Origin of the sequence: Deinococcus aquiradiocola (assembly GCF_014646915.1) — a bacterium.
In the GTDB taxonomy this organism is placed as follows: domain Bacteria; phylum Deinococcota; class Deinococci; order Deinococcales; family Deinococcaceae; genus Deinococcus; species Deinococcus aquiradiocola.
In genome coordinates this window covers 56,964-112,956 of the sequence record NZ_BMOE01000006.1, presented here as the reverse complement: position 1 = coordinate 112,956, position 55,993 = coordinate 56,964, and the positions used below count along the sequence as shown (strand labels likewise).

The window sequence follows — 55,993 nt, the reverse complement described above, 5'->3', positions numbered from 1 at the left end:
AGGTCGTCCAGCAGCGCCTGACGCAGCAGGTCGTGCTCCAGCCGCGCCCGGCCGTCCGGAAGCGGCAGCGTCCAGCGGTGCTCCGCCGCGAGCGCCAGCGCGGCCGCTCCCGCCGCCCCGTCCAGACCGCTGCCCGCCACGGCCGCGTCCGGCTCGAACTGCAGGCCGCGCAGCGCGGCCGCCTCCAGCACCCTCACCACGTCCTCCCCCCGGCTCCTGAGCGTGTGCAGCAGCACGCCGCGCAGCGTGGACGGCAGCTCGCCCGCCAGGTCCGCGAGGTCCAGGTGCAGCGTCCAGCCGTCCGGGCCGCCCGTCTCCAGATGCCCGCGCGACACGAGGCCCTGCACGAACGCCAGCAGCGCGTACGGATTCCCGCCGCTCAGACCGTGCAGGGCCCGCGCGAAGCCCGTGGCCCGCGCCGAGCCGGACAGCAGCCGGATCAGGCGCAGCACCGATACCTCCGACAGCGGCGCCACCTCCAGCCGGTCCAGCCGCCCGGCCCGTTCCAGGTCGTTCAGCCAGCGGGCGAGCGGCAGGTGGCGCTGCAGCTCACCGGGCCGCGCCGTGGCGAGCAGGCGCGGCCCGCCGCCCCGCAGCTGACGTTCCGCCTGCACGAGCACCCGGACGCTCGACGGGTCCAGCCAGTGCAGGTCGTCCAGCAGCAGCAGGTCCGCCCCCGCGGCCGCGGCCCGCAGGGCGGCCGCGAGCGCGTCCAGCAGTCGCGCCTCGCTCACGCCCTCCAGCGCCCCGCGTCCCGCCCGCCCGGCCGCGCGCGGCACATTCACTTCCGGCAGCACCTCGGCGAGGGCCGCCAGCACGCGCGGCTCCAGCGTCCCCAGACGCTCCGTGCCCGCGTCGCGCAGCGCCGTGAGCAGCGCCCCGAACGGCACGTCCTGCGCGGCCTCCGCGCCGCGCAGCGTGAGGGTCCGCCCGCCCACATGCTCCGCGAACGCGCCCGCCAGCCGCGACTTGCCGACCCCGCCCTCCCCCAGCAGCAGCAGGGCCGGGCCTCCCGGAGCCGCGTGCCAGTCGCTGAGCTGCTGCCACAACCCCTCACGCCCCACCAGGGGCGGCCGCGTCAGGCCCCCGCGCGGCACCGTCCCGCCCGCCTCCGGCGCCGCGCCCACCCCCGGCCCGCCCGCACCGTCCGGTGCGAGGCGGTGCTCCAGCAGCGGCTCCAGCCCCAGCGCCTCCACGAACCGCGCGCGGAACCGGGCCTGTTCCTCCAGCGCTTCCGCACGGCGGCCCATGCGCGCCAGCCGCCGCGTGAGCGCGTCACACGCCGCCTCCGACAGCGGCTGGTGCGCCAGCAGCGCGCGCTGCACCTCCAGCGCCGCGTCCGGCTGCCCGTCCCCGTCGTGCACGCCCATCCGGCCGTGCAGGGCGCGCGTCACGTCCAGCGCGAGGCCCGCCCGGCGCGCCTCCAGCCACTCCTGCAGGGCGGGCGCGTCGTCGAAGGTCACGTCCTCCAGCAGCGGCCCGCGCCACACGCCGAGCGCGCCCGCCCAGTCACCCGCCGCGAGCGCCTGCCGGAACCTCCACACGTCGCACTCCCCGACCAGCGACACGCGCTCCCCGTCCGCCACCAGCCCCACCCGCAGCGGCGAGTGCAGCGCACGGTGCAGGTCCAGCCTCAGCCGCGCCCGGCCCTCCTCCGGGTCCAGCGCCGGGAACAGCAGCGCCGCCAGCCGCGCCCGCGACTGCTCCCCCTCCAGCGCGAGGTACGCGAGCAGCGCCAGCCGCCGGGAACGCAGCGGCACGTGCGCGCCAGCCACCGTCACGCCCGGCGCTCCGGTCAGCTTCAGGATGAGCAGGACGGTACCCCCGGACACGAGACTCTCATCAGCCTCCACTGTAACGCGAACGCAACTCCGGCAGACCTACCCTCTCCCCGTGCCCCACCCGCCGCAGCGGCCCACCCGCCCGGCGGCCCGGCACACCCTGGAGGTCCGCATGAACGCCCGCACCTACCAGCTCCGAGTGACGGTCGAACACGACCACTGGCAGGCCACGCTGCACACCGTGCCCGCCGGAACCAGCCCGCCCGGCACGCCCGGAGACGCACAGACCTTCACGTCCCCGCTCGCGCTGCTGGAATGGCTGGAACGCGACCTGCAGGACCCGTCCACTCGCCCCGGCCTGAAGTGAAGCCTCTCGCCCGCACCCCCTTCAAGGAGACGCCATGTACCGACTCGCCATGTACCGACTCGCCCTGACCCTCTCGCTCCTCTCCGCGCCCGCCGCCCTCGCCGCGCCCGTCACGCTCACCCTCGCCGGGCAGCCCGTCACCCTGAACACCACCGTCATCGGCGGCGTCACGTACCTGAAACTCAGTGACGTGAAGGCCGCCCTCGCCGCGCAGGGCGGTGCGAACGCCAAGGCCAGCGTGACCGGCTGCATCAACGAGTGGCTGTTCAACGGCGTCGAACGCCTGCGCGTCACCCGCCTGCGCCCCGTCGAGGACCAGTCCTACGGCAACGGCTGGGGCGTGACCGTGGAAGTCAGGAATGGCACGACCGAATCCTTCACGCTCGACCACGCGGGCATCGTGTACAACAACGCCGTCAGCGTCGCCTTCGCTGACGGGGACAGCTGGAGCAAGAGCTGGCGGACCGGCTGGCAGGACAAGACCTACGCCCGCATGCAGCAGGGCACGGGAACCGTCTACGAATTCCAGATCTTCCCCGAAGCCCGCCAGGACGCGGCGACCGTCAACGGGACGCCCCCGCAGAAGTTCCTGCTGGAAGTCACGGCGCCCACCGGCATCAAAGCGAAATTCAGCGTGCCGGACCCCAGCTTCCGCATCGACCTGACCTGCAGCCGCTGAACTTCAGCCGCGGACCGGTTCCTGCGCTGCCTGATCGTCCTGGCTGGCGAGGTCCGGCACAGCCAGGATCGCCAGAAGCATCGCCGCGACGCAGCAGCTGATCCCGGCAGGCGTGAACGCGAAGAGCAGCGGGATCGCCAGCACCGCCAGCACCAGCGCCAACATCAGGATCAGGAACGTCGTCTGCTTCATGCCTGCAGCGTAACCTCACCGCCCGTCCGAAAGGTGCGGCGGAATTGACACGACGTTGAAGGGACCTTCAGCGGACCTTGAACTGCCCGCCCCACCGGTGCCACAGCCCCGACCAGCAGCCCAGCGAACGGCCAGGAGAAGCCCTCTCCCGGCCGTTCGCCCGCTGCGCACTTACAGGATCGTTACACGGTCCTCCTACGCTGAAGGCGATCGCTCCCGCCCCGGGACCGACACGCCCGGCCACCGGCCCTTCTCTCCACACCGTCCGAGGTGAACCCATGAACACCCGCCGTCAAGTTGTCCCGGCCCTCGCCGCCCTCAGTACTGCACTCCTCGGTGCGGCCCTCCTCGGCCAGGTGGCTGCCGGCGGCGCCGGCGCGCCAGCCGCTGCCGCCACCCCGTCCAGCCTGACGTTCGACGCGCAGAAGTACACGCTCGGCAGCGTCGTCGTGGACGGCCGGACCGTGCAGTACCGCGCGTACGAGAACATCCTGTACGTCACGAACCCCGTCGACCGCAAGTACCAGAGCATGAACGTCTACGTGCCGGTGCAGTACTTCGCCGGGCAGAGCGTCGGCGGGTACACGGCCTCGACCGCGCCCATCTTCCTGCCGAACGAGGTGGGCGGCTACATGCCCGGCCTGCCCGGCACGCCCACCGCGAACATGGGCGGCGACGCGATCAGGGCGGCCCTCGCGCACGGCTACGTCGTCGCCTCGCCCGGCGCGCGCGGCCGGACGGGCAAGGACGCCAGCGGCCGCTTCACCGGCAAGGCGCCCGCCGCCATCGTGGACCTCAAGGCCGCCGTCGCGTACCTGCACTTCAACGACGCCCGGATGCCCGGCAACGCGGAACGCATCGTCTCGAACGGCACGAGCGCCGGCGGCGCCCTCTCCGCCCTGCTCGGCGCGAGCGGCGACAACCGCGACTACCAGCCTTACCTCAAGGCCCTCGGCGCCGCGCCCGCCAGCACCGCCATCTACGCGGTGTCCGCGTACTGCCCCATCACGAACCTCGAACACGCCGACGCCGCCTACGAATGGCAGTTCAGTGGCGTCAACGACTACGAGCAGCTCAAGTTCGCGATGGACACCGACTACAAGATGCAGCGCACCCTCGTGAAAGGCACCCTGACCGCCGCACAGATCGCCGTCTCGAACGACCTCAAAGCCCAGTTCATTCCGTACCTGAACGGCCTGCACCTCAGGAACGGCGCGCAGCCCCTCACGCTCGACGCCAGCGGCAACGGCACCTTCCGGACGTACGTGGCGTCCCTCATCCGGGACTCCGCGCAGAAGGCCCTGGATGCCGGCACGGACCTCTCGAAGGTCACGTACCTGACCGTGAAGGACGGACGGGTCACGGACGTCGATTTCGGCGCGTACGCCCGCTCCATCCTGCGCATGAAGACGCCCGCCGCCTTCGACGGCCTCAGCCTCGAAAACGGAGAGAACGACGAATTCGGGACCGCCACCGTCGCCGCGCGCCACTTCACGGCGTACAGTCAGCAGCACACCGCCGTGCCCGCCACGCAGGCCGATCCCCTCACCGTGAAGCTCATGAACCCCATGGCGTACGTCCAGGCACCCGGCACGCGCACCGCCGCCCACTGGCGCATCCGGGTCGGCACGGCCGACAAGGACACCTCGCTGGCCGTCTCCGCGATCCTCGCCACCACCCTGCGCGCCTCGGGCCGCAGCGTGGACTACGCCCTGCCGTGGAACGTCCCGCACAGCGGCGATTACGACCTGCCGGAACTGTTCCGCTGGATCGACACGGCCGTGAAGTGACGCGCACCTGATCCATTGCCCGTGCCGGGCGACAGGGGAAGGGGAGGAGCCACACGCGTGGTCCTCCCCTTCCCCTGTCCACGTCAGCGTCGCGGGGGCAGGCGCAGTTCGGCCCGCAGGCCCGACAGTGGCGCGCTCTCCAGGTGCAGCTGCCCGCCGTGGGCCGTCATGACCGCCTGCACCAGCGCGAGGCCCAGTCCCGCGCCGGAACTGCTGTCGGCGTTCTGAGCCGTCCGCTCGCCCCGCTGGAAGGGCCGCACGAGGCGCGGCACGTCCCCCTCCGGAATGCCGGGACCGGCGTCCTGCACCGTCAGGTGGGCGTCACCGCCGCGCACGCCGCTCTGCACCCGGACGACACTGCCGCGCGGCGTGTACCTCAGCGCGTTCTGCAGCAGGTTCCCGGCCGCCATCACGAGCGCGTCGAAGTCCCCGCGGGTGGCGGCGTCGTCCGCCGTGACCTGCACCTTCACGCCGCGCGCGCGGGCGTCCTCGCCGTGCAGTTCGCTGACCAGCAGGGCCACGTCGGCGAGGTTCACGTCGCCGTTCCCGGCCGGGCGGGCACTGCGGGCGAGGGCCAGGAGCCGCGCCGTGAGGGTGCCCATGTCGGCGCTCACCTCGTTCACCTGCGCGAGGGCCGCGCGGTACTCGTCCGGCGTGCGTTCCCCCTCCAGGGCGAGGCTGGTCGCGGCGCGAATCACGCTGATGGGCGTGCGGAGCTCGTGCGCGCTCGCGTGCGCGAAGAGGCGTTCGTGCGTGAGCTGTTCGTCCAGCCGCGCGAGCATGGCGTTGATGGTGCGCGTCAGCCGCGCGAGTTCGTCCGCGCCCTGCGCCTCCGGGACGCGTTCTCCCGGCTGGCCGTGCGCGGCGATCCGGGCCGCGAGGTCGCTCACCTGATCCACGGGCCGCAGCGCCCGGTCCGCCAGCAGGTACCCCACCGCCAGGGACAGCAGCAGCAGCGGCGGCACGCCCAGCAGTTCCTGCCACAGGAAGGCGTGCAGGGACGCGCGGACGGCGGCGTCGCTGACGCTCGCCTGCACCCACCCGGCCCCGACGCGCAGCATGTACACCCGCTCACCGCCCACCTGCGTCGCCCCGGTGCGCGGCACGAACCCCACCCGGGACGGGCCGCGGTCCACTTCCCTGCCCGTGACGCTGAACACGGTGACGCGCACCGGCTGCTGGCGGTTCATGGCGTCCAGGGACGCCGCCACCTGAGGGGCCGGTTCGAGGTCGGGCCGGGCCTCCAGCCGGGCGGTGCTGACGGCGTCGGCCCGCAGCCCGGCGTCCAGGGCGGCGTACAGCGTGTGCCGCAGGCCCGCGTAGCTCGCACCGCCCGCCACCAGCAGCGTGAGTGCGAGCAGCAGCGCGTACGTGAGCGTCAGTCGCCACCGGAACGTCACGCGTCCGCCTCGCCCAGCGCTCCCAGACGGTACCCGTGCCCGCGCACCGTCACGATCACCCGCTCGCCCAGCTTGCGGCGCAGGTTCCCGACGTACACGTCCACCACGCGGCTCTCGGTGTCCGGCTGGCCCGCCCACACCCGCATCAGCAGGTCGTCACGCGAGTATGCCCGTTCCGGGTGCAGCGCGAAGCCCTCCAGCAGCTCGAACTCCCTCGGCGTGAGCGGCACGGGCCGCGCGGCGGCGTCCAGCACCTCGCGCCGGTGCACGTCCAGCCCCGCCCCCCCGGGGAGCGGCAGGACACTCCTGGCCTGCCCGGCCGCGCGGCGTACCAGGCCCGCGAGGCGGGAGCGCAACTCACGGAAGTCGAAGGGCTTCCCGAGGTGGTCGTCACCGACCTCCAGGCCCTGCAGGCGCGACTCCACGTCGGACCTGGCCGTCAGGAACAGGATGGGGGTGCCCTGACCCTCCTCCCGCAGCCGCCGGGCGAGCAGGAATCCGGCGTCCTCGCCTTCCGGCAGCATCACGTCGAGGATCAATGCGTCGAAGGTGCCTGTCATGGCGACGTTGTAGGCGAGGCGGGCCGTCGTCACGCCCTCGACACTGTGCCCGGCCTCACGCAGGCCGGTGACGATCAGGGCGTGCAGCCGGGGGTCGTCTTCGAGCAGCAGCAGACGCATCCCCCGAGTGTAGACCGCCCGTGTAAGGATTCCGGAAAGGCCGGTGCACACCCTGCCCTCCCGTCCCGGAACGTTCCGGCTGGCCTTCCCCGTCGCCTCGGTGATCGCACTCCCCGACCGCCGTTTTCTGTACCATGGACCATGACCCCTGGCCGGGACTCCGGACTGCCCGAGTCTGTCCCCGAGACCGTGCACGTGACCGTGCTCGGTCCGCCCGTCATCCGCACGCACCTGGGCGACACGCGCCCGCTGGAGCGCAAGGTCGCTGCCCTGCTCACGTTCGTGGCGCTGGAGGGCGAGCAGACCCGCTCCGTGCTGGCGGGCCTGCTGTGGCCGGACGTGACGGAGCACGCGGCCCGCAACAACCTCCGCCAGACCCTCTACCGTCTGCGGGGCCTGACGGGCGACATCCTCAGCCCCGGGGAACGCGTGCGCCTGCTGCCGGTCGTGACCGTGGACGTGACGGCCCTCGAACTCGCGGCCTTCGAGGGCCGCGCGGCGGACGTGCTGCACTTCGGACACGACCTGCTGTCCGGTCTGGACTACGACGACTGCCCGGACCTGCAGGACTGGCTGCTCGCGCAGCGCGAACGCCTCAGGAACGTGCAACAGGACGCGCAGCTCACGTTGATGCGCGCCGCAGAGGCGCGCGGGGAGCTGCACGCGGCCCTCGCGGCCGCCGAGGGCCTGCTGCTGCTCGAACCGGTGTCGGAATTCGCGTACCGCAGCGTGATGGACCTGCACCACCGGCTGGGGGACCGTGGCGCGGCGCTGCGCGCCTACGCCCGCTGCCGCGAAGTCCTGCAGCGCGAACTCGGCGTGGAGCCCATGCCGCAGACGGTGGCACTCGCGCAGGTGATCACGCGGGACACGGACAGCCGAACGCCGGAACGCGCCTCCCCGCGACCGGCGCCTGCGGCGCAGGGAAGTCCGGGCGGCTGGCTGGAGCCGTTCGTGCCGCTCGTCGGCCGCAGCGCCGCGCTGCGGGAGGTGCGCGCCGCGCTGGAAGCCGGCCGGCGCGTGTACCTCGTCGGTCCGGCCGGGAGCGGCAAGACCCGCCTGGCGCTGGACGCGCTCGACACGCTCGCCCGCGCGCACGGCACGCGCGTCCGCACCGTCACGGGCAGGCCCGGCGACGACGCCTTCCCGTACGCGACCCTGGCCCGCGCCGTGCGCGAACTGCGCCGCAGTCATCCCGGCCTGCCGCTGCCCGGCTGGGTGGACGCCGAAATCGCGCGCCTGCAGCCGGAACGCTCCCCCGCCCTGCCGCCTCTCGTGACCCACGAGGACCGCCTGCGGTTCAGCGAGGCGGTCGCCGCGCTGTACGCTCACGCGGCCGCGGCGGGCGACACCCTGCTGTTCCTCGACGACGTGCACTTCATGGACACGTCCAGCTGGGAGATCTGGCAGTACGTGCTCGGCCACCCGGACATCCGCTCAGGTGCCCGCGCCGTCCTCGCGTACCGCGCGGCGGAACTCCCGCCCGAGCGCCTCGCTGCGCTGCGCGCCGCCGCCCGCGCGCGCGAGGCGTCCGCCGTGACGCTCGAACCGCTCACCGACGAGGACGTGCACGTCCTGATGCGGCACCTCGCGCCGGACGCGCCCCACACCTTCGTGCATGACCTCGCGCGGTCCACGGGCGGCCTGCCGCTGACGCTGCTCGAGACACTGCGCGCCCTGCGGGAAGCGGGCGCCCTCACGCGCGGCTGGCCCGCCCACCTGCCGCACCTGCCGGGCCTGCAGGCCCTCATGACGCGCCGCCTGGAGGCCCTCGGCGGGGACGCGCTGCGCCTCGCGCGGATCGCGGCGGTCGCCGGTCCCGCCTTCAGTGCCGAACTGGCCGCCGACGTGCTCGGCACCCATCCCGTCGACCTCGGCCCGCCCTGGACGGAACTCGTGCAGGCGCGCGTGCTGAGCGTGCCGGGCAGCCCGTCCCCCTTCACGCACGACCTGCTCGCTCAGGCGACCCTGCAGGCCCTGCCCGCCCCGATCACGGCGCTGCTGCACGGCCGGATCGCGGCCGCCCTGGAGCGCCGCGCCGCGCACGACGACCCGGGACGGCTCGCCCGGCACTGGGCACTCGCCGGGAACGACGCACGTGCCGCGCAGTGGCACGTGCAGGCGGCTCGCACGTACCACGCCAACGGGGCCGTCACGGCCGCCGCCGACGCCTACCGGCAGGCGCTGCACGCGGGCCTCACCCCGGAGGAACAGGTGGCGGCCCGCCGCGCGCTCGGCGTGACGCTCACCGACTTCGATCCCGCCCTGGCCGAACACGAACTGCAACTGGCGCAGACCCAGGCGCGCGCCCTCCGACTGACCCTCGACCTCAGCCTCGGCGCGGCGGCCCTGGCGGAACTGCGCCGCAAACAGGGCAGACTCCCGGAGGGACTGCAGGCGATCGGCGACGCGCTGCGCATCCTCCCTGAAGACGCTGCTCCCGCTGTCCGGGCCGGGCTGTGGCGCGCCCGGTTCTGGCTGCACCTGCGCGCCGCACAGGTGCCGGACGCCGAGACCGCCATCGGGGAGGCGCTCCGGCACGCGCCCGGCGATCCCGACCTCGAGAACGAGCGTGCGCTGCTGCTGTGGCACACCGGCCGCGGCCCCGAAGCGGTGGAGGCGTACGAGGCGCTCCTGCGCGCCGTGCCGCCCGGCGCGCCGAGCGGCTTCGAGAACAACCTCGCCTGGACGTACTGGACGCTCGGCCGCAACGCCGAGGCCGCCGAACTGCTCGAACGTCTCCTCGCGGCCCCCAGCTCTCCCTACAGTCAGGGGCTGTACCGCGCGAACCTCAGCACCGTCCTCACCAGCCTCGGCCAGAGCCGCCGCGCCCTGCACGAACTGCGCCTCGCACGCCCCCTGCTGGAACGCTACCCGCTGCACCTCACGGACGTGCATCACCGCACGTCCATCGTGCATTACCGCGCGGGACGAGACCAGGCCGCCCTGATGAGCCTCGAGGCGGCCCTGCCGCTCGCACGCGAGGTGAACGACCCGTACCGGCTGGCGTTCGTGCTCGCGTCACTCGCCGCGACCCTGGCCCGGCGCGGTCACACGGACGCGGCCCTGCCCCTCGCCCTGGAAGCGCAGACGCTCGCCGCCCGGACCGGGTACCCGCTTGTCGACTGCGTGGCCGCGCAGGCCCTCAGCGTCGTGAACATCCACAGCCAGGGCGGGCCAGCGACCGGCGGCGCGGCCGAACGTCACGCGGAGGCCGCCGCCAGCATCGCCCGCGCGTGCAGCATGCCTGAACAGCTCGCGCATGCCCTGCTGCTGCAGGCACAGGCCACCACCCGCGCCTCCTGGCGGCAGGCCCTGCAGCGGGAGGCCCTGCAGCTCGGGCAGACGCACGACTTCCCGGACGTCACATGGCGCGCCGCGGCCGCCCTCACGCCCGCCGAGCCGGACCTGCGCGCCGTGGCGCAGACCGCCCTTCACCGCCTGCGAGAGGCCGCGCCGGACGGCTGGTACCGCACCTGACCTGCGGGACGGTCGCCCCATAACGCCTCCGTCACGCAGACACGCCTATCCTGAGGCATGCCCGAACCTCTCTCTTCGCCTGTCCGGCCACACGCGGACGCCCCGCCCAGGGTGTTCGTGCTGCGCTACTGGCAGGAACGGAACGAGGACGGCAGCGCGTGGCGCATCAGCCTGTACAGCCCGTCGCTGCGGACCTCGCGGTACTTCCGGGGAGCCGAGCAGCTGTGCGCTTACCTGCGTTCCCTCGACCCCTCCTGGCCGGACCTGCCGGACCCGTAGCACCTCGTCACGGCCTCCGGAAGGTGTCGCCGTTCGCTCCGTTCTCCGGAGCGGGCGCCCCGCGTGGCGTGCAGTTTCGCCGTCACTGCAGCAGGATTTTGACGTACTGCTGGTCACTCATCGGCTGGTCGCGCGTGAAGGTGACGCTCGCGCCGCTGAGGACGCCGTCGTAGCGCACCCAGACGCCGTCCGTGAGGCCCGGCATCTGAGGGAGCAGGTCCGGAACCCGGCACTCGAAGCGCTGCGCGGCCACCTCGCGGCAGCGGATGTCCTGACCGCCGGACGCGGCCCGCACCCCCTCGAGCGTGATGACCGCGTCGCGCAGCGGCGCGGGAGCGGAATTCCGCAGGACCAGTGTCGCGGGCGCGAGGCGCGTCAGCGTGGCGGGATCGCTCACGCTGACGGTGACAGGCGGACGGGTCACCTGCACGGCGGGCGCGCAGGCCCCCAGCAGGGCGGCCGCCAGCAGGCCTGGCGTGAGCAGGCGCGACCAGGCGGAAGGGGTGGACGGCGGGCGTTTCACGCTGGCTGATTTCATTCGTAGACCTCCGGTGCGGCATGCCTGTCCGGGCAGGATGCCGCGCCGCGCGGTGAGGATCGTCCACCGGGACGACCGTGCGCTTGAGCGATCCGTGAGCTTCGCACGCCGCGCTCCGTGACCCGTCACTGCGCGCCACATTTGTCACGGCGGTCATGCGGTCGGCTCGGTAGACTCGGCGGGTGCGCTTTCTTTATCGGACCTTCATCGCTCTCACCTTCGCCGCCACGTCCGCCCACGCGTCCGGCACGCTCAGCCCGCGCGACCTCGGCGCGGCCGCACAGCAGGCCTTTCAGACCTGTCACGTCACCCTCACGCAGAACGCAGCCCTCGACCGGGCCGCCGCCGACCTGCTCCAGGGCTACGCGCCGGACCCCGCCCTCACCCGTCAGGCGTACCGCAGCACCATGCGCCGCACCTTCCGCGCCAGCAACTACGGCGACCTCACCCGCCTCGGCGGGATGCTCGCGGGCCGCTGCGGCTTCTGGGACGGATTCCGCGAGTACGGTGTGGCCACCACGTCCGGCAACGTCGCCGTGATCGTCGCGAACCCCGACGCGGTGGACGCCGCCCAGTTCAGCACCTTCAACCGCCGCCTGCTGGACCTCACCAACGCCGCGCGCGCCCAGGGCCAGAAGTGCGGCGAGAAACTCATGAACAGCACCGGCCCCCTCAGCTGGGACCCGCAGCTCGCGACCTCTGCCGCCGTGTACGTGCAGGACATGGTGCAGCTGAACTTCCGGGGGCACATCAGCGCGAAGGACCAGTCGGACCCCACCGCGCGCGCCGCCCGCGCCGGATTTGTCGGCAAGGCCGGTGAGAACGCCGTGTACGACGTCGTCACGCCCGAGGAAGCGATGGCGGGCCTGCTCGCCAGCCCGGAACACTGCCTGAACCTGATGAACCCGGCCTTCACGCGCTTCGGGTCGGCCATCGCCAACGCGCCCTTCGCGAACGCCTTCGGGACGTACTGGGTGCAGGACTTCGGCATCCCCGGCAACTGACCGGAAATCCGGTCAACCGCTGCGGGCAGGCTCCCCGTGGGGACGGGCCAGACAGAGAGCGGAAGGACCTTTGGGGGGTCCTTCCGCTCTGCCCTGGTGGGTGGTGTTCAGTCGACGCGGGTCATGGAGCAGTACTGGTGCGTGCGGACGCTGCCTTCCTCGAGGTACTGCACGAAGGCGTCGGACTGTTCGCTGGTGTCGTCGGAGTACATGCCCTGCATGCCGCTGCCGACCGTCACCGCGTTGACCTCGCGGAAGTCGCAGTTGTAGACGTGACCGTTGGCGTCCGGGCCGACCACGACGCTAAAGAACTCCGGGATGCTGCTCGCAGGCTCGTAGTAGATGACGAAATCGGCGCTGGTGTTGTGGACGCTGGCCTGCCCGAGCTGCGTGGTGTACGTGGGGATCAGCGGGTCGCGCGGCGGGACGCGCAGGCTGATCTTGAGGCCCTGCGGGGTGGTGAGCTGCCAGCCCTGCCCTTCCTCGAAGACGGGGCGCTGGGCGGGCAGACCGACGATCAGAGGCGCACAGCTCACTGCGCCGAGCATGCCAATGATCGGGAGGAGAAAGAAGCGCTTGTTCATGCGGCCAGCTTAATATCCGGACCGTTTCAGATTCATATCAGTGCACAGGTTGTGCTGCTCGGGCGCAGGGTTCGTCGTCCCGCAAAAACAGTGCCCTGGCAGGGCAGGCGACGTGACGGACCCGAGGACTGCATGGCGCGTCTGGTATGACGTTCGGTGGCGTCCTCACGGGTTGTCTGGTGGTTGTCATACGATTTTGAGCTGAACTTGTAGAGTTCAGCTCATAGCCGCATCACGCCGGGCCGGGTGTCAGGGAGACTGCGGGGACGGGAGAGGGGTGACCCGCGTCACATAACGGACCTGGACGATGGAAAACCTGCCAGAAATCCACTATAAGAGTCATATGACTCTGATCGTGGATGAGGCAGAACTTCAGCTGGCCCGGCGCATCATGCAGGAACGCCGCGCGCGGCAATGGTCGCAGGCGGACCTCGCCCGGCACTCGGGCATCTCCAAGGCTGCCGTGAGCCGCATCGAGCGCGCCGAGATGAGCCCCACCGCCAGCACCCTCGTGCGCCTCGCCAGCGCCTTCGACCTGACGCTCGCGGGCCTGCTGCTGCGCGCCGAAGGACAGGACCTCCTGAGCCGCGAGGCCGACCAGCCGCGCTGGCAGGACCCAGGCACCGGCTACGTGCGCCAGCAGGTGTTCGCACACCCGGCACATCCGCTGGAAGTTGTGCGCGTCATCCTGCCCGCCCGGCAGCGCGTGACGCTGCCCGCCGCATCGTACGAACATATCCGGCAGCTCGTCTGGGTGCATGGCGGCACCCTCACCGTGCAGGAAGGAGGCGCGTCGCACACGCTGTCTCCCGGCGACTGCCTGGGGTTCGGTGCGCCGGGAGACGTGACGTTCGCCAACGACACCGACCAGTCCTGCCAGTACGCCGTGCTGCTTACGAGGAGATGACATGACCGCGCCCGCCCCGTTCGCCGTCAGGCCGATCCTGCCCGCCGGGGAGCCGTCGACTCCCGGGGCGTCCGGCGTTCCGGACACCACCCTGGCCCAGCTCACCACGCTGCTCGTCGAGACGGTCGCGCACGGCGGCTCCGTCAGCTTCATGCATCCCCTCGCGCCCGCCGACGCCGAGATGTTCTGGCGGGACGCCCTGCAGGCCGCCCTGCGCGGTGAACGTATCGTCCTCGGCGCGTACCGCGGCCACGACCTGCTCGGGACGGTCACGCTGCAGCTCCAGTGCCCGCCCAACCAGCCGCACCGCGCCGAGATCGCCAAGATGATGACGCGTCCGGACGCACGCGGCCAGGGCGTCGCCACCGCCCTGCTGCGGCACGCCGAACGGCTCGCCGTGCAGCATGGCCGGTCCCTCCTCGTGCTCGACACGGCCGAGGACGGCGGCGCGTCCCGTCTGTACGAACGCCTCGGGTACACGTACGCCGGAACCATTCCCGACTACGCCCTCAAACCCCACGGCGGCCTGACCGGCACGCGCCTGTACTGGAAACGCCTCACCCCGCCCCTCACCCCCTGATCAGACGGTTTCCGGCACGTACCCGGCCGGGACGTTCACGTTCAGGGCCGCGCGCTCCAGCGTGAGGCGCAGGTCACGCACGCTGCTCACGTCCCCGTCCACGCTCACCCACACCCGCGACCCGCCCGCATGCACGCGCAGTTCCGGGGCCGACAGCCGCACCGAGCGGCGACCGGCCGCCCAGCCCGTCGCGGCGCGCAGGAAGCTCGGGACACGCGCGTCCCCCAGGATCAGCACGTCCAGCAGGCCGTCCGTGATGGACGCGTCCGGCGCGGCCCGCAGCGGCCCCGCCACGTACCGGCCGTTCGCGACGAGCACCTGATGCGTGCGCACCGTGAGCTGCCCGCCGCCGTGCGTGACCGTCACCTGCAGCGCCCGGTGCCGCAGCAGCACCTTCAGGCCCACCCACGGCCACGCGAGCAGGCCCAGGCGGCGCTTCAGCTCCGGCGTGAGGGTGCGCGCGATCTCGGCGGACGTGCCGAGCGCCGCGCTGTTCAGGAACGCCCGGCCGTTCAGGCGGCCCACGTCCACGCGCCGCACGTGCCCCTCCGCGATCACCCGGCAAGCACCCGGCAGGTCGAGCGGCACGCCGACGCTGCGCGCGAAGGTGTTCCCCGTCCCGAGCGGCAGCACGCCCAGCGTCACGCCCGACCCGGCCAGCGCGTGTGCCGCGAGCGACAGCGACCCGTCCCCGCCGCCCACCACGACCCGAGGTGCCCCCGCCAGCACCGCCTCCCGCAGCGCCCGCTCCGCGCTGCCGGGATCGTCCGTGAAGGTCAGGCGGGCCGTCACGCCCGCGTGCAGCAGCGCGTGCGCCGCCTCATGGCCCAGCGCCTCCCCACGGCGCGAGCGGCGATTCACGAGCAGCGGGACAGGCGCGGCAGCAGTCATGCCCGCAGTGTAGAGGGCCGGGTCATGACGACCTTCCCGTTCAGGGCGCACGTCCGTCCGCGTCACCGGTCGAATGGTCTGGAATGGGCGGTGCCGACAGGGACGTGCGCTGGCCCCGGTCCCGCAGAGCTCCACGTTCGCCCCGCTTCGAGCGGTCCACAGTCAGACCTCCTGACCGGGCGGGTGGCGGCGTTCGTCCTCCGTGCCCGCATGCACGCGGCGGTGGCGTTTGGCGTCGTACATGCGGGTGTCGGCGAGGCGCAGCACGTCGGCGGCGCGCCAGCCCTCGTGCCGCCACGCGATCCCGATGCTGGCGCTCACGCCGTCCACGAACGGCACCTGCAGCCGCTCGCGTGCCCACACCCCAAACTCCTGCGGCGTGCCGGGGAAGGCGGACACCAGCACCACCATCTCGTCGCCGCCCAGGCGGTAGCTGTGTCCCCAGTGGCCCACCACGCGCTCCAGCCACGTCGCGTAGCCGCGCAGCAGCGCGTCGCCGAGGGCGTGGCCGTGCTCGTCGTTCACGGACTTGAAGCCGTTCAGGTCGATGAAGACGACCGCGAAGGGGTTACCGCCCGCGTCGAGCGCTTCGAGGTCCGCGTCGAAGGCCCGGCGGTTGCGCAGGCCCGTCAGGGCGTCGGTGTGCGCGTCGCGGACCACGTCCCCGAACTGGGCGCGCAGGGTCCGCATGGTGTCCTGTGCGTCCAGCAGCACGAAGCGCAGACCCATCACGGCGATCAGTTCCTCGCTGATCTTCGCGTCGCCCGACCAGCTGATCAGGTAGCGGTGTTCCGCCATCAGCGGGAGGGGGGGGCGTTCCGGCCGGTCCGGTCCGGCGCGCGCGATGAGGGTGCGGACGTCGTCCGCCTCCCACCACAGACTCACGCTCTCCAGGCCGTCCAGGCGCTGCAGCAGTTCGTTCAGCACGTGCTGCCGGGAGGGAGCGCCGGCCAGCGTCTGGAGCAGGAGTCGGTGGGAGACGGAGGAGTCAGGCATGCGGTCGTTGACAGTATGTCACCGTGACCGGTCGTTCGACATGGCATCTCTGTGTCGGACTCTTCACGGTTGATACGGGTCTCGCCCCGGCGGCAGGTTCGGCCGCCCGCTATGCTGGACGGCATGCGCGTCCTCGTGACCGGTGCGACCGGCTTCCTCGGCGGTGCCGCGGCCCGGCACCTGCTGGCCTCGGGGCACGACGTGCGCGGTACCGGCCGCAACGATCGTGCGGGCGCGGCCCTGCAGCGGGACGGCGTCCCCTTCGTCCCGGCGGACCTGACGGACCCCGCCGTCCTGCCGGACCTGCTGCGCGGCATGGACGCCGTCCTGCACTGCGCGGCCCTCTCGACCCTCTGGGCACCCTGGGCGGAGTACCGGCGGCACAACGTGCAGGTCAGCGCGGACCTCGCCGCCGCCTGCGCCCGCCAGGGGGTCCGCCTCGTGCACGTCAGCACACCCAGCGTGTACAACGCCGCCCGCGTCACGCGGCAGGTGCCGGAGAGCACCCCCATCCCGGAGCGGTACGACAGCCGCTACGCGCGCAGCAAGCACCTCGCCGAGCACGAGGTGCGCCTGCACCTGCCGGACGCCACCATCCTGCGCCCGCGCGGCCTGTACGGCCCCGGCGACCCCAGCATCCTGCCGCGCCTCGCGCGGGCCCTGCGGGCGCGCCGCCTCCCGCGCCTCGGGCACGCGGAAGTCTGGACGGAACTCACGCACGTGCAGAACGCCGCGCACGCCGCCCGGCTCGCCCTGGAGCACCGCACCGGCGGGGTGTTCAACGTCACGGACGGCGAGAGCGTCCCCATCTGGCAGACGGTGGACCGTCTCGCGGACGCGCTCGGCGTGCCGCGCCCCACCCGCGTCGTCCCGGCCCGCGTGGCGGAACGCGCCGCCCAGGCCGCCGAACTGATCGCCCGGCTGCGGCCCGGCCAGCCGGAACCGCCCGTCACCGCGAGCGGCGTGCGCCTCCTCACGCGCGGCATGACCCTCGACCTGACGCGCGCCCGCACGCTGCTCGGCTACGACCCGCCCGTCCGGCCCCGCGAGGGCGTGCCGGAAGCCATCGACGCGGCGAGAGAGGCGTGCACGTGACGTGGCTGCGCGTCACGCCCCTCAGCGCCGGGCACTGCCTGAACCTCGACGCGCTCACGCGGCTCGGCGGGCACCTGCGCGTCCGGACGTACCCGGCAGGCTTCACGCTGCTGCACCACCCCCGGCACGGCCCGGTGCTGTTCGACACCGGGTACGGGGACGCCGCCGTGCACGCCATGTCCCGCTGGCCGGGCATCCTGTACGGCCTCGTCACGCCCGTCCGGCTCGGGCCGGGCGAACGCGCGCACGAACGCCTCCAGGCGCTCGGCGTGCCGCCCGGCGACGTCCGGCACGTCATCGTGTCGCACCTGCACGCCGACCACGTGGGCGGCCTGCGCGACTTCCCGCACGCCACGCTGCACCTCGACCCGCTCGCCGCGCCGCCGCTGCTGCCGCTCAGGGGCCTGCGCGCCGTGCGCCGCGCGTACCTCCCGGAGACCCTCCCGCCGGACTTCACGGCCCGCACCTCCCCCCTCCAGTACGGGCCCGCCCCGGACGGCCTCGCGCCCTTCACCGAGGCCGCCGACGTGTTCGGGGACGGCAGCGTCACCGCGCTGCGCGTTCCCGGGCACGCGCCCGGCATGATCGCCCTCGTCGTCCGCCACCACCCGGACGCCACCCTGACCGGCGACGGGCGCGGCCTGACCCTGCTCGCCAGCGACGCCGCGTGGACCGTGCAGGCCCTCCGGGACGACCTGGGCGTGCCGCGCCCCGCCACGCTCGCCTTCTGGGACGCCCGGCAGGAACGCCGCAGCCGCGCCCGCCTGCACGCCTGGCTGCGCGATCACCCGCACGCCCGCGTGATCGTGAGCCACGACGCGCCCGAACCGCTCCCCCCGGCAGGCGCGCCGTGATGCCCGACCGGCTGCAGGTGCTCTTGCGCGCCCTGCAGGAACGCACCCCACCGCACCGCGCGGCCCTGGAGGCGCACGCCGAACGCCTCGCCCGCACGCAACTCCCGTGGCTCGCCGCGCACAGCGCGCACCTGCAGGAACGCTTCCGGGCGGCCCGCCTGCCCGTCCACGCGTGGCGGGACCTGCCGCCCACCGGCAAGGCCGAGATGATGGCGAACTTCGACGCGCTCAACACCGAGGGCGTCACCCTGCGCGCCGCCCTGCAGGTGGCGCGTCACGCCGAGGACACCCGCGACTTCACCCGGACCCTCGCGGGCCGCAGCGGCCCCCTCACGGTCGGCCTGTCGAGCGGTACGAGCGGCACGCAGGGCGTCTTCCTCGTCACGCGCGCCGAACGCCTGCGCTGGGCGGGCGCCGTGCTCCGCCACCTCCTGCCGCCCCCGTGGCCCGGCTCGCTGCTGCGTCCGCACCGCGTCGCGTTCGTGCTGCGCGCCGAGGGCGGCCTGTACCGCAGCGTGCAGGGCCGCCACCTGCAGTTCCACTTCCTCGACCTGCAGCGCCCCCTGCCGGACCTCGCGGCGCAGCTGACGGCCCTGGACCCCACCCTGCTCGTCGGGCCGCCCAGCGTCCTGCGGGCCCTGCGGGACGCCGGGGCGCGCGCCGCGCCACAGAGGGTCGTGTCGGTCGCCGAGGTGCTGGAGGACGACGACCGGGACGCGCTGCAGGCCGCGTTCGGTCCGGTCGTGCAGGTGTACCAGGCGACCGAGGGCCTCCTCGCGCTGCCCTGCCCGCACGGGCGGCTGCACCTGAACGAACGGCACGTCCACTTCGACTTCGAGGCCCTCGGGGACGGGCACGTCCGGCCGGTCCTGACGGACCTGCGCCGCCGCGCGCAGCCGTTCGTCCGTCACCGCCTCGATGACCTGCTCGTGCTGGGAGACGCCTGCCCGTGCGGTCACCCGGCCCGCGTGGTGGAGCGCGTCGCGGGCCGCCAGGACGACGCGCTGCTCCTGCAGGGCCCGGAGGGAACCGTGACGGTCTGGCCGGACTTCGTGCGCGCCGCCCTGAACCGCGTGCCGCACCTGCGCGAGTACCGCGCCGTGCAGACCGGCCCGGCCACCCTGAGCGTCACGCTGGACCCCTGCACGCCGGACACCCGCGCGGCCGCCGAACACGAACTGCGGACCGTGCTCGCCCGGCACGGCGCGCGGCACGTCACCCTGGAGACAGCGCCGCTCGTGCTGCCGGACCTGCCGCTCGCCGCGCAGGGCAAACGGCGGCGCGTCACGCGCGCCTGGACCCCACCGAACGCGCCGGCCCTCACGCCGCTCCCGCCCGCCGCGCCGGACGACCTGCCATATTGATGCCCATGAGCAGGAGCGCCCAGTCCGTCCACCGCTGGCCCCGGCTGGCCCGCACCACCCCGCCCGCACCCGGCGTCAGGGGGGACGCATGCTGAACGTGCGCCTCCTCGGCACCGGGCAGGCCCTCCCCGCCCGCATCGTCCCGACCCGCGAGGCCGCCGCACGCTGCGGCGTGGACCCCGACCTCTGGACCGCCCGGACCGGCGTGCACGCCCGGCACTGGCTGTCCGGCGACGAGACGGTCCTCACGCTCGGCGCGCAGGCCGCACGGCACGCCCTGGCGAGCGCCGGACTGGCCCTCGCGGACGTGGACGTCCTCCTGAACGCGAGCGGCAGCCAGGCGCAGCCCATCCCGGACGGCGCGGCCCTCCTCGCCCGCGAACTCGGCCTGCACGGCCGCGCCGCGTACAGCCTGCACGGCACCTGCCTCAGCTTCCTGCTGGCCGTGCAGCACGCCGCGCTCCTCATCCACACGCGGCAGGCCCGGCACGTCCTGATCGTGAGCAGCGAGGCGGGCAGCCGCGGCCTCAACCCGCGCCAGCCGGAAAGCGCCCTGCTCATCGGGGACGGCGCCGCCGCCGCCCTGCTCGGCCCCGCCACGCAGGACGGCCAGGGCCTGGAGGCCGCGCGGTTCGAGACGTACCCGGACGGTGCCGACCACACCCGCATCCGGGGCGGAGGGAGCCTCCTCACGCCGTCCGACCGCCACGTCACGCCCGAGGACTTCACCTTCGACATGCACGGCCTGCAGGTCCTGCGCCTCGCGCGGGAAGTCGTGCCCGGCTATCTCGAATGCCTGCGGCCCGGCCTGAGTGTCGGTTTGCCCGGCATCGACCGCGTCATCCCGCACCAGGCGAGCAGGGCGGGCCTGCAGCTCATGGCCCGCTGCGGCTGGCCCGAGGAACGCACCGAGGTGACCCTCCCGCATCTCGGGAACGTCATCGCGGCCAGCGTGCCCCTGACCCTCCACCAGGCGCGCGAGGCGGGCCGCGCCCCGGACGGCGACACGCTGCTGCTCGTCGGGACGGGCGCCGGACTCACGGTCGGGGGCCTCATCTGGACGCTTTGACGCCGCCGCGCGCGGCCTCCCGTGCGGCCGGGCGGGGCGCGCTCTGCACGGCGCTGGCGTTCGTGGCGTTCAAGGGCGCGGTCCTGCTCGTGAACGCCCTGACCTTCCCGCGCCTGCAGCCGCACGCCCGGCCACGGCCGACCCGGCCGGGACGCGTCTCGCTCCTCGTCCCGGCGCGCGACGAGACCGTCAACCTGCGCCGCACCCTGCCCGCCCTGCTCAGCCAGGGGGCGCACGAGGTCATCGTACTGGACGACCACAGCACGGACGGCACGGCCGACCTCGCCCGCACGCTCGGCGCGCGCGTCCTGCAGGGCGCGCCCCTTCCGGACGGCTGGTACGGCAAACCGTGGGCGTGTCAGCAGCTCGGGGAGGCCGCGACCGGCGACACCCTGATCTTCACGGACGCCGACGTCACCTGGAGCGAGGGGGCGCTCCCGGCCGTGCTGGACGCCCTGGACGTCAGCGGAGCGGCCCTGCTGAGCGTCCTCCCGCGCCCCGCGCACCTCATGCCCGGCGCGCGCCTCCTGACGCCGCTGGTGGACGCCGTCGTGCTGAGCTGGCTGCCGTTCCCGCTGCTGCGCGCCCGGCCCGCGTGGCTCACGTCCGCGAACGGTCAGCTGATGGCCTTCCGCCGGGACGCGTACACCCGCGCGGGCGGGTACCGGGCCGTGAAGGCCGAGATGCTGGAGGACACCGTCTTCGCCCGCCGCCTCAAACGCGCCGGGGAACGCACCAGCCTCGCGCTCGGCGGGCAGGCCGTTCAGGTCACCATGTACGCCGGGTACCGCGACAGCGTGCGCGGTTTCTCCAAGAACGCCCTGCCGATCCACGCGCACTCGCGCGCGCTGCTGCTCGCGTCGCTCGCCGCGCACCTGCTGGTGTACACCGTGCCGTGGCTGCTGCCCGCCCGGCACTCCAGGGCCATGTGGGCGCTGCGCCTCGTGTCGCTCGGTGAGCGCGGCGCCGTGAACCTCGTCACGGGCCGCCGCCGCGTGCCGGACCTGCTGGAGAGCCTGCTCGGGCCCGTCACGCCGCTGCTGGCGCTGCCCGGGTACCTGCTCGCGCTGCGCCGCACCGTGCGCTGGAAGGGCCGCACCTACCGGCAGTGACGGCCCGGGTGAGGGGCGCTCAGACCGGCTGGTCGGGCACCGGCACGGAGAGGCGCGCGGCACCGAGCAGCGCGGCAAGCTCGAAGTGACGGCTCTGCACGGCCAGCGTGCCGGACGGCAGGCCCGCCTGCAGGGACAGCGCGAAGTGCGGGAAGGCGCGGCTCACGTTGCCGCCCAGCACGACGCGTCTCGCCCCGAACGCCGCCACCCACGGCGACAGCAGGTCCGCGAGCGTCCCTCCGAACGCCGCCCAGACCGGCGCGGCCCGCTCCGGCTCCAGGGCGGCGAGGTCGCGCGCGCTGAGCGTCTCGCCCAGCATGGCCTGCGCGAGGCGCGTCACGGCCGCCCCGCTCGCGTACGCCTCGGCCAGCCCGTCCCGGAACGGCGTGCTCCACAGCTCACCGTCCTCCGGAACACCGGGGCCGTCCGTCACGACCTGCCCGTCCCGCACGAAGCCCGACCCGAGCCCCGTGCCGAGCGTCACGCCGATCAGGTCCTGCTGCTCGCCCGCACCGGCCCACCACTCACCCAGTGCGAACAGGTCCGCGTCGTTCCCGAAACAGACCGGCACGCCCGCGAGCGGCGTGCCGCGCAGCCGCGCCGCCAGGGCTTCTCGCAGCGGCACGCCGTGCAGGGCCGCGAACTTGTGCGTCATGAGCGACACGCCGCCCCGCAGGTTAAAGGGGCCCGGCACGGCGAACCCCAGGTGCGTGACCGGACCGGTCCCGGCCACCTCGAGGGCCGCCTGCACCCACGACGCGAGCACGTCGTCCAGGCCGGCCGTATGCGGCACGTCCAGGCGCGCCACGTCACCCGTCACGCGGCGCGCCTGCAGGTCCACGCGGGCTGCCGTCACATGACTGCCCCCCACGTCCAGCGTCACGGCGAAGAGAGGCGTCATGCGGGGACGCGCGCGTCCTTGAGCAGGGTCAGGAGTTCCACGTCCACATCGTAGCCGTCCAGCCGCTCGAAGCGCGCGCCGGGCCGCCCGTGACCGATGATGCCGAAGCTTCCCTGGAACTCCCACAGCCCGTACCCCCACCCGAACTCCCGGTACACGCCGAGCAGGTCACCGAACCAGCGCAGGGCGTCCGCGTTGTGCGTGTCCCGGTAACAGCCGAACTCGCCGATGTGCACGGGCGTCCCGGCTGCCTGCACCTCGCGCCACGGGGCGTAGAAGTCCCGCAGCGCCTCGCGGTCCCAGGTGATCCCGCCGTAGCGCGTGCCGGGGTAGTGCGGGTCACCGCTCCTCCACCCGTCCCACCAGTCCGCGCCCCAGTGGGACACACTCATCGGCTGGTAGCCGCGCCCGCTGTGCGTGACGCCCAGGTCCGCGAGTTCCGGCATGGCGAGGTGCCCGCCGCCCAGCCCGTCGATCACGACGGGCCGGGCGGGGTCCACGGCGCGGATGTCGGCCACCGCGTGGCGCGTCAGGGCCGCGTGCACGTCCCGGGTCATGCCGTACTGTCCGGGGTCGGGCGGTTCGTTCAGCAGGTCGAAGCTCAGGTCGTGCGCGCCGACGCCCGCATACCGTGCGGCCATCGTGCGCCAGAACGCCCGGAAGCCCTGCTGCGGCGCGTCGTCCGTCCAGAGGTTGTGGACCTCCAGGTCGTTGCGGTTGATGCAGTAGCCGGGCGCGCGGTGCAGGTTGAGGCTCAGGTGCAGGCCGCGCTCCCGGCAGGCCTGCAGGTACGCGTCCAGGTGGTCGAACACCCGCTCGTCGGGATGCAGGTAGTCGTGACCGCGCGTCCAGAAGCGGTAGTCGGTGGGGACGCGCACGAAGTTGAAGCCGTGCCGCGCCATGAAATCCAGGGCGCGCAGGTCCGGCGCGGCCGGAGCGCGGCCCTGCTCCCAGGACACCATCCACTGCACGTTGAAGCCGTAATGCGTGACCGACCCCATGCCTAAAGGCAGGGGCTTCTCAGGCGACGACATGCGATACCCCGCTATCGTTGACGCCTGAAGGGACGGCCCGTCCCAGGATGTTTTTTGCCGCGTTGTGGTCGGCGTTCGCCGTATGGCCGCATTGCACGCACCGGAAGGTTGCCTGATTCACACGGTTCTCCTTCCCCGTGTGCCCGCAGGCGTTGCACCTTTGCGACGTGTAGCGGGGGTCTACAGCGATCACTCTCCGGCCAGCACTTTCAGCCTTGCTGGAGAGTTGAAACAGGAATCCGGCCCAGCCTGCATCGAGGATGGAACGGGCGAGGTTGCTCTGGGCCATGTTGCCCACCTGAAGGTTTTCGTGGGCGATTACGTCGTGTTCATGGATGAGCCTCCGGGCGATCTTGTGTTGGAAGTCCAGGCGCTGCCGCCTGACCTTGCGGTGAGTCCTGGCAACCTGTTGCACGGCCTTCCTGCGCCTGTTACCGCCTTTCTTCCGGCGAGAGACGGTGCGCTGCTGGACGCGGAACTTCTTCAGGCTGTTGCCCAAGTTCCGGGGGTTTTCGATGAACTCCCCGTCCGACGTGACGGCAAACCACGTTGTCCCCAGGTCCAGCCCGACGCTGCTTCCGGTAGCGGGCAGCGGGGCCAGCGGGACTTCGCAGGCGTAGACTGCAAACCACTGCCCGCAGTCGTGGACGATTTGCAGGCTCTTGGGTTTGCCTTCCAGCGGGCGGTGCAGTTTGATTTTGACGTTCCCGATTTTCGGGATGCTGATGCGCCGCCCGTCGTCCACGGGCCTGCCGCAAGCGGTCCAGTCGTTCTTGGCGTTGTTCCAGCACTGCTTGAACTTGAACGAGTCCCAGCGCTGCCGGGGCTTGAACCGGGGAAACCCGGCCTGCTTCGCGCCCTTCTTGACCCGGCTGAAAAACGCCTTGTATGCCTTGTCCAACCGGTCGAACACGTCTTGCAGGACGTGGGAATAGACACCGCTGAACTCCGGGCAGGCTTCCTTGAGCGCGGAGAGTTCCTTCTGCTGGTCGTAGGCGCTGAGGGTCTTACCGTGCTTTCGGTAGGCTTCGCGGCGCTGTTCCAGGCCCGCGTTGTATAGCGCGCGGGTGAGGCGCAATGTCTCAAACATCGCGGCCTCTTGGGGCTTGGTTGGATAGAGCCGATACCGGAAGGTACGGATGGTGGTAGCGTTGTGCATGCTTGGCAGCCCTGAACTGCCTTGCCACGCTCCCAGCGGTTCCAGCCGCGTGGGGGCATTGCCGTTTAAGTATACAACAGAACCGGGGGCTTCGGCTTAGCCGCCCTGCGGGCGGGAGCCGCTTGACCCCATCCCTAAAGGGAGGGACTTGCGCGTCTCTTTCGGTCACGAGACGACCGGGGCGGCGCTGAGCGTGGGAAGCTCGGCGCCGGGCTGGGCGTGCGCTGCGGGGGTCGGGCGTGGACTGGTCTGCCCCTCGTGCGCCCGAATCACTCCGCTCCCCACGGCGCGGACGGTCAGTCCGGCGGCCGTGACGCCGTCCGGCAGGGTCAGGGTGACGTGCTCGCCCGGCAGCAGGTCTAGGTGATTGTCCGGCAGACGGAAGGGTCCGGCGTCGATCCAGATGGCCTTGGCGGGCAGAGCGGCACTCAGGGTCAGGGTGCGGCCCGTCACGGCGGCCCGCAGGTGCGGGTCGGGCAGGTCGTGGTACTTGAGCGGTTCGGGCCACAGCGCGGCGCGGCTGCGTTCCTGCCCGTCCACGCTCAGGCGCAGGAACGCCACGCACGCGTCTGGCAGGTGCAGGTCCGTCAGGTCGAGCGGCGTCACGGCGTTCGCGGCGGCCGTCACCGGCCACTCGCGCTTCAGCAGGCCCTGCCCGTCCAGTCCCAGCACGTCCAGGTGCAGCTGTACCGGCCGGTCCGACGTGACGCTGCTGGCGATCCAGGCGCTCAGGCGCTCACCGTCTCGGCGGGCCTGCACCGCCAGCGGCGCGAGTTCACGGCGGATCGCGTGGTACGCGGGCTTCGGGACGCCGCTGGAGTCGATGACGGCCCAGCTCGTGACGGGCCAGCAGTCGTTCAGCTGCCAGACCAGCGCGCCGGACACGGCCCGCGCGCCCGCATGTCCCCAGCGGCCCCGGAAGGCGCGGTAGGCGCTCGTCATGGCTTCGGCCTGCACGGCGCGGGCGGCGTACACGTACTCCTCGAAGTCGCGGGGCGGCTGGAAGGTGTCGCTGAGGTACACGGCGAGGCGGCGCGCACCGTCCGGGCGGCCCTGCGGGTCGGCGGCCTTGTTGTGGTGCTCCATCACGCGGGACGCCGCGTGCCGGTCCTCGGGCTGCGTGAAGGTGCCGATGCTGTGCAGGCTCGGCGGGGACTGCAGCCCGAACTCGCTCACGAAGCGGCCCTCGTACAGGCCGTAATCGCGGTGCGGGGCCATCCCGGCGTGCCAGACCTCCCAGGTGTGCTTGTCCCCGACCGTCGGGTCGTGCGAGGCCGCGCCGCCGTACGGACTGCCGGGCCAGTACGGCACGTCCGGATTCAGGGACTGCACGACGTCCGGGAGCAGCCCCTCGTAGATGGCGAGCGCGTCGAACCGCGCGGGGTCGCCGCCCGGGCCGGACGCGCCGACCGACTCGGCGATCTGGTAGTCCTCGTTGTTCCCGCACCACAGGGCCAGGCAGGCGTGGTGCCGCAGGCGCCGCACGGCCGCCTCCGCCTCGGCACGCACGCTCGCCAGGAATGCCGGGTGCGCGGGGTACATGCCGCAGCCGAACAGGAAGTCCTGCCACACCAGCAGGCCGAGTTCGTCGCAGGTGTCGTAGAAGGCGTCGTGCTCGTAGATGCCGCCGCCCCACACGCGCATCATCACCATGTTCGCGTCGGCGGCCTGCTGCAGCCGGTCACGGTACTGTTCGGGCGTCACGCGTTCCAGCAGCAGGTCCTCGGGAATCCAGTTCGCGCCCCCCGCGAAGACGGGAACGCCGTTCACGACGAAGGTGAAGGACGTGCCCGGCTCGCCTGTCACGGGGTCCTGCCGCAGCTGCACGGTGCGCGCCCCCAGGCGGCGCGTGAGGGTGTCGAGGGTCAGTCCGTCCCGCTGCAGGGTGACGCGCAGGGTGTAGAGCGGCTGGTCGCCGTACCCGCGCGGCCACCACAGCTGCGGGTCCGGCACGGTGAACTGCGCCTGCAGCGGGGCGTGCGTGTCCGCGTGGGCGTCCAGGGTGGCGCGAGCGACTTCCATGCCGTCCGGGGCGTGCAGGTGCACGTGGAGGGTGTCGCCGGGGCGGGTGGTTCCGGCCAGCGTGGCGTTCAGCTCGAGGGTGGCGTGACCGTCCGCGCTGAGTGTCAGGGGCGCGTGCACGTCGTCCAGGCGGGCGTGGTAGGCGTGCAGGGTGACGTCCTTCCATGGCCCGGCCGTCAGGATCACGGGGCCCCAGTCCCAGCCGTAGTGGTACTGGGCCTTGCGGACGTACACGCGGCTGGGGTCGCCGTTCCAGACGGCGCGCTGGCCGTGGCTGGCTTCCAGGGCGCGGCCGTGCGGCAGGACCGGACCGAAGTGCAGGGTCAGGGTGTTCTCGCCCGAGTGCACGTGCGCCTTCACGTCCAGGCGGTGCGGGACGAACATGTTGTCGCTCTGCAGCAGGACCGTGCCGTTGAGCGTGACGGTGCAGAGGGTGTCGAGGCCGTCCAGGCACAGGTCCAGGTGCGGCGATCCGAGCTGGTCCGGCGTGACGGTGAAGGTCGTGCGGTACGTCCAGGCGGTCTGTCCGGCCCACTGGACGTCGTGTTCGTTGAGTCCGATGTACGGGTCGGGGATCAGGCCGTGGCGCAGCAGGTCGCCCTGCACGGTGCCGGGGACGGTGGCGCTGTGCCACTGGCGGGCGGCGGCGTGTTCGGTGGGGGCGTCCGGGGCGCGCAGGGACCAGCCGCGGAGGGGGGTGCGCTGCGTGAGGGTCGGGGTGGGTGGCGTCATCGGTGCTCCTGCGGGAGGGAAGAGGGAGGGACAGGCGCGGATCGGCCGCGCCGGAATATGTTTAGTAAACTTGACCGAGAGCGTACCACCTGCCCCGCAGACTGTCAAAACACGCCCGCACGGCCTGTCCAGCCGCACCAAGCCTGCCTGCCGCCCCCGTCCGTGGCGGGCGCGGCGGTATAGTCGGCGGCGTGCCCAGAGCCCAGCGTTTAGCGTCCACCCCCACCATCCGCGACATCGCGGCCCGCGCGGAAGTCTCGGTCGGGACCGTCTCCCGCGCCCTGAAAGGCCAGACCGGCCTGACCGAGGACACCCGCGTGCGCGTCCTGCAGGTCGCTCAGGCGATGGGCTACGACCTGAGCAAACTGCGTCCCGTCAAGGCCCGGCGGATCGGGTTCCTGCTGCACGAGTCGCACAGCAACCTCGCCAGCAACCCCTTCTACTTCCCGGTCCTGCACGGCGTGGAGGTCGCGTGCCGCAACTCCGGCATCGCCTTCACGTACTCGCAGGTGGGCGCGCTCGACACGGTCCCGGAGCTCATCGACCTGCTGGAGGTCGACGGGCTGGTCTGCGCCGGGTACTGGGAGAGCGGCATCCTCGCGGAGATCGTGCGGGCCGGAAAGCCGGTCGTGCTGGTGGACCACGCCGCGCCTGGCCTGCCGAGCGTGAACACCGACAACGTCTCGGGCGCGTACCAGGCGACGCAGCACCTGATCGCCACGGGCCGCACGCGCGTCGCGATGCTGACCGGGCAGGCCGAGCACCACAGCATCCGGCAGCGGGTGGAGGGGTACCGGCAGGCGCTGTCGGACGCCGGGCGTTCTCCTGCGGACGAGGTGATCGTACGGCGACTGGTGGACACCGACGAGGGGGACCGGCAGGCGGCGGCGGCCCTGCTGTCGCGCTCGCCCAGGCCGGACGCGGTGTTCGCGTACAACGACCGTTCGGCGCTGGCGGTGCTGCAGGAGTGCGCCCGGCGGGGCCTGCGCGTGCCGGAGGACGTGGCGGTGGTGGGCTTCGACGACATCACGGCCGCCAGTTACAGCCAGCCGGGCCTGACGACGGTCGCCGTCGACAAGGAGGGGCTGGGGCGTGAGGGTGTGCGCCTGCTGCTTCACCCGCGCCCGAGTGAGCGGGCGCAGGTGGTGGTGCCGGTGCGGCTGGTGATTCGTGGCAGTTCGCGCGCGGGGCGCTGAGCGGACGGGGCGGTCCTGCAGCCGGGTGAGCTGACCGGTGGTTGACACCCCAGGGCGGCCCGGGTACACTCCAAACGTTTAGTAAACACAACCGGTTCTCTGGAACCACCTTGCCGGACCCCACCCAGGGCCCGCCGACCTCGCCGCTTCCCGCCTGTCCCAGGAGGACGTATGCGCACACCCCTGAAAGCCCTCACCCTGACCGCACTGCTCGCCAGCTCCCTCGCCAGCGCCGAGAAGCTCACCATCTGGGTCGTCGGCGACGAGACCACCCCCAAAATCCTGCAGCCCGCCGTCGACCTCTACAAGAAAGACCACCCGGGCGTCACCTTCGAAGTCCGCGCCGTGCCCGGCGACCAGGCCTTCACCAAGTACCTCGCCGCGCTCGCCAGCAGGAGCGGCCCCGACATCATCACCGGCTACCTCTCCTACGGCATCGAGATCGGCAAGAAAGGCGGCCTCATCAACCTCCAGGACAAGTACCCCGCCCTCGTCAGCTCGGTCCGCAAGACCGCCAACAAGGGCATCCTCGACTCCATCACCTCCACCGACGGCAGCGTCTACGCGCTCCCCTACGACCTGACCGTGCAACTCCTGTACTACCGCAAGGACCTCGTCAAGACCCCGCCCCGCACCTGGGCGGAACTGACCGGCACCCTCGACACCCTCAAGGCCAGCGGCAACAAGGGCCTCGTGCAGCAGTGGGGCAACGCGGGCTGGGTCGGCTTCTTCCCGTACCTCAAGCAGGCAGGCGGCAACCTGTACGACGCCAAATGCAGCCAGGCGACCATCAACAGCGCCGCCGGCGTCACTGCCCTCAACTACTACGCGCAGTTCTACACCAAATACAAGGGCCCCACCGACGGCTGGCCCGACATGGAACAGGGCCTCGAAAACGGCGACTACGCCATGGGCATGACCGGCAACTGGTCCCTGCAGAGCATCCGCAGCGGCCGACCCAAACTGGCCGGCAAATGGGGCATCACCATGCTCCCCAAAGGCCCTGCCGGGAAGAACACCGCCTTCGAGGGCGGCAGCCTGATCGGCATCATGAGCTACACCAAGGTCCCGGACCTCGCCGCGGACTTCATCCGGCAGCTGTACTCCACCCGCACCACCGTCGCCATGATCGGGGGCGCCAACGCCCTCGGCACGCTCTGGCTGCCCGCCGGACGCCAGGACCTCGTCACGCAGGTGAACCTGCCCGCCGACCAGAAGGCCATCCTGATGCGCCAGCTGAGCGACTCCGACGGCCCCCCCAACTGCCCCGGCTGGGAGCAGAGCGGCGACGCCGTCCAGAAGGCCGTGCAGCAGGTCGTCTTCAACGGCGTGAGCGCCAAGGCCGCCCTCGACGACGCCGCCAAGACCATGAACGCCAACCTCAGCAAGTACGGCAAGTGAACCCTGCGCGGGCGCAGCCCCAGCACGCCGCGCCCGCGCACGGCACCCCGGGGGTTCCATGACCAACCACCTGCCCGCCAGCCTCCAGAGCGCCGCGCCGCCCACCCCGTACCGCCGCGCCCACCCGGTGCGGCGCTTTCTCGTGCAGCACTCGGCGGCCCTGATCCTCGTCACGCCGTTCCTGCTGCTGTTCCTGCTGTTCACCATCTGGCCCGTCCTGCGCTCCCTGTACCTCAGCTTCACCGACTACGACGCCATCAGCAGCCCCAGCCTGACAGGACTCGACAACTACCGGACCCTGCTCGCCGATCCGCGGTTCCTGAAGGCGCTCAGCAACACCGCCACGTACATGCTCGGCACGGCGCTGCTCAGCACGGCGCTGGGCCTCATGCTGGCCCTGGTGTTCGGCGGGCAGCGCCTCAGCGACCAGGTCATGCGCGCCTGCTTCTTCCTGCCGTCCGTGGCGGGCGGCGTGGGCCTCATCAGCGTGTTCAAGTGGCTGTTCAGCAGCGAGGACTTCGGCCTGATCAACACCATGCGCCAGTGGCTGCACCTCGACCCCGTGCGCTTCCTCGGCTCGCCCGCGTACGCCGTGCCGGTCCTGATCGTGCTGGCCGTGTGGGGCCTCATGGGCTACAACATGATCATGTTCGTCGCGGGCCTGCGCTCCATTCCCGGCGACATCTACGAAGCGGCCGCCATCGACGGCGCGACGCCCGCCCAGCGCTTCTGGCGGATCACCCTGCCGCTGCTGCGGCCCACGCTGCTGTTCGTGCTGGTGACCAGCATGATCGGCGCGTTCCAGGAGTTCTTCTCGTTCTACTTCCTGTTCAGCGACACCTCCAACGTCGGCGGCATCCTCGACAGCGGCCTGTCGCTCGTCGTGTACCTCTACGACCTGGGCTTCCGGCACCTGCAGATGGGCATGGCGTCCGCGCTCGCCTGGATCCTGTTCATCATGCTGCTCCTGCTGACGGCCCTGAACCTGAAGCTCGGCCGCATCAACGACGTCGACTGAAGCCCCGCCCACACGCCCCCGGAGGTCCCCGATGGTCGGTGAACGCCAACACCCCATGCTGAGCACCCTGCTGCGCCTGCCGTTCTACCTGCTGGCCGTCAGCGTCATGATCCCCTACTACTGGATGGCCACCAACGCCTTCAAGACCGTCCCGGAAATCGTCCGCAACCCGCCCACGTGGTGGGTGCACACCTTCACGCTCCACAACTTCTACAACCCCCTCACCGCCCCCGGCGCGGCGAAGAGCAGCGGCGAGTTCCAGGGTGTCTTCCAGATCTTCGCGAACACCGGCTTCGCGCAGTTCTACCTGAACAGCGTCGTCATCACGCTCCTGACGGTGGTCGGCAGTCTGCTGCTCGCGTCGCTGGTCGCGTACGTGCTCGTCAAACGGCCCTTCCCGGGTTCGCGGCTGCTGTTCTACCTGCTGCTCGGCAGCATGATGATCCCCTGGGAGGTCACGATCATCCCGAACTTCCTGACGGTCCGGGACCTCGGGTGGATCAACTCGTACCAGGCGCTGATCCTGCCGGGCCTCGCCAAGGCCTTCGCGGTGTTCTTCTTCCGGCAGGCGATCCTCGGCATCCCGGACGACCTCGTGGACGCCGCCCGCATCGACGGGGCAGGAGAGCTGCGCATCTGGTGGAGCATCGTGCTGCCCATGCTGCGCCCCGCACTGGCCGCCATCGCGATTCCCGTCATGCTGGGCGAGTGGAACAACTACCTGTGGCCGCTGCTCGTCATCAACGACGACGCGCACCAGACGCTGCCACTCGCGCTCGGCAAGCTCGCCGGGAACCTGACGTACGACCCGCGCGGCGCGGGCCCCATGATGGCCGCGTCGTTCCTGGTGTCGCTGCCGATGGTGGTCGTGTTCCTGTTCTTCCAGCGGCAGTTCGTGCAGGGCCTCGCCAGCGGCGCCACCAAGGGCTGATGCGGCGCGCCCCGGCCCACGCGAGGCCCACCGCGCGTCCGGTCCTGAAGGCCGTGCTGCTGATGGCGGCCCTGACCGCCGCGCCCACGTCCGCCCAGGGAGCCATGCCGCCCGCTCCGCTGCAGGCGTTCACGACCCTGGCCCTGACAGGTGTGCCCGCGCGCGCCGAGCAGTTCACGCTGCTCGACCTGCGCGTCAACATCTCCCTCCGCGCCACGAACCCCTATGATCCCGCGCAGGCGGACCTGAACCTGATCGTCACCATGCCCGCCGGACGGACCCTCCGCGTGCCCGCCTTCTGGATGGTCGCGTACGGCCCGGACGGCACACCCGCCGACGCGGGAGCGTGGCACGCGCGCTTCACACCCACCGAGACGGGTACGTACACGCTGCGCGTCCAGGCCGCCAACCCGCAGGGCAGGGCGGCGGAGAGTGCGGCGCAGACGCTTACCGTGACGCCCGGCGACGCTCCCGGCTTCGTCACCCGTTCGGTCACTTCGCCCCGCACCTTCGCGGACAGCCACGGCCGGACCTTCATCCCGATCGGGCCGAACATCGCGTGGAGCGGAGGGGACGTGCTCGCCGACTACGAACGCTGGTTCGACCGGCTCGCCGAGAACGGCGGCACCTACGCGCGAATCTGGATGGCGTCCTGGGCCTTCGGGATCGAGTGGCAGGACACCGGCCTGGGCGACTACTCGGCCCGGCAGCGTCAGGCGTGGCTGCTCGACCGGGTGTTCCAGCTGGCGCAGGCGCGCGGCATCCGCCTCGAACTGTGCCTCCTGAACCACGGGGCGTTCAGCGAAACCACCAACTCCGAATGGAACGACAATCCCTACAACGCCGCGAACGGCGGGCCGCTCGCCACGCCCGCCGAATTCGCCACGGACGCCCGCGCCCGCACGCTGTTCCGGCAGCGCGTCCGTTACCTCGCGGCGCGCTACGCGGCATACACCAGCCTGTTCGCGTGGGAGTGGTGGAACGAGGAGAACTTCACCCCGATCAGCGAGGCGGACCTGCGCCCCTGGATGACCGACATGAGCGCCTACCTGCGCGGCCTCGACCCGTACGGGCACCCGGTCACGTCCAGCTTCAGCGGCGGCGGCAGCTCTGGCCTGTGGCGGGACGCGAGCGTGGACTTCGCGCAGGCGCACCTGTACACCGCCCGCGACCTGCCGCTCGAACTGCTGTCCCTCGCCCGTCAGTTTCAGGAATCCGCGCCGGACAGGCCCGTCCTGCTGGCCGAACTCGGGTACTCCGCCGGGGGCGGCGGCGACCCCCTGCTGGAACGCATTCACTTTCACACCGGCCTGTGGGCGCCGCTGTTCCTGGGGTTCGCCGGGCCGGGCTCGTACTGGTGGTGGGACACCCTGATCGACCCGCAGAACCTCTGGGCGGAGTACGCGCCGCTCGCCGCCTTCCTGAAGGACGCCTCCACCGCGTCCATGCGCCCTGTGACCGCGCAGAGCGGCAGCCCGGACGTCACGGCGCGCGTCCTGCGGTCCGGCACGCAGGCGATGGCGTGGCTCGTCAGCGACCGCTACAGCGCGAGCGGCGTGCAGCGCGCGCAGACGGACGCCCTGCTGGACGGCACATACCGCGAGGGTGACCCGCCCGTGTTCCCGGAACGCCGCGCCACCCTCACGATTCGCGGCCTGCGCGACGGGCCGTACATGGCCCGCTGGTTCGACCCGCAGACCGGCGCGTGGCTCGCGGCCCGGCCCGTCACGGCGAGCGGGGGTGTGCTGACCCTGCCCACACCCACCTTCACGCGCGACCTGGCGGTGCGGGTGGACCCCCGGTGAGGTCCACGCTGCGCTTCGGGGACGCCTGCAGCGACCACATGGTCCTGCAGCGCGGCGTGCCGCTTCCCGTGTGGGGCTTCGGGCTTCCGGGCGACGAGGTGCGCGTCACCTTCGCCGGTCAGGAGGCGGCGGCCCGCGTGGACCGTGCCGGACGCTGGACCGCGCAGCTCGCGCCGCTGGAAGCGAACGCGCACGGCCAGCCGCTCACCGTCCGGAGCGGCGCACTGCGCCTGCAGTGCCGCGACGTGCTGGTGGGCGACGTGTGGCTGTGCGCCGGGCAGTCGAACATGGAACTCGGCGTCGGGTCAGCCGACCACCGCGACCACGCGCTCACCCTGGCAGACAACCCGCTGCTGCGCCTGCTGCTGGTGCAGAAGTCATCCGCGCCCACAGCACAGGCGCACTTCCCGCCCGCTGCCGGGGAGCCGCGCTGGGCCGTCTGCACGCCACGCCGCGTCCAGCACGGCGGATGGGGAGGCTTCTCGGCCGCCGCGTTCCACTTCGGGGCGCGGCTCGTCCGGGAACTCGGCGTCCCGGTCGGGCTGATCCAGGCGGCGTACGGCGGGAGCCGCATCGCGCCCTTCATTCCGCTCTCCGCCAAGCGCGGGCACCCGGCCCTGCAGGCCGACGCGCAGGAGATCCGGGCCGCCGACCAGGCCGCCCGGAACGGGCCGCACCCCTTCACGCCCTTCGACGCGTGGAACACCCTCAAGCCCGGCACCGCCTGGAACGCCATGATCGCCCCGCTGCTCCCCCTCGCCCTGCGCGGCGCCCTCTGGTACCAGGGCGAGTCCGACGTGGGGGACGCCGGACCGTACGCCGCGCGTCTCCGGGCCCTCATGACGGCGCTGCGCCGGGCGACCCGCCACCCGCACCTGCCGGTCTACGCCGCTCAGCTCGCCCCGTACCGCTACGGGCGGGACGAGGACCTGCTGGACCTGTGGGCCGCGCAGCAGGCCGCCACCCGCGGCACGCACAGCGGTCTGGTGTGCACCGCCGACCTCGGCGACCTGAACGACATCCACCCGCGGCGCAAGGCCGAGGTGGGCGAACGCCTCGCCGGACTGGCCCTGCACCGCGAGTACCGCCGCAGCGACCTGCCCGCGACCGGCCCCGAACTGCGCGCCGTGCGCTTCGGCCCCGGACGCGCCACCCTCACGTTCCGCACGCACGCGGACTCGCCGCTCCGCACCCTGGACGGCGGCGCCGCCCGCGGCTTCGCGCTGGCCGGACCGGACGGGACCTTCCATCCGGCCACCCCCACCCTGCGCGGCCCGCGCGTGCACCTGCACTCCCCGGACGTGCCTGCCCCTACACTGGTCCGGCACGCGTGGCAGGTCGGTGCCGAACCGAACCTCACGGACGCCGGAGGCCTGCCCGGCCTGCCGTTCCTGCACCCGCCCGCGCGACCCTGAAGACTCCCGCAAGGGCGATGAGGGCCGCGCCGGTCCATGATCACGGTCATGAAGTCCAGACGGAAGTCCACCCTCACGCGCGCCGGAAGACCGGGATTCGTGGAGGTGCGCGGCGCGCGCGAGCACAACCTCAGGAACGTGGACGTGGACCTGCCCAGGGACGCCCTCGTGGTGTTCACGGGCGTGTCCGGGTCCGGCAAGAGCAGCCTCGCCTTCGGCACCCTGTACGCCGAGGCGCAGCGCCGGTACCTGGAGTCCGTGTCGCCGTACGCGCGCCGCCTCTTTCATCAGGTGGGCGTGCCGGACGTGGACCGCGTGGACGGCCTGCCGCCCGCCGTGGCGCTGCAGCAGGCGCGCGGCACGCCCACCGCGCGCTCCTCGGTCGGGAGCGTCACCACGCTCTCGAACCTGCTGCGCATGCTGTACTCCCGCGCGGGCGAGTACCCGGACGGGGCGGGCATCGTGTACGCCGAGGGCTTCTCCCCGAACACGCCGGAAGGCGCCTGCCCGGAATGCCAGGGGCAGGGCCGCGTGTACGACGTGACCGAGGAGACGCTCGTGCCGGACCCGACCCTCACCATCCGGGAGAAGGCCATCGCGGGCTGGCCGCCCGCGTGGGGCGGGCAGAACCAGCGGGACATCCTCGTATCGCTCGGGCACGACGTGGACACGCCCTGGCGGGACCTGCCGCGCGAGTTGCGGAATTGGATCCTCTTCACGGACGAGCAGCCGGTCGTGCCGGTGTACCCGGGCCTCACGCCCGCCGAGACGCGCCGCGCCGTGAAGGCGAAACGCGCGCCGGACTACATGGGGACCTTCACGGGCGCGCGGCGGTACGTGATGCAGACCTTCGCGACCAGCGAGAGCGCCAGCATGAAACGCCGCGCGGCGGGCTTCATGCTCAGCCGCCCCTGCCCGCTCTGCCACGGGAAGCGCCTGCGGCGCGAGGCGCTCGCCGTGACGCTCTCAGGGCTGGACATCACGGACTTCTCGCGCCTGCCGATCACGCAGGCGCAGGCGCTGCTGCAGCCGCTCGCGGACGGGCACACCGGCGACCGCCCCGCCGAGGTCGCCACGGCCGCGCAGCGCATGGCGGACGACCTCGTGGCGCGCATGGACGTGCTGCTCGACCTGGGCCTCGGGTACCTCTCGATGGAGCGCAGCACCCCGAGCCTCTCGCCGGGCGAACTGCAGCGCCTGCGGCTCGCCACGCAGCTGTACTCGCAGCTGTTCGGGGTGGTGTACGTCCTCGACGAGCCGTCCGCGGGCCTGCACCCGGCCGACACCGAGGCGCTGCTGCGCGCCCTGGCGGACCTGAAGGCCGCCGGGAACACCCTGTTCGTGGTGGAGCACGACCTGGACGTGGTGCGCGCCGCCGACTGGCTGGTGGACGTCGGGCCCGGCGCGGGCGAGGGCGGGGGAGAGGTGCTGTACAGCGGCCCGCCCGCCGGACTGCAGGACGTGCCCGCCTCCGTCACCGCGCGCTACCTGCAGGGCGAGGTGCCGCTTCCCGCCCGCGCCGAGGGCCGCTCGCCCTCCGGGTGGCTGAAGTTGCGCGGCGTGACGCGCCACACCCTGAACGGCGTCTCCGCCGACCTGCCGCTGGGCCTCCTGACGAGCGTGACGGGCGTCAGCGGGAGCGGCAAGAGCAGCCTCGTCAGCGGCGCGCTGGTGGACCTGCTCGCCCGGACGCTCGGGCAGGCGACCACGCCCGACCCGGCCGACCCGCTCGACCCCACCGACGAGGTGACGGTCACGCAGGGCCGCATGACGGGCGACACGGCCGCCGTGACGCGCCTCGTGGTCGTGGACCAGAAACCCATCGGGCGCACGCCGCGCAGCAACCTCGCCACGTACACCGGCCTCTTCGACGGCGTGCGCCGCCTGTACGCCGCCACGCCGCTCGCGCGGGAACGCGGGTACGACGCGGGCCGCTTCTCGTTCAACGTCAAGGGCGGACGCTGCGACACCTGCCAGGGCGAGGGGAGCGTCATGGTGGAACTGCTGTTCATGCCGAGCGTGTACGCGCCCTGCCCCACCTGCCACGGCACCCGCTACAACGCTCAGACGCTGGACGTCACGTACCGGGACCTGAACGTCGCGCAGGTCCTGGCCCTCACCGTGGACGCCGCGCACGCCTTCTTCGAGGGCGAGCCGACCGTGCGTCGCGCACTGGACGTGCTGCGCGAGGTGGGCCTCGGGTACCTGCGGCTCGGGCAGCCCGCCACGGAACTGTCGGGCGGCGAGGCGCAGCGCATCAAGCTCGCGACGGAACTGCAGCGCTCCCCGCGCGGCCACACCGTGTACGTCCTTGACGAACCCACCACCGGCCTGCACCCGGCCGACGTGGACCGCCTGCACCGGCAGCTGTCGGCCCTGGTGGACGCCGGGCACACCGTCATCGTGATCGAGCACGACATGCGCGTCGTCGCCGCGAGCGACTGGGTGATCGACCTCGGCCCCGGCGCGGGCGAGGCGGGCGGGCGCGTGGTCGCGGCGGGCGTCCCGCAGGACGTGGCCCGCGAGCGGGAGAGCCGCACCGCGCCGTACCTGGCACGTGCCCTGCAGGACGCTCGCTGACCCGGCGTTCCTGGGAGGTCAGCGGTCCGGCGTGCCGCGCGTCCTGAGGCTGCCCAGGGCGCGCGTGAAGCGTTCCGCGAGCGCCTCCTGCTCGGCCCGCGTGCGCGGCAGCCGCGCCGACCGCGTCACGAGAATCTCCACGCCCGGCATCAGCGTGAAGCGCGTCACGCGTTCCGCGAGCGGCGCGCTGTCCGGGTCTTCCGCCGGGGTGGGCAGAAGACTGGTCTGACGGCGGCGCGCGGGCATCTCCGGCGCAGCCGAGAAGACGGGCGGGGGCGGGGCGGACAGCATCGGGGCGGCCTCGTCAGCCATGAGGAGCGGCGCGGACGAGACCGGCACGTCCGGCGAGAGCTGCCGCAGTCCCGCGAGATACGAGAGGGCCGCGTTGCCGGACGTGCCGGGCTGCACCTGCAGGCGACCCGTGCCGTTCAGGAGCGCTTCGAGGTCGTCGTCCGCCTGTTCGGGCAGCATCCCCAGCAGCGCCTGCGCGCTGTGCCCCTCGCCCATCAGGCGGCGCAGCGTCAGCAGCTGCAGCAGGTGCCGCCGCCCGTAGCGGGCTTCGCGCCCCTCCTTCTGCGGGGGGTCCAGCAGGCCCTGCGTGGTGTAGTGGCGGATCAGGCGCGGGTTGACGTCCTCCGTGGTGCGCGAGGTGCGGTCGAGCGGCAGGTACCGCGGGAGGAGCGCGTTGGCGAGGGCCGCGAGATCGTCCAGGCCACCGCTCCACGCGCCGGGCAGGGAAGCGTCAGGCATACCCCACTCTAGAAATGACAACGACTGCTGTCAATGACAACGCCCAGGTCGCCCGCGGCCGGGGCGGCCCGACGGGCACCGACCGTCAGGCGCGCGCGACGTGTAGGGCCACCTCCGCCGTCACCGCGTCCTGACGGCCCGGGTGCAGGGTCAGGCGCGTCAGGGCCAGTGCCGCACGCGGCCACGCCCACCACGCGGGCGGCAGGACCAGGTACTCGTTCTCCCAGTGGGCCGGACCGAAGCGCCGCTTGAAGGTCTCCAGACCATCGAAAGAATACGCGCGCGACAGCAGCGGCCTCACCCGGTACGCTAGCCGTTCCGGCCACGTGACGGGCAGGGCGTCCAGACCACGCTCCCGCGCGAGCGGCACCCCGCCCAGCGTCGCCAGCGGCACGCCCCCCGCCTTCAGCGCGTCCAGCGCGCACGCCACCAGCGCCGTCCCCGTCGAGGCGGGCGCGTCCACGTCCCGCAGCACGTCCTCCAGATACCACGCCCCCCGGCCCGCCACGGGGCTCGCCGCGACCAGCCCCACCAGCCGCCCCGCCTGCCGCGCCTCGAAGTACCGCTTCCGGTCCCGGAACGCCAGGGGCCGCAACTCGAAGATCCAGTGGAACGCCACGCCCGCCCGCCGGGACCGCAGCCACCGCCCGCTCAGCGCCTCCACCTCCGCCGTCCAGCGCGCGCCCTGCTCACGCGGCAAGCGGTCCGGACGCACCTCGCGCAGCGTCAGGCCCTCCCGGCCCGCGCGGTTCACGGCCTCCCGCACCCGCGCACCCCCCTTGCCGCGCGCCGGCCAGTCCCGCAGGTGCACGTACGGCGTGCTGCCGAGCCGCACCGGCCGCCACCCCAGGTCCCGCAGCACGGCCGCGCACTCCGCCCCGACCGGCCCGAACGCAGGCGTGAACCCCGCCTCGCCCGCCACCCGCACGAAGGCCCGCAGGAGCGCCGCCCACCCGGCTGGCGGCGCGAGCGGATCGCCCACCACCAGCACCCGCCCCAGCCGCTGCACGCCCAGCCCGCCACGCACGCCCTCCAGCGTGAACATGTGCGTCACGCCCGGCAGAGCCGCCAGGGCCGACGGGTTACACGCGTAGCGCGCGTGCCAGCCGATCAGCACCTCCGGCCGCACGGGCTCCAGCCGCGCCCCCACCACCGCTGCCGCCCCGCCCACCGCCACTTCGACCGTCATGCCTGCACCCTACGCGCGGCAGGTAGCGTCCCGGTAAAGGCCAGGCGCACGGCACTGCACCGCCTGCCCGGCTCAGGACCGCTCAGGACGGACGTGCAGGCGTTCGGCCCGCAGGCGGTCCTGAGCATCGAACAGGTGCCGGTACGCGAGCAGCACCACCACCAGGCTCCCCAGTGCCGAACTCGCCGCCAGCACGAACATCAGCAGGATCTGGTACCGGACCGCGACGCCCGGCGCGGCCCCCGCCAGGATCTGCCCGGTCAGCTGGCCCGGCAGGCTCACCACGCCCATCACGGCCATGCTGTTTAGCGTGGGGATCATCGCGGTTCTCACCGACGCAGCGACGGCCGCGTGCGCGGCCTCCCAGCGGGTCGCGCCGAGTGCGAGCAGTCCCTCGATGCGTGCCCGGCCGGCCGTCACTTCCGTCAGGAAGCGGTCGAGGGCCAGCGACACGCTCGTCAGGGCGTTCCCCAGCACCATGCCCAGGATCGGCACCGCGAACTGCGGATCGAACCACGGCCGCACCCGCAGCACGCCCGTCAGGACCAGGCCCGTCAGCAGGAACGAACTCCCGAAGATCGCCACGGCACTGTCGAGCAGAATGCGCGCGTACCGCTGCCGGGCGCGGCCCACCGCGGCCTGCGCGGCGAGCGCCGTCATCACCAGCCCGATCCCCACGACCGGCAACGGGTGCCTCAGCGAGAACACCCACTGCAGTACCACGCCGACCAGCAGGAGTTGCGCCGTCATGCGCGCGCCCGCCACGAGAATGTCCCGGCTCAGCCCGAGCCGCAACCGCCACGACAGGCCCACGTTCACGAGCAGCAGCGCCGCCGCGAGCAGCAGTTGCCCCCACGAGACCGTCACGCGTGCGCCTGCCAGGCGCGCAGGTTCAGTTCGCGGCCCGCCACGCGCGCCCGCTGCTCCGGCGAGTGACTCACCCACACGAGTGCCCGGTCCGGACCGGCCGCCACCCAGCCCAGCAGCAGCGTCTCGGCGGCCCGCGCCGCGTCCGGATCCAGTGCCGACGTCACCTCGTCCAGCAGCAGCACCGACGGGGAGAGCAGCAGGGCACGCAGCAGCGCGAACACCTGCGCCTCACCACCGGACAGGCTGTCCGTTCCGAGCGTCAGGAAGCTCACGTCCCGGCTCAGCGCGGCCAGCAGTGACGTCGCCTCCTCCTCCCGGAACGCCCGGCCCGCGTGCACCTTCAGGCCGAACGGGGCGCGCAGGCCTTCCAGCACCGTCCCGCCGTACAGCACCGGACGCTGCGGGACGAGCATCACGCGCGCCCGGAACCCCGGAACGCCCCACTCCCCGGGCGTGCGCCCGAGCAGCCGCACCTCCCCCGATTCCAGCGGATCGAGTGCAGACATGGCCCGCAGCAGCAGACTCTTGCCTGACCCCGAAGGTCCGGTCAGCGCCACGCTCTCCCCGGCCCGCACCCCGAACCGCACGTCCTGCCACAACGTTCTCGTGTCCAGCACGCGCGACAGCCCCGACACGTCCAGCAGGGACTGCGAACCAGGAGTCACGTGTCCAGAATACCCTGCATCCACCCTCACTTCCGGCCCCGCGTGCCCGCGCTGCCCGCTATGCTGCCCCCATGAGCATCTACACCCATCTGACCGCATTCGGGGGGTACAAGGTCACGCTGTGGGAGCCAGGCATGCCGCTCGGCGATCCGGCGACCACCATTCACAGGATCGCGGTCGAGTATGACGAGTCCACGCCCTGGGCGGACAAGCTTCAGGCGTTCCTGGAGCTGCCGGGCGCGGAGCGCACGCCGGGCCTGGTGATCGGCCAGTGGGACGAGGAGATCGGGACGGGCACCGAGCCGGACGACATGATCGCGGCGCTCGTGGCGGCCGCGCCGCGCCTCCCGGCACTGCGGGTGCTGTTCGTCAACGACATCACCAGCGAGGAGTGCGAGGTGTCGTGGATCACGAACGGGGACCTCGGGCCGCTCCTCGCGGCGTACCCGGCGCTGGAGGTGCTCGGCGTGCGCGGCGGCAACGCACTGCGCCTCGGTCACGCGAACCTGCCCGCGCTGCACACCCTGATCCTGCAGGCGGGCGGCCTGAGTGCCGAAGTCGTCCGTGACGTGGTCACCTCGGACTTCCCCGCCCTCACGCACCTGGAGCTGTTCCTGGGCACCGAAGACTACGGCGCGACGAGCACCCCGGAGGACCTCACGCCGCTCCTGCTGGGCGGGCGCTTCCCGCACCTGAAGTACCTGGGCCTGAAGAACAGCGACCGGCAGGACGAGGTGGCGCAGGTCGTGGCGAACGCGCCCGTGCTGGACGGCCTGGAGGTGCTGGACCTGTCGCTCGGCACGCTGTCCGACGAGGGTGCCGCGGCCCTGCTCGGCAGTCCCGGCGTCAGGGGCCTGAAGCGGCTGATCGTGGCGCACCACTGGTGCAGCGAGGAGACGGTGCGGCAGCTGGAGGCGCTGGGACCGGAGGTGGACGCGTCGGACGCGCAGGAGGCCGACGAGGACGACTGGCGGTTCGTTTCCCTTGGCGAGTGACGCGCGGGCCCTCCCGCCGCGGGACGTGCTGCTCGTCGCTCCGCCCGGAGGCCGCCGCGCCCTGGCCTTTCAGGCGACGCTCGCGCAGCTCGGCTGGCCGCCCGCGCGGACGGTGCCGTACCTGGACCTGATGGAGGGCCGTGCGCGCCTGCCGGACCTCGTGCGGCCCGGCAGCGTCGTGCGGTTCGACTCGCCCGGCGAGGACCTCGCGACCGAGCAGGCCCTGATCCGCCTGGGCGGCGGTCCGGACGTGCGCCTCGCGGACGGGGAGATCGCCCCCACCGACGCCTGGCACCGCGGGTACTCGGCCCTCATGCGCTCCCTCGCGGCGGACCTGCTGGCCGCGCCACCGCACGAGCGGATGCAGGACCCGGAGCACGTGCTGCGCATGTTCGACAAGCCCGCCACGCACGCGGCCCTGAGTGCGGCGGGCGTGCCGGTGCCGGACGCCCTGCCCTCCGTTCGCTCGCTCGACGAACTGGTCGCCCGGGCCGACGCGCGCGGGTGGGGCCGGGTGTTCGTGAAGCTCGCGCACGGGTCAAGTGCGTCCGGCACCGTCGCTCTCGCGTGGTCCGCGCGGGGCGTGCAGGCCCATACCACCGTCCGGCAGGAGGGCGCGCACCTGTACAACTCGCGGCGCCTGCAGCGCGTCAGCGGGTGGCCGCAGGTGCGCGCCCTGATCGACGCGCTCGCCGTGTACGGCGTGCACGTGGAACGCTGGTGGCCGAAGGCGAGCTTCGCGGGGCACCCGATGGACCTGCGCGCCGTCGTGATCGGCGGCCACGCGAACCACGCGCTCGTGCGGCTCGGGAAAGGGCCCATCACGAACCTGCACCTCGGGAACGAGCGCGGCGACGTGAGCGCCCTGCGGCGCGACGCGGGTGAGGAACGCTGGGCGGCCGTCACGGACGCCGCCACCTCCGCCCTGCGCGCCTTCCCGGGCGCCCTGTACGGCGGCGTGGACGTCCTGCTCACGCCCGGTTACCGGACGGTGAAGGTGCTGGAAGTGAACGCCTTCGGCGACTACCACCGGGGCGTGCTGCACCGTGGCCGGGACACGTACACGGCCGAACTGGCGGCCCTGCCGGGCGCGTTCGCGTGACCGCCCTGCCCGTCCGCGACCTGATCGGCACGCACGACGTGGTGCTCGTCACGCTCGACAGCCTGCGCCTCGACGTGGCCCGCGCCGCCCTGGACGCGGGCGACACCCCGAACCTCGCGCGCCTCCTGCCGGGCGGCACCTGGGAGGCGCGGCACACGCCCGGCAGCTTCACGTACGCCGCGCATCACGCGTTCCTGTCGGGCTTCCTGCCCACGCCCGCCCGGCCCGGACGGCACCCGAGACTCTTCGCGGCCGCCTTCGAGGGCAGCGTCAGCACCGGCCCGCACACCTTCGTGTTTCCCGAGGCGACCCTGCCCGCCGCGCTCGCCGCGCGCGGGTACCACACCGTCTGCGTGGGCGGCGTGGGGTTCTTCAACGGCCGGACCGCGCTCGGCAGCGTCCTCCCGTCCCTGTTCCACGAGCGTCACTGGTCCCCGGCGCTCGGCGTGCAGCACACCGATTCCGCCGCCGCCCAGACGCGCGTCGCGGCCCGCGCCCTGCAGCGTCTCCTGGGAGACCGGCGGGCCTTCCTGCTGCTGAACTTCGCCGCGACGCACGCGCCCACGCACCCGTACCTGCCCGGCCATCACCGCGACTCCGCCCGGACGCAGCAGGCCGCGCTCGCCAGCGTGGACGCGGCCCTCCCCACCCTGCTCGCCGCCCTGCAGGCGCGCGGCGACACGCTGCTCGTCGTGTGCGCCGATCACGGCACCTGTTTCGGCGACGACGGATACTGGGGGCACCGCGTCGCGCACCCCTGCGTGTGGACCGTCCCGTACGCCGAGACCATCCTCCCCGGAGCCCACCATGACTGACCCTGCTTCCCTGCCGGACGTGACGCTCGGCAGCGCCTACCGAGCGTACACGTACGCGTACCCGCACAAGACCGCGTACCGGCGGCTCGACCCGCCCGTCCCGCTGCGGGACGCCTGGGCGGACGAGGACCGCCGTCAGCTGTTCCTGTACGTCCACATTCCCTTCTGCGAGATGCGCTGCGGGTTCTGCAACCTCTTCACGACCACCCACCCGGGCGGCACGCTGGAACGCCAGTACCTCGCGGCCCTGGAGCGGCAGGCGCGCGTCACGCGGGACGCGCTCGGAGACGCGGGCTTCTCGCGCATCGCGCTGGGCGGCGGCACCCCCACGTACCTCGCGGCGGGCGACCTCGCGGGCGTGTTCGACCTGCTGTCCGGCACCTTCGGCGCGGACCCTGGCGCCCTCCCCACCTCGGTCGAGACGTCGCCCGCGACGGCCACCCCGGACCGGCTCGCCGTCCTCGCGGAGCGCGGCGTGCAGCGCGTCAGCATCGGCGTGCAGAGCTTCGTGGAGGCCGAGGTGCGCAGCGTGGGCCGCGCGCAGCGCACGGCTGAAGTCGAGGACGCGCTCGGCGCCATCCGTGCCGCCGGTCCCTTCGACCTGAACATCGACCTGATCTACGGGCTGGCGCACCAGACGCCGGACTCGTGGCTGCAGTCCCTGCGGGCCGCGCTGCGCTGGTCGCCGGAGGAGCTCTTCCTGTACCCGCTGTACGTGCGCCCGCTGACCGGCATCGCCCGCCTCGGCCGCTCCTGGGACGACGAGCGGCTGGAACTGTACCGCGTGGGCCGCGAGTACCTGCTCGGCGAGGGGTACGAGCAGACCTCCATGCGCCGCTTCGTGCGTCCCGCCCCGGGCCGTCGTCCGCTGATCGAGGAGCCGGACTACGTGTGCCAGCGGGACGGCATGGTCGGCCTCGGCTGCGGCGCGCGCTCGTACACCCGCGACCTGCACTACTCCAGCGAGTACGCCGTCGGGCAGAGCGGCGTGCGCGAGATCCTGCACGACTTCGTGGCCCGCAGCGACGACACCTTCGCGCTCGCCACGCACGGCCTGCGCCTGAACCCCGGCGAGCAGCGCCGACGCTTCCTGCTGCAGAGCCTGCTGCACGCGTCCGGACTGGACCGCGCGCTGTACCGCGCCCGTTTCGGCACGGACGCCCTGACGGACCACCCGCAGCTCACGCGGCTCGTGGACGCGGGCCTCGCGCAGCTCACGCCGCACGCCCTGCGCCTCACGCCCGCCGGACTGGAACGCTCGGACGCCATCGGCCCGTGGCTGTACAGCCCCGAAGTGCGGACCCTGAGCGAACAGCACGTATGGACCTGAAGCACCTCAGCGTCCTGTACCGTGGGCCGCTCGAGAGCTGCACGTACGCCTGCCCGTACTGCCCGTTCGCCAAACACCACGAGACGCCCGCCGAGCACCGCGCGGACGGCGAGGCGCTGGAACGCTTCCTGCGCTGGGTGGAAGCGCAGCCGTTCACGGTGTCGGTACTGTTCACCCCGTGGGGCGAGGCGCTCGCGCACGCCCGCTACCAGCAGGCCATCGTGCGCCTGGGCCGCCTCCCGAACGTCCGGCAGGTCGCCATTCAGACGAACCTGTCCGGACGGCTCGACTGGACACGGGACGCGAACCTCGACAAGACCGGCCTGTGGTGCACGTACCACCCCGGCGAGACGAGCGCCGAACGCTTCCTGAAACGCTGCACGGAACTCGACGCGCGCGGCGTGCGCTACAGCGTCGGCACGGTCGGCTTGAAGCGCCACCTGCCCGAGATCGAGGCGATGCGGGCCGCGCTGCCCGCCCACGTCTACCTGTGGGTGAACGCCTACCGGCCCGAGGAGAGGCGCGCCACGCCGGAAGACGTGGCGCGCCTCGTGGCGGTCGATCCATTGTTCGAGGTGAACCGCCGTTACCGGGTGCGCGGCCAGCCGTGCACGGCCGGGGAGGACGCCGTGAGCGTGGAGGGCGACGGGACCGTGCGCCGCTGCCACTTCATCGAGCGGCCGCTCGGGAACCTGTACGAGCAGGACGTCCGCACCCTGCTGCGGCCCCGCCCGTGCAGCCGCGCCGCCTGCGACTGCCACATCGGGTACGCGCACGTCCCGGCGCTCGGCCTGCCGGACGTGTTCCGGGACGGCCTGCTCGCCCGGATTCCCGACCCGGCCGCGTGGACCGACCCGGCCGCCCTGCACGCCCTGCTGGAACGCGCCCGCGCCCACCCCTGACGGCCCTCCGGAGCGTGCCGCCGCGTGTCGCTTCAGGCCTCGATGGCCGGACGGTACGCGGCCGGGTCGTCGAAGCCCGCCAGCCACGCGGACGCGGCATGCGCGGACGTCAGGGTGGGCGGAACGCGCAGCACGTAACGCCTGCCGGTCGAGGGGCAGCCCACGCACACCGCCACGAACGGCTCGTCGCCACTCAGGGGCACCCGCACCAGCAGGCGCTCCCCTCCGGCGTCCTCGTCGCGGTCGAGCACCTGTGTGCCCGCCTCGGCGAGCAGGCGTTCCGGCCCCACCCGGTCGAGCATCACGCGGCGCCGCTCGACGTTCGCGGTCTCCAGGATCTCCGGCACCGTCAGTTCCCAGGGCCTGAAGGCGGTGCGGGCGTCCACGCGCACGCCCCGCCAGCGCAGCGGGACGCGCTCGTCCGGCAGGGCGCTCAGGGCGCTGCCGCCCACGTCCACCCAGCCGCTCACGCGCAACGTGCCGGGCAGCCGCGTGAGGGACCGGCAGCCCTGCACGTCCAGCTGCGCGACATGCGTGATCCAGCCGGGCAGATCGTGCAGGCGTGGGCAGTCCTGCGCGCTCAGGTGTCCGAACCGCAGGCGTCCGCGCTGCGGCCAGTGGTGGAAGGCCTCGCAGCGGTTGAGGTTCAGGAAGCACACGTCCAGCCCTTCCGGGAGAGCTTCCAGCGACGCGCAGTCCTGAAGACTGAGCGAGCCGACCTGCAGGTTGCGCGGCAGGCGGGTGAGGGACGCGCAGCGGTCCAGCACCAGCCGGAACTGCACGCGGAGCGTGCCCGGCACCTCGTGCAGCGGCAGGTCCGTGGCGATCAGTTCGCCCACCTGCAGGTGCTCCGGCAGCTGCGTGAGTCCGGTGCCGCTCACGTCGAGCACGTCGGCGCTCAGGTGGTCCGGCAGGCGGGTGAGGCGCGTGCCGCTCAGGTCGAGGCGGCCCTGGACGTGCAGCGGTCCGTGGGCCTCGCCGGACAGGATCAGGGTGCGGGCGGCGTCCGCGCCGAGCGGAGCGGGCATCAGTCGTACACCCGGCGGATGCCGGCGGGCGTGTACTCGCGCTGCATCCAGACCCGGTACACGCCGCGCGGGAGGCGGATGGTGCGGTGCTCCTCGTGGATCAGGTCGGCGTGGTCCGTCAGGACCTGCACGTACAGGTCGCGTCCCGACTGGTGCAGCTGGACGCTGCCCGGTTCGCTGAAGCGGTGGCTGTGGCCGGTGACCTCGCCGTGTGCGAGGGTGACGCCGGGGCGCGGGTGGCTGTCTGGGAGGGTCTGGACCTGCTGGACGAGGACGTCGCCGTGACGGTAGAGCATGATGTTCTCCTTGAAAGGGGCGCGTTGATTACGCCAATAACATAACACATCCGGCCCTCCCACTCAACCGCACACCGGCAACACGAGCGGGGCGCACCGGCAGAAGTTCCGCCCGCACGCCCCGACCCGGTCAACCGGGACTGCATCACCTCACGCCCGTCACGCCCCCCCACGCGCGAAATCCGTCATCACGCCCGGCGCGGCCGAGTCGAACCCCACCACGTCCAGCATGTCGGCCCGGTTCGGGTCGGCGATGCTGAACTCCGTGGCGGTCATGCCCACCACGATCAGCCGCGCCGCAATGCCCATCGCCTGCCGGTAGCGGTCCAGCGCCACCGCCGGGTGCACGTTCCCCGCCCAGGTCTCGTTGTCCGTGTACACCACGAACGTGTCCACCTCCACCCGCTGCTTCGCCGCCCAGAGCATCGGCAGGGCGCAGTCCGTGCCGCCCATCGGAATCCGCTGCATGGCCGTCATCACGTCGTCCAGACGCTGACGCGGGCTGACCGTCAATGGCGTCAGGCCGGGCGTGCCGCCGCCCCAGCGGCCACCGTACCCGCCGCCCGCCGCGCTGAACGCCAGGGCCGCGTAGTCCGGCTCGGTACGGGCCGTGACCAGCGCCATCGCCGCCGTCGCCTTCAGCGGACTCAGGCCCGGCACGCCGCCCACCAGACCCATACCCATGCTGCCCGACACGTCCAGACCCAGCATGAAGCGCTTCCCGGCCGGCCGCACCGCCCCGAACGACGCGTAGAACGCGTCCTGCAACGCATCGACCACCTTCGGCACAGGCACCCACTCGCCCCGACCCTTCACCCCCCGCCCCTGCGCGTACACCAGATGCGCCTTCAGGGCGTCCAGCGGATGAATACGCCCACGCCGCAGCGCGCCCGGGTCCGTCACGCGCTCCACCACCGCCCGCACGACCTCGCCGTCGTTCACGCTCAGCACGCCCACGCGGCCCAGGTTCCCCAGGTTCCGCAGCAGCCACGTCAGCCCGTTCGTCTCCATCGCGGCCCGGTACACCTCCGCGCCCCGCAGGTGCGTCGGCACCGCCTCGATCGGCAGACCGTACCCGCGCATCAGGCCCGCCGCGTCCCGGTCGGACGTCACGCCCTGCACCAGCAGGTGACCCTCGATCACGCGCAGGGCCGGCTCGCTGATGTCGCCCACGTCGGGCAGCACGCCGTCCACCATGAACCGCAGCACCGCGTTCCGGCCCGCGTCCGCGGTCTTCGGGTGCGCCTTGCGCAGCGCGTCCGCCTGACTCCAGCCGTCACGGGCCTTGTACTTCACGGCCCACAACGCCAGCCGCTCCACGGGTGCGTCCTCGTACACGCGCGCCACGCCCCGGCGCGTCAGGCGACCCCAGCCGCCCAGCGCGTCCGCGAACGCCAGGAAGTGCAGCAGCATCGTGCCCGTGCGCGCCACCTCCGGCAGCACGTCCCACGCCGCCCTGCGCACCTGCGCGTCCGGCGCGGTCTTCGCGATCAGCGCCAGCACCAGCAGCGCCGGGCCCGGCTTCGGCGCACGGTTCGTGCGGATCACGTCCAGCGTCACGCGCAGCGCCGCGCCCGCGTCCACCTGCACGAAGGTCTTCACGAACTCCGTCGCCTGCAGGGTGTGTGCCCGCTCCGTGGCGTAGAAGGTGCCGCCGTCCGTGCCCAGGATCAGGAAGCGCGTCAGGCGCGCCTCGTCGGACAGCTCGTACACGAATCCGCCCGCGTTGTTCACGACCTGACGCGGGTCAAGCCGCTCGGTCTGGGTGCGGTTCAGGGGGTTCAGTGCGTTCAAGAGGTTCTTCATGATTCGGCCCTCCTTTCGACAGGGCGAGTGAACGGGACGCTGGATTCGCCAGCGGCGACTGTGGCGCACGTGCGCCGAAGTGGTGAACCGGGTGGGACTCGAACCCACGACTCCTCGCTTGAAAGGCGAGTGCTCTGCGCGACCGAGCGACCGGAACAGGTGGCGGGCTTCCAGGGATTCGAACCCCGATCTGCACGTGTTGGAAACGTGTGCTTTGCCGTCAAGCGAGAAACCCGTTGGGGAGAGTGGCAGGAATCGAACCTATGACCTCCGCCTTCACAGGGCGGCGTGCAGCCTTTACACCACACTCTCCATACGTCGGACGTTCTGCCCCGCGCCGGTTGCCCGGCCTCCTCGTCGCGGTCTGTCTGGTGGAGATGGGGAGATTCGAACGCCCACTTCCCCTGTGCAACCATGAGCAGGTCAGCCTACGTTGATGACCTGCAAGAGAGGCGAGGGGCCGTCCCTGAGCCTGTGGCCAGGTGGGGACGCGCTGCCGTTACGCGACAGGCCCATACGGTCTGAACGGCACGGACCTTCCGTGCGACCGCCTGAATCCGAATCAGGCGTGCTTCCGCTGGACTTCGTTCAGAGAGTCGTCATGAAAGGACGTGCTGTACGGCTTTCCATGACCGGGTGGAGAAGTTTGGCTCCGGGAGCAGGGTTCGAACCTGCGACGTCCTGCTTAACAGGCAGGCGCTCTGCCACTGAGCTATCCCGGAAGACGGGTGAACCTGGCAATACTTGAGGGGCGTGACCTCCCCGTTCGGAGCTGGGCGCTCTTCCAGCTGAGCGACCTGTTTCTGTGGGGGAACGGGTGGGATTTGAACCCACGACCACTCGATCCGAAGTCGATAAGCCTTCACTGTCGGCCCTGAACCGTCTGCACGGCAGGGCGAGAGATCGGGAAGGCGAAGTGCTCTGACCGCTGAGCTACCGTTCCATGTCGTGTGGGGCTGGGCGGGACTTGAACCCGCGACCTTCCGCTCACGCGGACGCTCTCCCTGTAAGCCTCTGCGATCGGCCCGGAATGCACGGCAGGCAAGGGCTGCAAAGGCGCGTTGAACTGAGCTACCAGCCCCAGAAGTGGGGAAGAGGGGGACGGGCGGGATTCGAACCCGCGAGACCTTCCGGCCGTATGTTCCAGGTCACCTTCACGCATCGGCCCGGACGGGCAAGGGGCGGTGAGGGTCAGCCCACGAGGGGCAAACATGTGCGTTTGACCAGCTCCGCCACCGTCCCCACGGTGAGAGTCGAAGTGAAGCGGCGGGGCGGGGGTCGAACCCGCGCCCGTTCGATATAGAGGTCACCCTCCACTGTCGGCCCAGGTTGGGCGAGTGGGCGTGGAGGGAAACTGCCCTTTCGGGCAGTCGAATGCTCTGCCGCTGAGCTACCCGCCGCGTATGGTGGATGGGGTGGGATTCGAACCCACTGTGCCCGAAGGCAAACGATTTACAGTCGTCTGCGACTCGCCGTCTTCGCCGCCCATCCGGAATTTCGCGTCCGGGTGGGGTGGGAATATCGGGCCGGTTTCGGACCTCGCCAGAGGAACGGGCCGTGCAGATTCCGACCCTTTCGCCTGGCCTGACTGAGTTGTGTGCGCTGGGCGGGGGTGGAGTGCAGGGTGGCCTCGTTCATACGTGTACCTCTGGGAGTGGATTTCTGGTGCGGTGGCCCGCGCTGGGGCTGGTCCTCCGAGTGAGATTTGAACTCACACTGTCACGCTTCTGAGGCGTGTTCCTCTGCCGAATTGGGATACCGGAGTGTAGAGCAGGCTGGACGGAATTGCACCGCCGTCACCCGACGGTTGCCGGGCATCCTGCTGACTGGAAGAAGCCTGCGTGGAGCAGATGAGTGGATTCGCACCACCGTCCTCTCGCTGGCAACGAGAAATCCTGGCTGCTGGACGACATCTGCGTGGGTTGGTCGGGCAAGGCGTGGAGGTCGGATGCGGGAGTCGAACCCGGACCCCGTGAGGGGTGATCGCCAGAGAGAACCGAGCCTTCTTCGGCCCAACCGTGATGCTGATCTGTGGCGCAGCGGGGGAACTTCCGGGCAAGGGGGTGGTCACGGAATCGGGCCATTTCCATGCCGGGAACCGAACCCGGACCCTCCTGCGGAGGTTTCCGCCCGTTCGCCCCCATGGGGGCCGAGGTGTGAAAGAACCGTGACCGGTCGGCCCTGAGGTTCCCTGCAACGCATGGTGTGGCGATTCCAGCGGGAATTCCAGCATTCACCGGCACTGGCGCATCTTCCCGCAGACAACGGGGCGTCTTGTGCCGTTGGACGATGGAATCACGGGCGGAATGGACGAGGGGTGATCCTGGGTCGGGTTCCAGGTGACAGTTGGGTAACCCAGGGTCTTCGGCCCATTCCGGAGAGGTTCGGTGGAGTCGGTCCCGGTCTGGCCGGTGGGGGAGAGCGGCGTGCGTTCTCACCTGCCATGAAGTGTACGGCGGCGCGTGTCTGTCTCACATTCGCCGGGTGGCGTAGTGGCCGGGTAGGCGTTCCGGCGGAGGGATCAGTGGGCGCGGTCCTGGACCTGTTTCACGATTCTGGGCAGCAGGGCGCGCGGGACGAGTCTGGGCAGGAAGGCCTGCACGCGGTTCATCAGGCCGATCACGCGGACGCTCTGGCCGTGCAGCATGGCGTCCACGGCCTCGGCGGCCACCGTGTCCGGCGTCATGATGGCGCGCTGTCCGGCGTCCGTGGCGATCAGTCGGCTGCCTTCCATCTGTGCGGCGGCCTGGAAGCCGGTGGCGACCGGGCCGGGGCAGGCGGCGGTGACGTGGACGCCGGTGCCGCGCAGTTCCTCGTTGAGGGCTTCGCTGAAGCTGAGGACGTAGGCTTTGGTGGCGTAGTACACGGCCATGAGGGGGCCGGGCATGAAGGCGGCGGTGCTGGCGATGTTCAGGACGCGGCCGCGTGAGCGCTGCACCATGCCGGGCAGGAAGCGGTGCGTGAGGTCGGTGAGGACCGTGACGTTCACCTGGATCATGTCGAGCTGGCGGGCGCGGTCGAGGGTGTGGAATTCGCCGTAGTCGGCGAAGCCGGCGTTGTTCACGAGGAAGTCCACCTGCAGGTTCCGGGTCTGGACCTGTTCCCAGAGGGCGTCGGTGGCGTGGGGGGCCGTGAGGTCCTGGGCGATCACGTGCGCGTGGACGCCGTGGCGGTCCTGCAGTTCGGTGGCGAGGGTCTGGAGGCGGGATTCGTTTCGGGCGACGAGGATGAGGTGCGTGTGGCGTGCGGCGAGCTGGCGGGCGATGGCTTCGCCGATGCCGCCGCTGGCGCCGGTGATGAGGGCGGTGGGGCGGGTGGGGCCGGGGGGTGTGGTGCTGGTCTGGGTCATGCGGTCTCCTGCCGCGGCCAGAATAAATGACCGCTGGTGAATTAAGTTAAGCAACCTGGGGTCGCTCTGTCAAGCGCCCCAGGAAGGCGGACCTCGGCCATCACGTTCAGTGAACGCTGGGCCAACTTCTGCTACTATTGACTCATGGTTTTTAACGTTCGCGCCCGCAGTGACGAGGCCAAACGCGAACGCCGCGAACAGATCCTCGCGGCCGCCCTCACCCTCTGGCAGACGCACCGCTACCCGGACCTCACCCTCAACGCCATCGCCACCGGCGTCGGCGTCACCAAGGCCGCCCTCTTCGCGTACTTCCCCAGCAAGGAAGACCTCTTCCTCAGCCTCTACGAGACGCTGCTCGGCGACTGGTTCGCCGCCCTCGACCGCCACCTGCGCCTCGGCGGCACGCACACCCCCGAAAGCCTCGCGCGCACCGTCACCGCCCTCACCCTGGAGCGCCAGAACCTGACGCGCCTCATCCCGCTGCTCGCCGGGATCCTCGAACACAACATCACCCCGGAACGCGCCCTGACGCACAAGACCTGGATCGCCGGACATCTCGCCCAGACCACCCCCCTGCTCGAAGCCGCCCTCCCCGGCCTGCCCGCCGGGGGCGGCGCGCGCCTCCTCACGTACACGCAGGCGCTCATCGCGGGCCTGCAACCCATGAGCGACCCCAGCCCCGCCGTCCGCGACGCCCTCAGCGGCACCGAACTCGCCGCCCTGCACCTGCAGCTCGACGCCGTCCTGCCCGACGCCCTCACCGCCCTGTACCGCGGCCTCGTCACTCCACCGCCCGGCACCGCCTGAACCGCACGCCGCACGGTCTGGTCCCCGACCCGCACGGCTGAACTTCGGGTGTCCAGCCGCGTCTGGGTGGTGGGTGCCCCTACCGTTCCTTGCGGCCCGTCCGGAGTTGCGCCGCCTCGCGCGTCCCGCCCGGCGCGTGCGTCTCGGCCCACGCGGCGGCCCCCTGAACGTCGTACTGAACGCGCCGTAACGTCACGTTCCACACGTCGCCCTCGCCTTCCAGCAGGGTCCAGCGGGCGAGTGGCGAGCCGTCCCGCTGACGGCTGACGGCCCCCACGTTCACGACGCTCACCGCCCCGACCTGTCGCACGTGCTCCCGGTGCGAATGCCCGACCACCACCACCTTCGCCCGCCCGGTGTCGCCCAGCCGGTCCAGCACGAGAGCGTCGTCCGCCCAGGCCTTCCCGTCGAGCAGCAGTGCCGTCCAGGCACTGTGAGGCGTGCCGTGCGCCGCCAGCACCTCCCCGCCCGCCACGGTGAGCGTGGTGGGCAGACCGGCCACGTGGGCGCCCGCTCCCGGCGGCAGAAGCGCGTGCAGCCATTCGAGCGTCACGCATTTCTCGGTGGCGTCCGTGAGCGGCTGACCGAGCCGTTCGTCCGTGTTGCCGCGCACCTCGTGCACGCCATACGTCGCTCTCAGGTCCTGCTGCAGCCGGAACGCGCCCGCCGGGTCCGCCCCGCCGAACACCTGATCGCCCAGGTTCACCCACACGTCCGGCCGGTGGCGCCCGATGTCTGCAGCCACGGCTTCCAGCGCGAAGCGGTTGCCGTGCACGTCCCCGAACACCGCGACCTTCACGCCCGCCTCCCGCTTCCGGTCCCGGTCACGCCTGCCCGCCGCGTGGCGCGAACTCCTGCGCCCCGTGAGGTTCAGGTTCGACCGGTGCTGCCGGACTCAGGAAACGGTTCGCGGCGACCGCCAGGACCGCGCCCAGCATCGGGGCCGCCCAGTACAGCCAGTGCGCGGTCCAGATGCCGCTCGCGAGCGCCGGACCGAAACTGCGGGCGGGATTCATGCTCGCGCCCGTGACCGGGCCGCCCACCGCCGCCTCCAGCGCCACCGCGGCCCCCACCGTCCACGGCAGACCGCTGCGGAGCGCCACCAGCAGCAGGAAGAACGTCATGACCGCCTCCAGCAGGAACGCGCGCCCCGTCCCGACTGCCGGGACCGTCACGCCCAGGTCGCCGCGCAGGCCGAACAACGCCAGCAGCAGGTACGCCGCCAGTGCGGCCCCGAGCAGCTGCGCGCCGACGTATGGCAGCGCCCGGCGCGCCGGGAACTTTCCGGCCAGCGTCAGCGCGAGCGTCGCGGCCGGATTGATGTGCGCCCCGCTGATTGGCGCGAGGGCCGCGATGACGGCGGCCACCGTCAGCCCGAACACCGCGGCCACCCCCATGTGGCCCAGCTGACCCGTCTGCGCGTCCACCACCGCCGCGCCCGGCCCGAAGAACGTCAGCGCGAAGGTGCCCAGCAGTTCGGCCGCCACGGCGCGCGGCAGCGGCACAGGCACTCAGGCCACCGACACGGCGGGACTGTCCTCGTAACTGTCCGGCACCGGGCGGCCGTCCCTGAGGGCCTCCACGAACGAGACGAACTGCAGGTCCAGCTGGTCACGCACGGCCCGCCAGCGCTCCAGGCTCCCGCCGCTCGGGTCCACGAACGGGTAGTGCCGCCGTGTGGTGCGGGCGGGGTACGTGGGGCAGGCCTCGGCGGCACTGTCGCACACCGTCACCACGTACTCGAAGTTCCAGGGGTCCGGCACGTCGTGCAGCGTCTTGCTGCGGTGCGTGCCGAGGTCCACGCCGATCTCCGCCATCACGGTCGCCGCGTCCTCCTTGACGCGCGTGGCTTCCGTCCCGGCGCTGAACACCTCCAGGTCGAGGCCAAGCCGCTGGGCAGCCCGGCGGGTCAGGCCCTCGGCCATCTGGCTGCGGGCGCTGTTGTGGGTGCAGAGGATCAGGACGCGGGTCATGACGGCAGCCTAACACACCGATCTGATTCGTTGCGTCAACGCCGGGTCAGGCGTCAGCAGCGCAGCGAGCAACTCGCCGCCCAGCAGGTACAGCGGCCCGTGCTGCAGGCGATAGTAACTGTTCTTGCCGCGCTGCTCGCTGCTCACCAGTCCCACGTCCTTCAGGACCGCCAGGTGGTACGACACCTTCGACTGCGGTAACCCCAGCACCGCCTCCAGATCGCAGACGCAGTGCTCGCCGTGCGCCAGGATCCGTACCAGTTCAAAGCGGACCTCGCTC

Annotated in this window: 50 protein-coding genes and 11 tRNA genes (2 of these 61 only partly in view); 26 read left to right on the top strand and 35 right to left on the bottom strand. The window is 72.1% G+C overall.

Translation table 11 applies throughout. The features are described from left to right. Window positions 1–1,832 carry the 5' portion of an ATP-binding protein gene (locus IEY33_RS10515; protein WP_188963218.1) on the bottom strand. It extends 1,039 nt beyond the left edge of the window, so only the first 1,832 of its 2,871 coding nucleotides appear in the window; its start codon is at window positions 1,830–1,832; its stop codon lies off the left edge, out of view. A gap of 61 nt (window positions 1,833–1,893) precedes the next feature. Here IEY33_RS10515 and IEY33_RS10510 point away from each other — a divergent pair, with 61 nt between their 5' ends. Further along, the gene (locus tag IEY33_RS10510) at window positions 1,894–2,148 is read left to right on the top strand and encodes a hypothetical protein (RefSeq protein ID WP_188963215.1); all 255 of its coding nucleotides are present in this window, start codon (window positions 1,894–1,896) and stop codon (window positions 2,146–2,148) included. Between the two features lie 34 nt (window positions 2,149–2,182). Next, window positions 2,183–2,827 (top strand): hypothetical protein, encoded by a 645-nt coding sequence (locus IEY33_RS10505; RefSeq protein ID WP_188963213.1) that lies wholly within the window; start codon window positions 2,183–2,185, stop codon window positions 2,825–2,827. A gap of 3 nt (window positions 2,828–2,830) precedes the next feature. Here IEY33_RS10505 and IEY33_RS10500 read toward each other — a convergent pair whose 3' ends face one another. Next, window positions 2,831–3,019, bottom strand: coding sequence for a hypothetical protein (locus IEY33_RS10500; protein ID WP_188963210.1), 189 nt, complete (start codon window positions 3,017–3,019; stop codon window positions 2,831–2,833). A 278-nt stretch (window positions 3,020–3,297) separates the two neighbouring features. On the opposite strand from IEY33_RS10500, the gene IEY33_RS10495 reads away from it, so the two are divergent. Next, window positions 3,298–4,809: a subtype B tannase gene (locus IEY33_RS10495; RefSeq protein WP_229670932.1), complete on the top strand. Its 1,512-nt coding sequence runs from the start codon at window positions 3,298–3,300 to the stop codon at window positions 4,807–4,809. Window positions 4,810–4,892: 83 nt separating this feature from the next. Here IEY33_RS10495 and IEY33_RS10490 read toward each other — a convergent pair whose 3' ends face one another. Next, window positions 4,893–6,209, bottom strand: coding sequence for a sensor histidine kinase (locus IEY33_RS10490; RefSeq protein ID WP_188963208.1), 1,317 nt, complete (start codon window positions 6,207–6,209; stop codon window positions 4,893–4,895). Beyond that, window positions 6,206–6,889: a response regulator transcription factor gene (locus IEY33_RS10485; RefSeq protein ID WP_188963206.1), complete on the bottom strand. Its 684-nt coding sequence runs from the start codon at window positions 6,887–6,889 to the stop codon at window positions 6,206–6,208. Before IEY33_RS10485 ends, IEY33_RS10490 begins: the two co-directional genes overlap by 4 nt. Window positions 6,890–7,030: 141 nt before the next feature. On the opposite strand from IEY33_RS10485, the gene IEY33_RS10480 reads away from it, so the two are divergent. Next, window positions 7,031–10,369, top strand: a complete 3,339-nt coding sequence (locus IEY33_RS10480) for an ATP-binding protein (protein WP_188963203.1) — start codon at window positions 7,031–7,033, stop codon at window positions 10,367–10,369. 57 nt (window positions 10,370–10,426) lie between these two features. After that, complete coding sequence (locus IEY33_RS10475) at window positions 10,427–10,648, top strand: hypothetical protein (protein WP_188963201.1); 222 nt, start codon at window positions 10,427–10,429, stop codon at window positions 10,646–10,648. A gap of 82 nt (window positions 10,649–10,730) precedes the next feature. Here IEY33_RS10475 and IEY33_RS10470 read toward each other — a convergent pair whose 3' ends face one another. Then, window positions 10,731–11,186 carry a hypothetical protein gene (locus IEY33_RS10470; protein WP_188963199.1) on the bottom strand — a complete coding sequence of 152 codons (456 nt, stop codon included), beginning with the start codon at window positions 11,184–11,186 and terminating at the stop codon, window positions 10,731–10,733. A 182-nt stretch (window positions 11,187–11,368) separates the two neighbouring features. Here IEY33_RS10470 and IEY33_RS10465 point away from each other — a divergent pair, with 182 nt between their 5' ends. After that, window positions 11,369–12,190 (top strand): CAP domain-containing protein, encoded by an 822-nt coding sequence (locus IEY33_RS10465; RefSeq protein WP_188963196.1) that lies wholly within the window; start codon window positions 11,369–11,371, stop codon window positions 12,188–12,190. A 107-nt stretch (window positions 12,191–12,297) separates the two neighbouring features. On the opposite strand, the gene IEY33_RS10460 is transcribed toward IEY33_RS10465, so the two are convergent. After that, window positions 12,298–12,774 carry a hypothetical protein gene (locus IEY33_RS10460; RefSeq protein WP_188963194.1) on the bottom strand — a complete coding sequence of 159 codons (477 nt, stop codon included), beginning with the start codon at window positions 12,772–12,774 and terminating at the stop codon, window positions 12,298–12,300. A gap of 343 nt (window positions 12,775–13,117) precedes the next feature. Here IEY33_RS10460 and IEY33_RS10455 point away from each other — a divergent pair, with 343 nt between their 5' ends. Together IEY33_RS10455 and IEY33_RS10450 are read left to right on the top strand one after the other, a co-directional pair. Beyond that, window positions 13,118–13,681 (top strand): helix-turn-helix domain-containing protein, encoded by a 564-nt coding sequence (locus IEY33_RS10455; RefSeq protein ID WP_188963192.1) that lies wholly within the window; start codon window positions 13,118–13,120, stop codon window positions 13,679–13,681. 1 nt (window position 13,682) lies between these two features. Continuing rightward, entirely contained in the window at window positions 13,683–14,261 is a 579-nt protein-coding gene (locus IEY33_RS10450; RefSeq protein ID WP_188963189.1) for a GNAT family N-acetyltransferase, read from the top strand. Here the strand turns inward: IEY33_RS10450 and IEY33_RS10445 are convergent, their stop codons facing one another. Then, entirely contained in the window at window positions 14,262–15,152 is an 891-nt protein-coding gene (locus IEY33_RS10445; protein ID WP_188963187.1) for a diacylglycerol/lipid kinase family protein, read from the bottom strand. A gap of 162 nt (window positions 15,153–15,314) precedes the next feature. Beyond that, complete coding sequence (locus tag IEY33_RS10440) at window positions 15,315–16,148, bottom strand: GGDEF domain-containing protein (protein ID WP_188963184.1); 834 nt, start codon at window positions 16,146–16,148, stop codon at window positions 15,315–15,317. Window positions 16,149–16,271: 123 nt separating this feature from the next. Here IEY33_RS10440 and IEY33_RS10435 point away from each other — a divergent pair, with 123 nt between their 5' ends. The 5 genes from IEY33_RS10435 to IEY33_RS10415 all read left to right on the top strand — a co-directional run bounded on the left by IEY33_RS10435 (window position 16,272) and on the right by IEY33_RS10415 (window position 21,642). Continuing rightward, complete coding sequence (locus tag IEY33_RS10435; protein WP_188963182.1) at window positions 16,272–17,243, top strand: NAD-dependent epimerase/dehydratase family protein; 972 nt, start codon at window positions 16,272–16,274, stop codon at window positions 17,241–17,243. Continuing rightward, window positions 17,240–18,097, top strand: a complete 858-nt coding sequence (locus tag IEY33_RS10430; protein ID WP_229670931.1) for an MBL fold metallo-hydrolase — start codon at window positions 17,240–17,242, stop codon at window positions 18,095–18,097. Before IEY33_RS10435 ends, IEY33_RS10430 begins: the two co-directional genes overlap by 4 nt. Further along, window positions 18,097–19,461 carry a F390 synthetase-related protein gene (locus tag IEY33_RS10425; RefSeq protein WP_188963177.1) on the top strand — a complete coding sequence of 455 codons (1,365 nt, stop codon included), beginning with the start codon at window positions 18,097–18,099 and terminating at the stop codon, window positions 19,459–19,461. Before IEY33_RS10430 ends, IEY33_RS10425 begins: the two co-directional genes overlap by 1 nt. A gap of 88 nt (window positions 19,462–19,549) precedes the next feature. Continuing rightward, the gene (locus tag IEY33_RS10420) at window positions 19,550–20,530 is read left to right on the top strand and encodes a 3-oxoacyl-ACP synthase III family protein (RefSeq protein ID WP_188963175.1); all 981 of its coding nucleotides are present in this window, start codon (window positions 19,550–19,552) and stop codon (window positions 20,528–20,530) included. Continuing rightward, complete coding sequence (locus tag IEY33_RS10415; RefSeq protein WP_229670930.1) at window positions 20,527–21,642, top strand: glycosyltransferase family 2 protein; 1,116 nt, start codon at window positions 20,527–20,529, stop codon at window positions 21,640–21,642. Before IEY33_RS10420 ends, IEY33_RS10415 begins: the two co-directional genes overlap by 4 nt. A 19-nt stretch (window positions 21,643–21,661) precedes the next feature. Here IEY33_RS10415 and IEY33_RS10410 read toward each other — a convergent pair whose 3' ends face one another. The 4 genes from IEY33_RS10410 to IEY33_RS10395 form a co-directional block, all read right to left on the bottom strand. Next, window positions 21,662–22,543, bottom strand: a complete 882-nt coding sequence (locus IEY33_RS10410; protein WP_188963173.1) for an ROK family protein — start codon at window positions 22,541–22,543, stop codon at window positions 21,662–21,664. Further along, window positions 22,540–23,577, bottom strand: coding sequence for a glycoside hydrolase family 5 protein (locus tag IEY33_RS10405; protein ID WP_229670929.1), 1,038 nt, complete (start codon window positions 23,575–23,577; stop codon window positions 22,540–22,542). The genes IEY33_RS10410 and IEY33_RS10405 overlap by 4 nt, the downstream gene beginning before the upstream one ends. Further along, window positions 23,564–24,736, bottom strand: a complete 1,173-nt coding sequence (locus IEY33_RS10400; protein ID WP_188963171.1) for an RNA-guided endonuclease InsQ/TnpB family protein — start codon at window positions 24,734–24,736, stop codon at window positions 23,564–23,566. The genes IEY33_RS10405 and IEY33_RS10400 overlap by 14 nt, the downstream gene beginning before the upstream one ends. 165 nt (window positions 24,737–24,901) lie before the next feature. Then, the gene (locus IEY33_RS10395; protein WP_188963168.1) at window positions 24,902–27,490 is read right to left on the bottom strand and encodes a beta-mannosidase; all 2,589 of its coding nucleotides are present in this window, start codon (window positions 27,488–27,490) and stop codon (window positions 24,902–24,904) included. Between the two features lie 191 nt (window positions 27,491–27,681). Between IEY33_RS10395 and IEY33_RS10390 the strand changes: the two genes are divergently transcribed. The 7 genes from IEY33_RS10390 to IEY33_RS10360 all read left to right on the top strand — a co-directional run bounded on the left by IEY33_RS10390 (window position 27,682) and on the right by IEY33_RS10360 (window position 37,836). Further along, window positions 27,682–28,686, top strand: a complete 1,005-nt coding sequence (locus IEY33_RS10390) for a LacI family DNA-binding transcriptional regulator (RefSeq protein ID WP_188963166.1) — start codon at window positions 27,682–27,684, stop codon at window positions 28,684–28,686. A 171-nt stretch (window positions 28,687–28,857) separates the two neighbouring features. Further along, window positions 28,858–30,087, top strand: a complete 1,230-nt coding sequence (locus IEY33_RS10385; RefSeq protein WP_188963164.1) for an extracellular solute-binding protein — start codon at window positions 28,858–28,860, stop codon at window positions 30,085–30,087. 58 nt (window positions 30,088–30,145) lie between these two features. Further along, window positions 30,146–31,105, top strand: a complete 960-nt coding sequence (locus IEY33_RS10380; protein WP_188963161.1) for a carbohydrate ABC transporter permease — start codon at window positions 30,146–30,148, stop codon at window positions 31,103–31,105. A gap of 55 nt (window positions 31,106–31,160) precedes the next feature. Next, a complete protein-coding gene (locus IEY33_RS10375; protein WP_188963158.1) occupies window positions 31,161–32,036 on the top strand; it encodes a carbohydrate ABC transporter permease in 876 nt (291 codons plus the stop codon). Continuing rightward, the gene (locus IEY33_RS10370) at window positions 32,036–33,841 is read left to right on the top strand and encodes a DUF5060 domain-containing protein (RefSeq protein ID WP_188963156.1); all 1,806 of its coding nucleotides are present in this window, start codon (window positions 32,036–32,038) and stop codon (window positions 33,839–33,841) included. Before IEY33_RS10375 ends, IEY33_RS10370 begins: the two co-directional genes overlap by 1 nt. Next, window positions 33,838–35,256 carry a sialate O-acetylesterase gene (locus tag IEY33_RS10365; protein WP_188963153.1) on the top strand — a complete coding sequence of 473 codons (1,419 nt, stop codon included), beginning with the start codon at window positions 33,838–33,840 and terminating at the stop codon, window positions 35,254–35,256. The genes IEY33_RS10370 and IEY33_RS10365 overlap by 4 nt, the downstream gene beginning before the upstream one ends. 48 nt (window positions 35,257–35,304) lie before the next feature. After that, window positions 35,305–37,836, top strand: a complete 2,532-nt coding sequence (locus IEY33_RS10360; protein WP_188963151.1) for an excinuclease ABC subunit UvrA — start codon at window positions 35,305–35,307, stop codon at window positions 37,834–37,836. An 18-nt stretch (window positions 37,837–37,854) separates the two neighbouring features. Here IEY33_RS10360 and IEY33_RS10355 read toward each other — a convergent pair whose 3' ends face one another. The 4 genes from IEY33_RS10355 to IEY33_RS10340 form a co-directional block, all read right to left on the bottom strand. Continuing rightward, complete coding sequence (locus tag IEY33_RS10355) at window positions 37,855–38,586, bottom strand: MerR family transcriptional regulator (RefSeq protein ID WP_188963149.1); 732 nt, start codon at window positions 38,584–38,586, stop codon at window positions 37,855–37,857. Window positions 38,587–38,671: 85 nt separating this feature from the next. Continuing rightward, the gene (locus IEY33_RS10350) at window positions 38,672–39,775 is read right to left on the bottom strand and encodes a DUF2156 domain-containing protein (protein WP_188963146.1); all 1,104 of its coding nucleotides are present in this window, start codon (window positions 39,773–39,775) and stop codon (window positions 38,672–38,674) included. 72 nt (window positions 39,776–39,847) lie between these two features. Continuing rightward, window positions 39,848–40,642: an ABC transporter permease gene (locus tag IEY33_RS10345; protein WP_229670928.1), complete on the bottom strand. Its 795-nt coding sequence runs from the start codon at window positions 40,640–40,642 to the stop codon at window positions 39,848–39,850. After that, complete coding sequence (locus IEY33_RS10340; protein WP_229670927.1) at window positions 40,639–41,310, bottom strand: ABC transporter ATP-binding protein; 672 nt, start codon at window positions 41,308–41,310, stop codon at window positions 40,639–40,641. The genes IEY33_RS10345 and IEY33_RS10340 overlap by 4 nt, the downstream gene beginning before the upstream one ends. A gap of 71 nt (window positions 41,311–41,381) precedes the next feature. Between IEY33_RS10340 and IEY33_RS10335 the strand changes: the two genes are divergently transcribed. From IEY33_RS10335 to IEY33_RS10315, 5 genes are read left to right on the top strand one after another with little or no spacing between them, the layout of a single operon-like run. Next, entirely contained in the window at window positions 41,382–42,305 is a 924-nt protein-coding gene (locus IEY33_RS10335) for an STM4015 family protein (protein WP_188963140.1), read from the top strand. A gap of 25 nt (window positions 42,306–42,330) precedes the next feature. Next, window positions 42,331–43,407 (top strand): STM4014 family protein, encoded by a 1,077-nt coding sequence (locus IEY33_RS10330; RefSeq protein WP_188963137.1) that lies wholly within the window; start codon window positions 42,331–42,333, stop codon window positions 43,405–43,407. Next, the gene (locus tag IEY33_RS10325) at window positions 43,404–44,222 is read left to right on the top strand and encodes an STM4013/SEN3800 family hydrolase (protein ID WP_229670926.1); all 819 of its coding nucleotides are present in this window, start codon (window positions 43,404–43,406) and stop codon (window positions 44,220–44,222) included. The genes IEY33_RS10330 and IEY33_RS10325 overlap by 4 nt, the downstream gene beginning before the upstream one ends. Then, the gene (locus tag IEY33_RS10320) at window positions 44,215–45,552 is read left to right on the top strand and encodes an STM4012 family radical SAM protein (protein ID WP_188963135.1); all 1,338 of its coding nucleotides are present in this window, start codon (window positions 44,215–44,217) and stop codon (window positions 45,550–45,552) included. Before IEY33_RS10325 ends, IEY33_RS10320 begins: the two co-directional genes overlap by 8 nt. Then, complete coding sequence (locus tag IEY33_RS10315; protein WP_188963132.1) at window positions 45,543–46,454, top strand: STM4011 family radical SAM protein; 912 nt, start codon at window positions 45,543–45,545, stop codon at window positions 46,452–46,454. Before IEY33_RS10320 ends, IEY33_RS10315 begins: the two co-directional genes overlap by 10 nt. Before the next feature lie 32 nt (window positions 46,455–46,486). Here the strand turns inward: IEY33_RS10315 and IEY33_RS10310 are convergent, their stop codons facing one another. The 15 genes from IEY33_RS10310 to IEY33_RS10240 all read right to left on the bottom strand — a co-directional run bounded on the left by IEY33_RS10310 (window position 46,487) and on the right by IEY33_RS10240 (window position 52,933). Beyond that, window positions 46,487–47,482, bottom strand: coding sequence for a DUF6745 domain-containing protein (locus tag IEY33_RS10310; RefSeq protein WP_188963129.1), 996 nt, complete (start codon window positions 47,480–47,482; stop codon window positions 46,487–46,489). Next, complete coding sequence (locus IEY33_RS10305) at window positions 47,482–47,778, bottom strand: DUF8820 family protein (protein WP_188963127.1); 297 nt, start codon at window positions 47,776–47,778, stop codon at window positions 47,482–47,484. Before IEY33_RS10305 ends, IEY33_RS10310 begins: the two co-directional genes overlap by 1 nt. 159 nt (window positions 47,779–47,937) lie before the next feature. Next, window positions 47,938–49,584 (bottom strand): RNA-binding protein Rsr, encoded by a 1,647-nt coding sequence (rsr, locus tag IEY33_RS10300; protein ID WP_188963125.1) that lies wholly within the window; start codon window positions 49,582–49,584, stop codon window positions 47,938–47,940. A 160-nt stretch (window positions 49,585–49,744) separates the two neighbouring features. Continuing rightward, window positions 49,745–49,819: transfer RNA gene (locus IEY33_RS10295), tRNA-Trp, on the bottom strand. Window positions 49,820–49,821: 2 nt separating this feature from the next. Next, window positions 49,822–49,896: transfer RNA gene (locus tag IEY33_RS10290), tRNA-His, on the bottom strand. A gap of 335 nt (window positions 49,897–50,231) precedes the next feature. Next, window positions 50,232–50,306 (bottom strand) — tRNA-Asn (locus tag IEY33_RS10285). Window positions 50,307–50,390: 84 nt separating this feature from the next. After that, window positions 50,391–50,527, bottom strand: a tRNA-OTHER gene (locus tag IEY33_RS10280). Between the two features lie 9 nt (window positions 50,528–50,536). After that, window positions 50,537–50,665, bottom strand: a tRNA-OTHER gene (locus IEY33_RS10275). 16 nt (window positions 50,666–50,681) lie between these two features. Continuing rightward, window positions 50,682–50,826: transfer RNA gene (locus IEY33_RS10270), tRNA-OTHER, on the bottom strand. Between the two features lie 20 nt (window positions 50,827–50,846). Further along, window positions 50,847–50,985: transfer RNA gene (locus tag IEY33_RS10265), tRNA-OTHER, on the bottom strand. A gap of 3 nt (window positions 50,986–50,988) precedes the next feature. After that, a tRNA-Tyr gene (locus IEY33_RS10260) sits at window positions 50,989–51,075 on the bottom strand. Between the two features lie 196 nt (window positions 51,076–51,271). Then, window positions 51,272–51,349, bottom strand: a tRNA-Leu gene (locus IEY33_RS10255). 77 nt (window positions 51,350–51,426) lie between these two features. Then, window positions 51,427–51,501: transfer RNA gene (locus tag IEY33_RS10250), tRNA-Gly, on the bottom strand. Window positions 51,502–51,790: 289 nt separating this feature from the next. Continuing rightward, window positions 51,791–51,881 (bottom strand) — tRNA-Asp (locus IEY33_RS10245). 224 nt (window positions 51,882–52,105) lie between these two features. Further along, complete coding sequence (locus tag IEY33_RS10240) at window positions 52,106–52,933, bottom strand: SDR family NAD(P)-dependent oxidoreductase (RefSeq protein ID WP_188963122.1); 828 nt, start codon at window positions 52,931–52,933, stop codon at window positions 52,106–52,108. Between the two features lie 144 nt (window positions 52,934–53,077). Here IEY33_RS10240 and IEY33_RS10235 point away from each other — a divergent pair, with 144 nt between their 5' ends. After that, on the top strand, window positions 53,078–53,740 hold the full coding sequence (locus IEY33_RS10235; protein ID WP_188963119.1) for a TetR/AcrR family transcriptional regulator: 663 nt from the start codon (window positions 53,078–53,080) through the stop codon (window positions 53,738–53,740). 79 nt (window positions 53,741–53,819) lie between these two features. Here the strand turns inward: IEY33_RS10235 and IEY33_RS10230 are convergent, their stop codons facing one another. The 4 genes in view from IEY33_RS10230 to IEY33_RS10215 are tightly spaced (at most 25 nt apart) and all read right to left on the bottom strand, a layout consistent with a single transcriptional unit that may run on beyond the window. Then, window positions 53,820–54,539 carry a metallophosphoesterase family protein gene (locus IEY33_RS10230; RefSeq protein ID WP_188963117.1) on the bottom strand — a complete coding sequence of 240 codons (720 nt, stop codon included), beginning with the start codon at window positions 54,537–54,539 and terminating at the stop codon, window positions 53,820–53,822. Between the two features lie 25 nt (window positions 54,540–54,564). Beyond that, window positions 54,565–55,251 carry an MIP/aquaporin family protein gene (locus tag IEY33_RS10225; protein ID WP_188963115.1) on the bottom strand — a complete coding sequence of 229 codons (687 nt, stop codon included), beginning with the start codon at window positions 55,249–55,251 and terminating at the stop codon, window positions 54,565–54,567. Further along, window positions 55,252–55,713 carry an arsenate reductase ArsC gene (locus tag IEY33_RS10220; RefSeq protein ID WP_188963112.1) on the bottom strand — a complete coding sequence of 154 codons (462 nt, stop codon included), beginning with the start codon at window positions 55,711–55,713 and terminating at the stop codon, window positions 55,252–55,254. A gap of 9 nt (window positions 55,714–55,722) precedes the next feature. Further along, a protein-coding gene (locus tag IEY33_RS10215; RefSeq protein WP_188963109.1) for an ArsR/SmtB family transcription factor crosses the window boundary here: on the bottom strand, window positions 55,723–55,993 show its 3' portion. The gene runs 50 nt beyond the window's last position; only the last 271 of its 321 coding nucleotides appear in the window; the start codon falls outside the window, past its right edge; its stop codon occupies window positions 55,723–55,725.

Bases quoted from the DNA above. Each gene is read 5' to 3' on its own strand.
- IEY33_RS10460 (WP_188963194.1), bottom strand. From the start codon at position 12,774: ATGAACAAGCGCTTCTTTCTCCTCCCGATCATTGGCATGCTCGGCGCA.
- IEY33_RS10500 (WP_188963210.1), bottom strand. From the start codon at position 3,019: ATGAAGCAGACGACGTTCCTGATCCTGATGTTGGCGCTGGTGCTGGCG.
- IEY33_RS10380 (WP_188963161.1), top strand. From the start codon at position 30,146: ATGACCAACCACCTGCCCGCCAGCCTCCAGAGCGCCGCGCCGCCCACC.
- IEY33_RS10455 (WP_188963192.1), top strand. From the start codon at position 13,118: ATGACTCTGATCGTGGATGAGGCAGAACTTCAGCTGGCCCGGCGCATC.
- IEY33_RS10445 (WP_188963187.1), bottom strand. From the start codon at position 15,152: ATGACTGCTGCCGCGCCTGTCCCGCTGCTCGTGAATCGCCGCTCGCGC.
- IEY33_RS10480 (WP_188963203.1), top strand. From the start codon at position 7,031: ATGACCCCTGGCCGGGACTCCGGACTGCCCGAGTCTGTCCCCGAGACC.
- IEY33_RS10320 (WP_188963135.1), top strand. From the start codon at position 44,215: ATGACTGACCCTGCTTCCCTGCCGGACGTGACGCTCGGCAGCGCCTAC.
- IEY33_RS10400 (WP_188963171.1), bottom strand. From the start codon at position 24,736: ATGCACAACGCTACCACCATCCGTACCTTCCGGTATCGGCTCTATCCA.
- IEY33_RS10350 (WP_188963146.1), bottom strand. From the start codon at position 39,775: ATGACGGTCGAAGTGGCGGTGGGCGGGGCGGCAGCGGTGGTGGGGGCG.
- IEY33_RS10335 (WP_188963140.1), top strand. From the start codon at position 41,382: ATGAGCATCTACACCCATCTGACCGCATTCGGGGGGTACAAGGTCACG.
- rsr (WP_188963125.1), bottom strand. From the start codon at position 49,584: ATGAAGAACCTCTTGAACGCACTGAACCCCCTGAACCGCACCCAGACC.
- IEY33_RS10315 (WP_188963132.1), top strand. From the start codon at position 45,543: ATGGACCTGAAGCACCTCAGCGTCCTGTACCGTGGGCCGCTCGAGAGC.
- IEY33_RS10375 (WP_188963158.1), top strand. From the start codon at position 31,161: ATGCTGAGCACCCTGCTGCGCCTGCCGTTCTACCTGCTGGCCGTCAGC.
- IEY33_RS10440 (WP_188963184.1), bottom strand. From the start codon at position 16,148: ATGCCTGACTCCTCCGTCTCCCACCGACTCCTGCTCCAGACGCTGGCC.
- IEY33_RS10385 (WP_188963164.1), top strand. From the start codon at position 28,858: ATGCGCACACCCCTGAAAGCCCTCACCCTGACCGCACTGCTCGCCAGC.
- IEY33_RS10360 (WP_188963151.1), top strand. From the start codon at position 35,305: ATGAAGTCCAGACGGAAGTCCACCCTCACGCGCGCCGGAAGACCGGGA.
- IEY33_RS10305 (WP_188963127.1), bottom strand. From the start codon at position 47,778: ATGCTCTACCGTCACGGCGACGTCCTCGTCCAGCAGGTCCAGACCCTC.
- IEY33_RS10355 (WP_188963149.1), bottom strand. From the start codon at position 38,586: ATGCCTGACGCTTCCCTGCCCGGCGCGTGGAGCGGTGGCCTGGACGAT.
- IEY33_RS10395 (WP_188963168.1), bottom strand. From the start codon at position 27,490: ATGACGCCACCCACCCCGACCCTCACGCAGCGCACCCCCCTCCGCGGC.
- IEY33_RS10240 (WP_188963122.1), bottom strand. From the start codon at position 52,933: ATGACCCAGACCAGCACCACACCCCCCGGCCCCACCCGCCCCACCGCC.
- IEY33_RS10475 (WP_188963201.1), top strand. From the start codon at position 10,427: ATGCCCGAACCTCTCTCTTCGCCTGTCCGGCCACACGCGGACGCCCCG.
- IEY33_RS10370 (WP_188963156.1), top strand. From the start codon at position 32,036: ATGCGGCGCGCCCCGGCCCACGCGAGGCCCACCGCGCGTCCGGTCCTG.
- IEY33_RS10420 (WP_188963175.1), top strand. From the start codon at position 19,550: ATGCTGAACGTGCGCCTCCTCGGCACCGGGCAGGCCCTCCCCGCCCGC.
- IEY33_RS10310 (WP_188963129.1), bottom strand. From the start codon at position 47,482: ATGCCCGCTCCGCTCGGCGCGGACGCCGCCCGCACCCTGATCCTGTCC.
- IEY33_RS10410 (WP_188963173.1), bottom strand. From the start codon at position 22,543: ATGACGCCTCTCTTCGCCGTGACGCTGGACGTGGGGGGCAGTCATGTG.
- IEY33_RS10235 (WP_188963119.1), top strand. From the start codon at position 53,078: ATGGTTTTTAACGTTCGCGCCCGCAGTGACGAGGCCAAACGCGAACGC.
- IEY33_RS10425 (WP_188963177.1), top strand. From the start codon at position 18,097: ATGCCCGACCGGCTGCAGGTGCTCTTGCGCGCCCTGCAGGAACGCACC.
- IEY33_RS10405 (WP_229670929.1), bottom strand. From the start codon at position 23,577: ATGTCGTCGCCTGAGAAGCCCCTGCCTTTAGGCATGGGGTCGGTCACG.
- IEY33_RS10485 (WP_188963206.1), bottom strand. From the start codon at position 6,889: ATGCGTCTGCTGCTGCTCGAAGACGACCCCCGGCTGCACGCCCTGATC.
- IEY33_RS10220 (WP_188963112.1), bottom strand. From the start codon at position 55,713: ATGACCCGCGTCCTGATCCTCTGCACCCACAACAGCGCCCGCAGCCAG.
- IEY33_RS10505 (WP_188963213.1), top strand. From the start codon at position 2,183: ATGTACCGACTCGCCATGTACCGACTCGCCCTGACCCTCTCGCTCCTC.
- IEY33_RS10495 (WP_229670932.1), top strand. From the start codon at position 3,298: ATGAACACCCGCCGTCAAGTTGTCCCGGCCCTCGCCGCCCTCAGTACT.
- IEY33_RS10470 (WP_188963199.1), bottom strand. From the start codon at position 11,186: ATGAAATCAGCCAGCGTGAAACGCCCGCCGTCCACCCCTTCCGCCTGG.
- IEY33_RS10435 (WP_188963182.1), top strand. From the start codon at position 16,272: ATGCGCGTCCTCGTGACCGGTGCGACCGGCTTCCTCGGCGGTGCCGCG.
- IEY33_RS10450 (WP_188963189.1), top strand. From the start codon at position 13,683: ATGACCGCGCCCGCCCCGTTCGCCGTCAGGCCGATCCTGCCCGCCGGG.